The 56,291-nt window shown below is 71.5% G+C and carries 55 protein-coding genes, 4 tRNA genes and 1 riboswitch (2 of these 60 only partly in view); of the genes, 38 read left to right on the top strand and 21 right to left on the bottom strand.

Translation table 11 applies throughout. The features are described from left to right. Window positions 1-1,193 carry the 3' portion of a sodium-dependent transporter gene (locus FS770_RS03655; RefSeq protein ID WP_144941689.1) on the top strand. 589 nt of this gene lie to the left of the window's left edge, so only the last 1,193 of its 1,782 coding nucleotides appear in the window; its start codon lies off the left edge, out of view; it ends in the stop codon at window positions 1,191-1,193. Next, window positions 1,190-1,456, top strand: coding sequence for a methionine/alanine import family NSS transporter small subunit (locus tag FS770_RS03650; RefSeq protein ID WP_144941691.1), 267 nt, complete (start codon window positions 1,190-1,192; stop codon window positions 1,454-1,456). The genes FS770_RS03655 and FS770_RS03650 overlap by 4 nt, the downstream gene beginning before the upstream one ends. A gap of 159 nt (window positions 1,457-1,615) precedes the next feature. Here FS770_RS03650 and rarD read toward each other — a convergent pair whose 3' ends face one another. Further along, window positions 1,616-2,575, bottom strand: coding sequence for an EamA family transporter RarD (gene rarD, locus FS770_RS03645; protein WP_145009926.1), 960 nt, complete (start codon window positions 2,573-2,575; stop codon window positions 1,616-1,618). A gap of 139 nt (window positions 2,576-2,714) precedes the next feature. Further along, on the bottom strand, window positions 2,715-4,280 hold the full coding sequence (locus tag FS770_RS03640; RefSeq protein ID WP_145009923.1) for a DUF6882 domain-containing protein: 1,566 nt from the start codon (window positions 4,278-4,280) through the stop codon (window positions 2,715-2,717). Between the two features lie 150 nt (window positions 4,281-4,430). Between FS770_RS03640 and FS770_RS03635 the strand changes: the two genes are divergently transcribed. Beyond that, entirely contained in the window at window positions 4,431-5,837 is a 1,407-nt protein-coding gene (locus FS770_RS03635; protein WP_145009920.1) for an SseB family protein, read from the top strand. 152 nt (window positions 5,838-5,989) lie between these two features. On the opposite strand, the gene FS770_RS03630 is transcribed toward FS770_RS03635, so the two are convergent. Both FS770_RS03630 and FS770_RS03625 read right to left on the bottom strand, forming a co-directional pair. Further along, window positions 5,990-7,513, bottom strand: coding sequence for a catalase (locus tag FS770_RS03630; protein WP_058956007.1), 1,524 nt, complete (start codon window positions 7,511-7,513; stop codon window positions 5,990-5,992). 47 nt (window positions 7,514-7,560) lie between these two features. Further along, window positions 7,561-8,037, bottom strand: coding sequence for a Fur family transcriptional regulator (locus FS770_RS03625; protein ID WP_055083244.1), 477 nt, complete (start codon window positions 8,035-8,037; stop codon window positions 7,561-7,563). Window positions 8,038-8,591: 554 nt separating this feature from the next. Here FS770_RS03625 and FS770_RS03620 point away from each other — a divergent pair. Continuing rightward, window positions 8,592-10,244, top strand: coding sequence for a sigma-70 family RNA polymerase sigma factor (locus FS770_RS03620; protein WP_186366674.1), 1,653 nt, complete (start codon window positions 8,592-8,594; stop codon window positions 10,242-10,244). 130 nt (window positions 10,245-10,374) lie between these two features. Continuing rightward, complete coding sequence (gene htpX / locus FS770_RS03615; RefSeq protein WP_145009914.1) at window positions 10,375-11,277, top strand: zinc metalloprotease HtpX; 903 nt, start codon at window positions 10,375-10,377, stop codon at window positions 11,275-11,277. A gap of 96 nt (window positions 11,278-11,373) precedes the next feature. Here the strand turns inward: htpX and FS770_RS03610 are convergent, their stop codons facing one another. Beyond that, on the bottom strand, window positions 11,374-11,865 hold the full coding sequence (locus FS770_RS03610; RefSeq protein WP_126874629.1) for a YajQ family cyclic di-GMP-binding protein: 492 nt from the start codon (window positions 11,863-11,865) through the stop codon (window positions 11,374-11,376). Window positions 11,866-11,918: 53 nt separating this feature from the next. Beyond that, the gene (locus tag FS770_RS03605) at window positions 11,919-12,803 is read right to left on the bottom strand and encodes a patatin-like phospholipase family protein (RefSeq protein WP_144941705.1); all 885 of its coding nucleotides are present in this window, start codon (window positions 12,801-12,803) and stop codon (window positions 11,919-11,921) included. Window positions 12,804-12,899: 96 nt separating this feature from the next. Between FS770_RS03605 and FS770_RS03600 the strand changes: the two genes are divergently transcribed. Next, window positions 12,900-12,981, top strand: a tRNA-Tyr gene (locus FS770_RS03600). 315 nt (window positions 12,982-13,296) lie between these two features. Further along, entirely contained in the window at window positions 13,297-13,692 is a 396-nt protein-coding gene (locus FS770_RS03595; protein ID WP_126874630.1) for a thioredoxin family protein, read from the top strand. A gap of 149 nt (window positions 13,693-13,841) precedes the next feature. Here FS770_RS03595 and FS770_RS03590 read toward each other — a convergent pair whose 3' ends face one another. Continuing rightward, on the bottom strand, window positions 13,842-14,555 hold the full coding sequence (locus tag FS770_RS03590) for a VIT1/CCC1 transporter family protein (RefSeq protein ID WP_126874631.1): 714 nt from the start codon (window positions 14,553-14,555) through the stop codon (window positions 13,842-13,844). Between the two features lie 77 nt (window positions 14,556-14,632). Then, window positions 14,633-15,652: a DNA-3-methyladenine glycosylase family protein gene (locus FS770_RS03585; protein WP_144941707.1), complete on the bottom strand. Its 1,020-nt coding sequence runs from the start codon at window positions 15,650-15,652 to the stop codon at window positions 14,633-14,635. Between the two features lie 264 nt (window positions 15,653-15,916). On the opposite strand from FS770_RS03585, the gene FS770_RS03580 reads away from it, so the two are divergent. The 10 genes from FS770_RS03580 (at window position 15,917) to FS770_RS03545 (ending at window position 24,122) form a co-directional block, all read left to right on the top strand. Further along, entirely contained in the window at window positions 15,917-17,635 is a 1,719-nt protein-coding gene (locus FS770_RS03580) for a DUF2079 domain-containing protein (protein ID WP_145009910.1), read from the top strand. Window positions 17,636-17,792: 157 nt separating this feature from the next. Further along, window positions 17,793-20,027 carry a DEAD/DEAH box helicase gene (locus tag FS770_RS03575; protein ID WP_145009907.1) on the top strand — a complete coding sequence of 745 codons (2,235 nt, stop codon included), beginning with the start codon at window positions 17,793-17,795 and terminating at the stop codon, window positions 20,025-20,027. Between the two features lie 179 nt (window positions 20,028-20,206). Beyond that, window positions 20,207-20,278 (top strand) — tRNA-Thr (locus FS770_RS03570). A 53-nt stretch (window positions 20,279-20,331) separates the two neighbouring features. Continuing rightward, window positions 20,332-20,405: transfer RNA gene (locus FS770_RS03565), tRNA-Met, on the top strand. A 56-nt stretch (window positions 20,406-20,461) separates the two neighbouring features. After that, complete coding sequence (locus tag FS770_RS14200; protein ID WP_280525932.1) at window positions 20,462-20,587, top strand: hypothetical protein; 126 nt, start codon at window positions 20,462-20,464, stop codon at window positions 20,585-20,587. Between the two features lie 771 nt (window positions 20,588-21,358). Next, window positions 21,359-21,508, top strand: a complete 150-nt coding sequence (locus FS770_RS13655) for a hypothetical protein (protein ID WP_186366673.1) — start codon at window positions 21,359-21,361, stop codon at window positions 21,506-21,508. 138 nt (window positions 21,509-21,646) lie between these two features. Next, window positions 21,647-22,096 (top strand): FAS1-like dehydratase domain-containing protein, encoded by a 450-nt coding sequence (locus FS770_RS03560; RefSeq protein WP_145009904.1) that lies wholly within the window; start codon window positions 21,647-21,649, stop codon window positions 22,094-22,096. Further along, entirely contained in the window at window positions 22,093-22,575 is a 483-nt protein-coding gene (locus FS770_RS03555; RefSeq protein WP_145009901.1) for a MaoC/PaaZ C-terminal domain-containing protein, read from the top strand. Before FS770_RS03560 ends, FS770_RS03555 begins: the two co-directional genes overlap by 4 nt. Window positions 22,576-22,585: 10 nt before the next feature. Continuing rightward, window positions 22,586-23,701, top strand: a complete 1,116-nt coding sequence (locus tag FS770_RS03550) for a UDP-N-acetylmuramate dehydrogenase (protein WP_144941717.1) — start codon at window positions 22,586-22,588, stop codon at window positions 23,699-23,701. A gap of 16 nt (window positions 23,702-23,717) precedes the next feature. Continuing rightward, window positions 23,718-24,122: a PGPGW domain-containing protein gene (locus tag FS770_RS03545; RefSeq protein WP_144941719.1), complete on the top strand. Its 405-nt coding sequence runs from the start codon at window positions 23,718-23,720 to the stop codon at window positions 24,120-24,122. A gap of 120 nt (window positions 24,123-24,242) precedes the next feature. On the opposite strand, the gene asd is transcribed toward FS770_RS03545, so the two are convergent. The 7 genes from asd to FS770_RS03510 form a co-directional block, all read right to left on the bottom strand. After that, the gene (gene asd, locus FS770_RS03540; protein WP_144941721.1) at window positions 24,243-25,379 is read right to left on the bottom strand and encodes an aspartate-semialdehyde dehydrogenase; all 1,137 of its coding nucleotides are present in this window, start codon (window positions 25,377-25,379) and stop codon (window positions 24,243-24,245) included. A gap of 27 nt (window positions 25,380-25,406) precedes the next feature. After that, on the bottom strand, window positions 25,407-25,751 hold the full coding sequence (locus tag FS770_RS03535; protein ID WP_144941723.1) for a GNAT family N-acetyltransferase: 345 nt from the start codon (window positions 25,749-25,751) through the stop codon (window positions 25,407-25,409). Window positions 25,752-25,790: 39 nt separating this feature from the next. Beyond that, window positions 25,791-26,459 carry a dihydrofolate reductase gene (locus FS770_RS03530; RefSeq protein ID WP_244944715.1) on the bottom strand — a complete coding sequence of 223 codons (669 nt, stop codon included), beginning with the start codon at window positions 26,457-26,459 and terminating at the stop codon, window positions 25,791-25,793. Further along, window positions 26,456-27,277, bottom strand: coding sequence for a thymidylate synthase (locus tag FS770_RS03525; protein ID WP_055085589.1), 822 nt, complete (start codon window positions 27,275-27,277; stop codon window positions 26,456-26,458). Before FS770_RS03525 ends, FS770_RS03530 begins: the two co-directional genes overlap by 4 nt. A gap of 38 nt (window positions 27,278-27,315) precedes the next feature. Then, window positions 27,316-28,266 carry an NUDIX hydrolase gene (locus FS770_RS03520; RefSeq protein WP_144941725.1) on the bottom strand — a complete coding sequence of 317 codons (951 nt, stop codon included), beginning with the start codon at window positions 28,264-28,266 and terminating at the stop codon, window positions 27,316-27,318. 81 nt (window positions 28,267-28,347) lie between these two features. After that, a complete protein-coding gene (gene mshD / locus FS770_RS03515) occupies window positions 28,348-29,259 on the bottom strand; it encodes a mycothiol synthase (RefSeq protein WP_055085594.1) in 912 nt (303 codons plus the stop codon). Window positions 29,260-29,291: 32 nt separating this feature from the next. After that, window positions 29,292-29,981 carry a response regulator transcription factor gene (locus FS770_RS03510; protein ID WP_055085596.1) on the bottom strand — a complete coding sequence of 230 codons (690 nt, stop codon included), beginning with the start codon at window positions 29,979-29,981 and terminating at the stop codon, window positions 29,292-29,294. A gap of 290 nt (window positions 29,982-30,271) precedes the next feature. Here FS770_RS03510 and FS770_RS03505 point away from each other — a divergent pair, with 290 nt between their 5' ends. The 3 genes from FS770_RS03505 (at window position 30,272) to ygfZ (ending at window position 32,869) form a co-directional block, all read left to right on the top strand. Beyond that, window positions 30,272-30,880: a hypothetical protein gene (locus FS770_RS03505; RefSeq protein ID WP_094394968.1), complete on the top strand. Its 609-nt coding sequence runs from the start codon at window positions 30,272-30,274 to the stop codon at window positions 30,878-30,880. 115 nt (window positions 30,881-30,995) lie between these two features. Next, complete coding sequence (locus FS770_RS03500) at window positions 30,996-31,613, top strand: nitrobindin family protein (RefSeq protein WP_055085600.1); 618 nt, start codon at window positions 30,996-30,998, stop codon at window positions 31,611-31,613. Further along, window positions 31,610-32,869 carry a CAF17-like 4Fe-4S cluster assembly/insertion protein YgfZ gene (gene ygfZ / locus FS770_RS03495; RefSeq protein ID WP_144941727.1) on the top strand — a complete coding sequence of 420 codons (1,260 nt, stop codon included), beginning with the start codon at window positions 31,610-31,612 and terminating at the stop codon, window positions 32,867-32,869. The genes FS770_RS03500 and ygfZ overlap by 4 nt, the downstream gene beginning before the upstream one ends. A gap of 123 nt (window positions 32,870-32,992) precedes the next feature. On the opposite strand, the gene FS770_RS03490 is transcribed toward ygfZ, so the two are convergent. Then, window positions 32,993-34,024, bottom strand: coding sequence for a 6-phosphofructokinase (locus tag FS770_RS03490; RefSeq protein WP_144941729.1), 1,032 nt, complete (start codon window positions 34,022-34,024; stop codon window positions 32,993-32,995). A gap of 232 nt (window positions 34,025-34,256) precedes the next feature. Here FS770_RS03490 and ppk2 point away from each other — a divergent pair, with 232 nt between their 5' ends. From ppk2 to FS770_RS03475, 3 genes are all read left to right on the top strand, one after another. Then, window positions 34,257-35,168 carry a polyphosphate kinase 2 gene (ppk2, locus tag FS770_RS03485; protein ID WP_172644385.1) on the top strand — a complete coding sequence of 304 codons (912 nt, stop codon included), beginning with the start codon at window positions 34,257-34,259 and terminating at the stop codon, window positions 35,166-35,168. A gap of 26 nt (window positions 35,169-35,194) precedes the next feature. Continuing rightward, window positions 35,195-35,425 carry a hypothetical protein gene (locus FS770_RS03480; RefSeq protein WP_244944714.1) on the top strand — a complete coding sequence of 77 codons (231 nt, stop codon included), beginning with the start codon at window positions 35,195-35,197 and terminating at the stop codon, window positions 35,423-35,425. 79 nt (window positions 35,426-35,504) lie between these two features. Further along, window positions 35,505-36,716 (top strand): PepSY-associated TM helix domain-containing protein, encoded by a 1,212-nt coding sequence (locus FS770_RS03475; protein WP_244944713.1) that lies wholly within the window; start codon window positions 35,505-35,507, stop codon window positions 36,714-36,716. Window positions 36,717-36,814: 98 nt separating this feature from the next. Here FS770_RS03475 and FS770_RS03470 read toward each other — a convergent pair whose 3' ends face one another. Further along, window positions 36,815-37,180 carry a hypothetical protein gene (locus FS770_RS03470; protein WP_055086191.1) on the bottom strand — a complete coding sequence of 122 codons (366 nt, stop codon included), beginning with the start codon at window positions 37,178-37,180 and terminating at the stop codon, window positions 36,815-36,817. A 1-nt stretch (window position 37,181) separates the two neighbouring features. Beyond that, complete coding sequence (locus tag FS770_RS03465) at window positions 37,182-38,393, bottom strand: pyridoxal phosphate-dependent aminotransferase (protein ID WP_145009899.1); 1,212 nt, start codon at window positions 38,391-38,393, stop codon at window positions 37,182-37,184. A 239-nt stretch (window positions 38,394-38,632) separates the two neighbouring features. On the opposite strand from FS770_RS03465, the gene FS770_RS03460 reads away from it, so the two are divergent. The 6 genes from FS770_RS03460 to FS770_RS03435 all read left to right on the top strand — a co-directional run bounded on the left by FS770_RS03460 (window position 38,633) and on the right by FS770_RS03435 (window position 42,788). Then, window positions 38,633-38,705: transfer RNA gene (locus FS770_RS03460), tRNA-Trp, on the top strand. A 64-nt stretch (window positions 38,706-38,769) separates the two neighbouring features. Continuing rightward, window positions 38,770-39,036: a preprotein translocase subunit SecE gene (secE, locus tag FS770_RS03455; protein WP_055086193.1), complete on the top strand. Its 267-nt coding sequence runs from the start codon at window positions 38,770-38,772 to the stop codon at window positions 39,034-39,036. Between the two features lie 46 nt (window positions 39,037-39,082). After that, on the top strand, window positions 39,083-40,000 hold the full coding sequence (gene nusG / locus FS770_RS03450) for a transcription termination/antitermination protein NusG (protein ID WP_144941733.1): 918 nt from the start codon (window positions 39,083-39,085) through the stop codon (window positions 39,998-40,000). Window positions 40,001-40,133: 133 nt separating this feature from the next. Next, entirely contained in the window at window positions 40,134-40,565 is a 432-nt protein-coding gene (rplK, locus tag FS770_RS03445) for a 50S ribosomal protein L11 (protein ID WP_055086197.1), read from the top strand. A gap of 87 nt (window positions 40,566-40,652) precedes the next feature. Next, window positions 40,653-41,363: a 50S ribosomal protein L1 gene (gene rplA / locus FS770_RS03440; RefSeq protein WP_145009896.1), complete on the top strand. Its 711-nt coding sequence runs from the start codon at window positions 40,653-40,655 to the stop codon at window positions 41,361-41,363. A 258-nt stretch (window positions 41,364-41,621) separates the two neighbouring features. Continuing rightward, entirely contained in the window at window positions 41,622-42,788 is a 1,167-nt protein-coding gene (locus tag FS770_RS03435; protein WP_145009893.1) for a GNAT family N-acetyltransferase, read from the top strand. A 222-nt stretch (window positions 42,789-43,010) separates the two neighbouring features. Here the strand turns inward: FS770_RS03435 and FS770_RS03430 are convergent, their stop codons facing one another. The 3 genes from FS770_RS03430 to moaA are packed head-to-tail and all read right to left on the bottom strand — an operon-like array spanning window position 43,011 to window position 45,657. Then, entirely contained in the window at window positions 43,011-44,273 is a 1,263-nt protein-coding gene (locus tag FS770_RS03430) for a molybdopterin molybdotransferase MoeA (protein WP_145009890.1), read from the bottom strand. Between the two features lie 40 nt (window positions 44,274-44,313). Then, window positions 44,314-44,577, bottom strand: a complete 264-nt coding sequence (locus FS770_RS03425; RefSeq protein ID WP_094394960.1) for a MoaD/ThiS family protein — start codon at window positions 44,575-44,577, stop codon at window positions 44,314-44,316. A 3-nt stretch (window positions 44,578-44,580) separates the two neighbouring features. Beyond that, complete coding sequence (gene moaA / locus FS770_RS03420; protein WP_055085299.1) at window positions 44,581-45,657, bottom strand: GTP 3',8-cyclase MoaA; 1,077 nt, start codon at window positions 45,655-45,657, stop codon at window positions 44,581-44,583. A gap of 91 nt (window positions 45,658-45,748) precedes the next feature. Between moaA and FS770_RS03415 the strand changes: the two genes are divergently transcribed. The 9 genes from FS770_RS03415 to FS770_RS03375 all read left to right on the top strand — a co-directional run. After that, window positions 45,749-47,242, top strand: coding sequence for a molybdopterin molybdotransferase MoeA (locus FS770_RS03415; RefSeq protein ID WP_145009887.1), 1,494 nt, complete (start codon window positions 45,749-45,751; stop codon window positions 47,240-47,242). 98 nt (window positions 47,243-47,340) lie between these two features. Continuing rightward, entirely contained in the window at window positions 47,341-47,802 is a 462-nt protein-coding gene (moaC, locus tag FS770_RS03410; RefSeq protein ID WP_055085421.1) for a cyclic pyranopterin monophosphate synthase MoaC, read from the top strand. Beyond that, window positions 47,799-49,013, top strand: coding sequence for a molybdenum cofactor biosynthesis protein MoaE (locus FS770_RS03405; protein ID WP_145009884.1), 1,215 nt, complete (start codon window positions 47,799-47,801; stop codon window positions 49,011-49,013). The genes moaC and FS770_RS03405 overlap by 4 nt, the downstream gene beginning before the upstream one ends. Then, window positions 49,013-49,849: a formate dehydrogenase accessory sulfurtransferase FdhD gene (fdhD, locus tag FS770_RS03400; protein WP_145009881.1), complete on the top strand. Its 837-nt coding sequence runs from the start codon at window positions 49,013-49,015 to the stop codon at window positions 49,847-49,849. The genes FS770_RS03405 and fdhD overlap by 1 nt, the downstream gene beginning before the upstream one ends. 299 nt (window positions 49,850-50,148) lie before the next feature. Beyond that, window positions 50,149-50,682 carry a 50S ribosomal protein L10 gene (gene rplJ / locus FS770_RS03395; RefSeq protein WP_055085305.1) on the top strand — a complete coding sequence of 178 codons (534 nt, stop codon included), beginning with the start codon at window positions 50,149-50,151 and terminating at the stop codon, window positions 50,680-50,682. Between the two features lie 122 nt (window positions 50,683-50,804). Further along, window positions 50,805-51,191, top strand: coding sequence for a 50S ribosomal protein L7/L12 (gene rplL / locus FS770_RS03390; RefSeq protein WP_068468040.1), 387 nt, complete (start codon window positions 50,805-50,807; stop codon window positions 51,189-51,191). A 173-nt stretch (window positions 51,192-51,364) separates the two neighbouring features. Continuing rightward, window positions 51,365-51,480, top strand: a riboswitch (glycine riboswitch). A 158-nt stretch (window positions 51,481-51,638) separates the two neighbouring features. Next, window positions 51,639-54,533, top strand: a complete 2,895-nt coding sequence (gene gcvP / locus FS770_RS03385) for an aminomethyl-transferring glycine dehydrogenase (RefSeq protein ID WP_145009878.1) — start codon at window positions 51,639-51,641, stop codon at window positions 54,531-54,533. Beyond that, window positions 54,533-55,678, top strand: a complete 1,146-nt coding sequence (gene gcvT, locus FS770_RS03380; protein ID WP_145009875.1) for a glycine cleavage system aminomethyltransferase GcvT — start codon at window positions 54,533-54,535, stop codon at window positions 55,676-55,678. The genes gcvP and gcvT overlap by 1 nt, the downstream gene beginning before the upstream one ends. A 157-nt stretch (window positions 55,679-55,835) precedes the next feature. Further along, on the top strand, window positions 55,836-56,291 hold the 5' portion of the coding sequence (locus FS770_RS03375) for an MBL fold metallo-hydrolase (protein WP_094394944.1). Its footprint extends 288 nt past the window's final position; the window shows 456 of its 744 coding nt (coding positions 1-456); it begins with the start codon at window positions 55,836-55,838; its stop codon lies beyond the right edge, outside the window.

Below are 56,291 nucleotides of genomic sequence, written 5' to 3'. Positions count from 1 at the left end.
TCATGGTGGGCATGGCCCTGACCCTGCCGGGTGCCTCCGCCGGTCTGGACGCCCTGTTCACGCCGTCCTGGTCCGCCCTGGGCGACTCCTCCGTGTGGGTGGCCGCGTACGGGCAGATCTTCTTCTCCCTGTCCGTGGGCTTCGGCATCATGGTCACCTACGCGTCCTACCTCAAGCCCCGCTCGGACCTCAGCGGGTCCGCCCTGGTGGTGGGCTTCGCCAACTCGTCCTTCGAGATCCTCGCGGGCATCGGCGTGTTCGCGGCCCTCGGCTTCATGGCCACCGCCTCCGGCACGCAGGTCTCGGAGGTCGCCACCTCCGGCATCGGCCTCGCGTTCATCGCGTTCCCCGCGATCATCTCGCAGGCACCGTTCGGCACGCTGATCGGTGTGCTGTTCTTCGGCGCGCTGGCGTTCGCGGGCTTCACGTCCCTGATCTCCATCGTGGAGGTCATCGTGGCCGGTGTGCGGGACAAGCTGGGCCTGTCCCGTCCCGCGGCCGTGTCCCTGGTGGTGCTGCCGCTCGCCGTGATCTCCCTGCTGTTCTTCCCCACCACCACGGGCCTGAACCTGCTGGACGTGGTGGACGCGTTCGTCAACAACTTCGGCATCGCCGCGGCCGCGCTGATCTCGGTGCTGCTGCTGACCTCCGGCTTCACCGCGCTGCCCACGCTGCGCGACCACATCAACTCGGTGTCCTCGTTCAAGCTCGGGCGCACCTGGATGATCATGGCCGGCGGTGTCACCCCGGTGATCCTCGGCTACATCCTGATCGACCAGCTGACCAAGACCGTGGCCGAGGGCTACAACGACATGCCCCAGTGGTTCGTGAACACCTTCGGGTGGGGCATGGCCGTGGGCATCGTCGTGATCGCGTACCTGCTCTCGCGCCTGCCCTGGAGCCGCCGTACGGGCGAGGGGTTCACGAGCCCCGCGCCCGCCATCCAGGACGCCTACCTGGACCGCAAGGCCATCGCCCGCCACGACCCCATGACCCACTACACGGGCACCGAGGGGCGCTCGGCCGCGCTGGACCAGGACTTCTCCCTGCGCGCCATCGACCGCGGCACTGTGGTGCAGCGCCCCGCGCCCTGGGACCACGAGCGCACCGCAAACGGCACGGGTGCCGGGCGCGTCCACTCCACCATCACCGCGGGCGCCCAGTCCCGCCACTCGGAAGGGGACCTCTCATGAGCGGTACCGCCATCGTCATGATGATCGTCGCCATAATCCTGGTGTGGGGCGGCCTGCTCCTCGCCCTGGTCAACATCAAGCGCTCCCCGGAGGAGGTGGACGAGCTCGACGACCCCGCGGACGACACCTCGCAGGCCGCCGGCCCCTCTGTCACCGAGGGCGCCGTCGGGTCGGGTGTCGGTCACCACGACGCCACGATGCCGCCGCACGGCCAGGTCTCGGAGCCGCACACCGACCCCGCGGGGCCGGGTCCCCGGGGCTGACGACCCGGCAATCGCTCCAGCGCTCACTTTGACGCTGAGCACCACCAACGAGCGCAGGGCCCGCCCGGACCACCACGGTCCGAGCGGGCTCTGTCAACATCTGAGGTACAGAGAGGCCACGATTCCCTCAGGCCGGACGGGTACCTCTGCACCTCAGACTCATGCCCGAGGCGACGGCTTCGGCCGCCTGGGCAGCCGCGGGGCACGGGGTGCGCGGACGGCGTCGAGCAGCAGGAGCACCACGGCCACCCACACGAGTCCGAAGCCGGCCCAGCGCTCCGGGGGCATCTCCTCGTGGAACAGGGCGACCGCCAGGATGAACTGGCCGATGGGGGCAACGTACTGGATCATCCCCACGGTGCTCAGGGGCAGCCGGGACGCCGCCGCACCGAAGAGCAGCAGGGGCACGGCGGTGATGATGCCCGCGGAGAGCAGCAGCAGGAAGTGGCCGGGGCCCTCAGAGGTCAGCGTGATCTGGCCGTTGGCGCCCAGCAGCGCGACGGCCACGAGGGCGAGCGGCGTGATGGCGGCGGTCTCCGCGGTGAGCGTCACCAGCGCCGGGTAGCGGGAACCGAGGCGGGACTTCACGAGCCCGTAGAAGCCAAAGGAGAACGCGAGCCCCAGGGACAGCCACGGGACGGCACCGTAGAACACGGCCATCACGAGCACCGCCAGGACCCCCACCACGATGGCCGCCCACTGCAGCGGCCGAAGCTTCTCGTGCAGCACCACCACGCCCAGCAGGATCGCGACGATGGGATTGATGAAGTACCCCAGGGACGCCTCAAGGGTGTGGCCCGTGGTGGTGGCCACCGTGTAGAGCAGCCAGTTGCCCGCGATCAGCACACCGGCCAGGGACAGGGCGGCCACGGCCTGCCCGTCCCGGAAGACCCGCACGAACTGCCGCAGCCCGCGCGTCACGGCGAGCAGCAGAAGACAGAACGCCAGGGAGAACAGCACCCGCAGGGCCACGATCTCGTACGGGGTGGCCGGGGCGAGCACCACGAAGTACAGGGGCAGCAGTCCCCAGATCGCGTAGGCCCCGAACCCGTAGCCCACACCGGCCCGGGTTCTGCGCTGGTGGTCGGGCTCGGGGCCGGGGCTGAGGGTGGAAGTCACCGACCGATCCTATCCGGGGGCGCCCACCGCACTGTTCACGAGGGGTCACGCGTGCACGGCGGCTGCGGCGCCACCAACGACGGAGCACCCGCCCCCACGGGGGACGGGTGCTCCGGTGACGCGTCTGTTCAGGCGCCGGTCACAGGTCGAAGAAGCGGCTGAGGAAGCCGCGCTTCTTCTTGCCCTTGCGCTCGGCCTGCTCGTTGGTCTCGACCTCTTCGCCGTCCACGACGGCCGGGGCGGAGAGGTCGTCGTCCGGTGCGCCCGGACCGGCCACGGTCTCGCGCTCCACGACCTCCTCGCGCTCCTCACGGGCGAAGCGGTCCTCGCGGACGCCACGCTCGCCACGGCCGAGCCGCTCCTCGGCGGCGCGGGTGCGGTCCCGCTCGGGAGCACGGGTGTCCTCGCGGACCACGGTCTCCTCCTCGACCACGACCTCGCGCTCCACGCGGTCCTCGTCGCGGGCAGTCCCGAAGCGCTCCGCCTCGACATCCTGCGACTCGGTGCGGTGCGACTCGACGCGCTCCGGGTCCTGGCTGGCGGGCTGGCCGGCGGCGAAGTCCGGGTCCGGGATCCGGGACATGGCCGTGGTGTCCGGGTGCGGGGACGCGGCCGGACCGGCCGTGGCGTGCTCGCCCTGGGGACCGGGCAGCACCCGGGTCTCCACACGGCCCGGCGCGGCCGGCTCGTGGGTGGGTTCCTGGTCGAAGGGCTGGTCCGCCTCGTGCAGCTGGCTGGCGGGCACGGCGACGTCGTCAGCGGGCTGCTCGGGCTCGGGCGCCTCGATCTCCTCGGGGGCGAGCTCGCTGGGCAGCGGCTGCTCCTCGGCGTCCTGCCCGGCTGCGGCAGAGGGGGCGGGGGTCGACGCCGCGGCGGCGGCTTCCGCGCGCTCCCGGCGCTTGCGCTCGGCGTCGGCCTCGCGCTGCTCCTGACCCAGCTGCTCGGCGCGGTGCTCGGCGGCACGGCGGTCCTCGAGCAGGGCCTCACGGTGGGTGGCGGCCTGGCGCTCGAGCTCGCGCAGCTCGTCCTCGCCCACGGAGGGCTCGGCGGGCTCCACGCCCGTGATCTGGTGGTCGTCGAACCAGAAGCGCTGGGCGCCGTCGTGCACGGTGACCACGCACGTGGCGTCCGTGTCCCACTCCACGTGGGCGCCGCGCAGCTTGGCGTAGCTGGCCACGGCGAGGTTGTGGTCCACGGCGGTGTCCGTGGTGAGGGACTCGCCGATGACCTGCATCATGCGCTGCTCGGTGAGGCGGGGGAGCTCGAACTCCGGGCCGTCCAGCAGCAGCCACGCGGTGATGTTGCCGCCGGCGCGCGCGGGGTAGTGGGCGTAGAGGCCCGTGACGGCCTTGGCGGCAAGTGTGAGCCGGCGCGCGAGACCCTCCTGCAGCGGGAGCTCGTCCGTGGTCAGCTCGCCCACCTCGTGGCGCTCGCCGGCCTGCTCGGCCTGCACCGCCGCGGAGACCACGCGGGGGTTGAAGTGGCCCAGCTCGCGCCACGACCACACGAAGGACCCGCGGGCCGCGGACTCCGTGCCCAGCAGGTACGGGGTCAGCGTGACGGGAGGCGTGGTCTGCAAGGTGAACGACGGCGCGGAGAAGTCCACGTCCCAATCCGCACCCTGGGACAGCTCGGCCAGCACTGCCTGGTACTCGGTGGAAATGAAGATCGACGCGTCGATCAGCTCCTGCAAGGTTTTTGTCATGGGTCCAGGCTAACAACTGGCCCGGACTCCCACAGCGCGGCGGTGCCCCGTTCGCTAGGCTGGGGGCGCGCGGCCCGGGACCTCCCGGGACTCCCCGCACCCTCGGACGACCTGACCCGGCGCGAGCGGGTCGAAGGGACACTGACACGAATGACCTCTGAGCCGCAGCCCGCATCCGGAGCCCCCACCACGGGCGAACGCGAACTCGTCGCCCGGGTGGGCGAGTGGGTGATGTCCGTCCTGCGCAGCGAACCGGGGTGGGACGCCATGCTCGTGGAGTTCAAGCCCCAGGGCGGGCGCGTGCACCTGCGCGTGATCGAGGACCGCGGCGGGGTGGCGACCCCCGGTGCGGCGGGTCCGATCAAGCAGGACAGCGCGGTGCTGGAGACCCTCGCGGAGCTGCAGCGCAGCTGCTACGTGCCGGGCCGCGGCAGCTGGTTCTCGGCGTCCGTGACGATCACCGCGAAGGGCTGGCCGGAACCGGAGCTGAGCACCACGGCGTCCTACCACTTCCACGACCTGCCGCACGTCTACGCGCAGGAGGGCCCGTACACGGCGCAGGACGTCCTCGCCCAGCTGGAGGCGTTCCCCCGCACCCGTGAGCGGACGCCGGAGTGGGCCGTGGAGCTGGCCGAGCAGGCCGGTGTGGAGCTGCCGTTCGCGGACTCGGCCGAGGACGCCTCCGGCGGGGACGTCCACCCCCGGCTGCGAGCCGCGGCAGAGGCCTACACCCGGGAGCCGGGGGAGCGGGCCATGGCCCGCGCCCTGCGCGAGGCACTGGTGGGAACCGTGCTGCTGGACGTCTCCGGCTCGGACCTGGTGCCGGGGGCGGACGGCCAGCCCGTGGGCCCGGAGTCCCACATCCGCGTGCAGACCGTGTCCCAGGGGGACGGCACGCGCGCCCTGGCCGTCTACACCTCCGCGGAGCAGGCCCGCGAGATGTTCTCCCGCAGCAACCGCAACGAGGAGCTCGCGGAGCCCGTGCTGCTGCGCCAGCGCGCGAGCGCCACCCTGGAGATGGTCGCCAAGGACCGGCAGTACGACGAGGTGGTGGTGGACCCGGCCTCCGAGCACGCCCTGCGGATCCCGCGCCAGCAGATCGAGTGGGTGGCGCGCTCCCCGCACAACGAGGCGCTGAAGCAGGCGCTGCTGGACAACAACATGTCCGGCGTCCTGGGTGCCCTCTTCAACCCCGGCGGGCACCTGCTGCTCGGCACGCGCGAGCAGGAGGAGAACGCGGTGCCGGTCATGGTGCAGCCCTCGCAGGAGGGTGCGGCCCCGGACACCCTGCTGGTGTTCACCTCCGCCGCCGAGGTGGCGGCCCTGGACCCGCAGCTCACCGTGCGCTCTGCCCCCACCCGCCAGATCCTCGACTTCGTCCTGGACTCGGACGCCGTCGCCATCTGCATCAATGCGATCGCCCCGGTCACCACGCTGCCCACCGCGCAGCTGCGGGAGATGCTCGAGCTGGTCACGCAGCACGAGCAGGACCTCGCCGAGTCCCAGGGCGAGCAGCCGGAGGGTTCCACGGACGACGTCGCTGCTCCCGGGGTCTGAGCCCGGGCTCACCCACCGCACCCCATCCCACCACCGCGCCGTCGCTGTTCCCGGTTCGCAGCCACGTGAAAGGCCCCGCCCCCTCCAGAGAGGGAACGGGGCCTCTGCCGTAGCCGGGTCAGCGGGCGCGCGGCCCGCTCACCGGCGCGGGATCAGATGCCGTAGGCGTCCGAACCTGCGTTGCGGGCCTCGGCCTCGCGGACGCGGCGGCCGAGATCGGCGTCGACCTTCTCCCAGTACTGGAAGGCGGCCTCCTTGATCGTCGGGTCCGTCACGTCACCGATGTGACCGGCGATGTTCTCGACCGTCTCGGCCTTCTCCTCGTCGCTGAAGACCTCGCGGTAGAGGGTGCCGGGCTGACCGAAGTCGTCGTCCTCGGAGTGCAGGGTCGCGGCGGCGCGCAGCAGGTCCCCGTCCGACTCCCAGCGCAGCTCGTCGGCCTTGACCGGACCGGAGCCGGCCACGGGCCCGCCCTGGGTGTTCGGGGCGTAGACGGGCTGGTTCGGGTGCTTGAACGTGTACCGCATGGGCCCGTCCTGCGAGTACGTGTTCATCTCCGAGCGGTACGGGAAGTTCACGGGCAGGTCCGCGAAGTTCGCGCCGATGCGGTGACGGTGCGTGTCCGGGTAGGAGAACACGCGGGTCATGAGCATCTTGTCCGGAGAGATCTCCACACCGGGCACGGTGTTGCTGGGGGAGAACGCCGCCTGCTCGATCTGCGCGAAGTAGTTCAGCGGGTTCTGGTTCAGCGTGAACTTGCCCACCTTGATGCGGGGGTAGTCCTTCTGGGAGATCGTCTTGGTGACGTCGAACGGGTTGAACCGGTACGTCTTGGCGTCCTCGTACGGCATGACCTGCACGTACATGGTCCAGGAGGGGAACTCGCCCTTCTCGATGGAGTCGTAGAGGTCGCGACGGTGCGCGTCCGCGTCCTTGCCCGCGATCTCCTCGGCCTCGGGCCCGGTCAGGCCCTCGACGCCCTGGTCGGAGATGAAGTGGTACTTGATCCAGAAGCGCTCGCCGGCCTCGTTGCTCCACTGGTAGGTGTGGGAGCCGTAGCCGTTCATGTGGCGGTAGGACTTCGGGATGCCGCGGGGGCCCATGAGGTAGGTGACCTGGTGGGCGGACTCGGGCGACTGGGTCCAGAAGTCCCACTGCATGGTGTTGTCACGCATGCCGGAACCGGGCAGGCGCTTCTGCGAGTGGATGAAGTCCGGGAACTTGATGCCGTCGCGCACGAAGAAGATCGGGGTGTTGTTGCCCACGATGTCCAGGTTGCCCTCGGTGGTGTAGAACTTCAGGGCGAAGCCGCGGGGGTCGCGCCAGGTGTCCGGGGAGCCCTGCTCACCGGCAACGGTGGAGAAGCGCGCCAGCATGGGGGTCTTGGTGCCCTTCTGGAACACCGCGGCCTTCGTGTACTGGGAGACGTCCTCGGTGATCTCGAGCTCGCCGAAGGCACCGGCGCCCTTGGCGTGCACCACGCGCTCGGGAACGCGCTCGCGGTCGAACGCCGCCAGCTTCTCCACGACGTAGGAGTCGTGCAGGACGATGGGCCCGTCCGGGCCCACGCTCAGCGAGTGCGCGTCGGCGTTCGTGGGGAGGGGCAGGCCCTCCTGGTTCGTGGTGAACGAGCCGGTCTTGCGCAGTCCGTGCTCGTGGGGAGTGGTGTCAGACATGGTTCCTCCTGGGTGATGGATGGGATCCGACGAAGGTGTGGACGGTACTACGGGGCCTCGGGGTCCTGCTGCGCGCCACTGTGCTGGCAGCTCGGGCAGATGCCCCTGAAGACCACCTCGGCGGACAGCAGCTGGAAGCCGTGGTCCTCCGAGGGTGTGAGACACGGAGCGTGTCCCACCGCGCACGGCACGTCCTGGATGACGCCGCAGGAGATGCAGTACGCGTGGTGGTGGTTGTCACCGGTGCGGATCTCGTACCGCGCCGGGGATCCGGGCGGTTCGAACTTCGACACCATGCCGATGGCCGCGAGGTCCGAGAGGACCACGTACACCGACTGGACGGAGATGGTGGGCAGGACCGCGCGGACCTGCTGCACCGTGTCCTCCGCGGTGGCGTGCGGCACGGCGTCCACGGCGTCCAGCACCGCGAGACGCTGCTTGGTGACCCTGCGCCCGTGCGAGCGCAGGTGCGAGGTCCACGCGTCCCGCGAGGGGTGCGTTTCGGCCGCAGCAGTGGTCTCCATGCGCCTCACTCTAATCTTATTCTGAGCCATTCACAATAGTTAGTGTGTCCTAAGTCGCAGGATTCCGCGGATTTCCGCGCCTTCCGGGGCCTCGGGGGGGTCGGCACGGCGGCGGGGACGACGACGTCGCCCGGCTTCGTGGAGGGGGCCCGGGGCCGTCCCTCCCGGCCCCGGACAGGCTCGGGCGGGCCCGTGAAAAAAAGTTTCCGGATCCCGCGTCACGTTTTCCCTCCCCGTCTGTCTACACAGTGAATCGCGTGCGGGCCGCACGGGATTCCGGACGGTCCGATCGCTCGGGGCCGACGAGCCGGTGCCACCTCACGTACGGGGACACATCGCGTGGCACACGGTGGGCGAGAGCGACTCTCGGCCAGGCGGGCTGCCCGGCCAGGGGGGAGAGAGCGGTGCTAGGAGACGGGGGTGGAGCCGGTGGGGGCCGGCTCCACCCCCGACCGTTCTCCCGGCCCCGCATGGAGCAAACGCACTGCCGCTTCCCCGCGAGTGCTGACACAATGGAGGCAACCAGCACCCCCCTTCTTCTGCCAGAGAGCCTCATGACACACAGCGCAGCCCCACGCCTCGCGCGTCCCGAGGGCCGGGACGAGCAGCCCGCCAGTGACGAACGGCTGCTCACCGCTGTGCGCAACGGGGACTCCGCGGCGTTCGCGGAACTCTACGAGCGCCACCGCGGAGCCGCGCTCGCCGTCGCCCGGATGCACTCCCGCACCGAGTCGGACGCCCAGGACCTCGTCTCGGAGGCGTTCACGCGTGTGCTCGGGCTGCTGCGCGAGGGCAAGGGCCCCCGGGAGTTCCTCCGTGCCTACCTCGTGACCGCCGTCTCGCGCCTGGCGGCGGACCGCGCCAACGAGCTCACCCGCACCCGCCCCGAGGACCCCCAGCCGAACGGGCCGCTGGACCGGGTGGAGCTCTTCGACGACACCGTGGTGCGCCAGGTGGACTCCGCCGTGGTGGCCCGGGCGTTCGCGTCCCTGCCCGAGCGCTGGCAGGAGATCCTGTGGTACCTCGAGGTCGAGGGGCGCAGGCCGCGCCAGGTGGCGGGCGTCGTCGGCGCCCAGCCCAACGCGGTCTCCGCGCTCGGCAAGCGGGCACGCGAGGGCCTGCGCGCCGCCTACGTGCAGGAGCACGTCTCCGCGCGGACGCTCGCGGAGTGCCGCGAGTTCTCCTCCCAGCTCGGCGCCTTCACCCGCGGTGCGCTCACCCCGCCGCGCACCAAGGCGGTCCAGGACCACCTGGACGGGTGCCGCCGCTGCACGGCGGAGTACCTGCAGCTGCAGGACCTGGGGCTCGGGCTGCGCGGCTGGATCCTCCCCGTGCTCGCCGGACTTCCCCTGTGGGGCGCCGAGGGCTCCCACCTGGCCACGGCACTCGCCGGCACGCCGCTGCTCGGCGCGGGTGCGGCGGCCGGAGCCGGGGTGGCGGCGGAGAGCGCCGCGGGCGCCTCGGTGTCCGAGGGAAGCACCGCCGTCGGCTCCTCTGGCGCAGGCGCCGCCTCCTCCGCCGGTGGGGTGGCCTCACTGGTGGGCTCCGGGGCCGGGCTCGCCGTCGCGGCCACGGCCGTCCTCGTCGCTGCCGCCGCGGCCGTGGGGATCGTGGCCGCGACCAACTCGGGCGGAGGGGACGCGGTCTCCGTGGCCGCCGAACCCACGCAGGGACTCGATGCCACCGCGGGTGACGGGGTGGCGCCCGGGGGTGGGCGGTCACCGGCCAGCGGGGACCGCCCGGCGGGCGCTGCGGAGGCCCAGGGTGCGGCCGGTGCAGACGCCGGTGACGACGACGCCGCGGCCGCGCAGCAGGCGGAGGGTGCCGGAACCGACCAGGACGCGGGAGCCGTGCAGGACGTCGACGACGCCGCACCGCAGCGTCCGGCGGCCGAGCCGTCCCTGCCGATCGTCATCAATCCCCCCGGTGCGGGCCTCTCGGAACTCCCCGGCACCACGCTGCTTCCCGATCCGCAGATCCCGTTGAATCCGCAGAACCCGCATCCGAGTGAGCCGGTGGGGGAGCCCTCCCCGGCGGTGTCGCCGGACCCCGTCCAGACCGGTGATCCGCTGCCGAGCGGCGAGTCGCAGGTCACGGTGGTTCCGAGCACCGATCCCAGGCCCGGGGAACCTAACCCGAGCCCCTCGCCCAGCGACTGCACCATCTCGCTGGTCCTCGGCGACATCGTCCTCTGCCTGCCGTTGTGATGGGCCGGGCGAACGGCGACGGGCGGCGCGGCGTCGTCGCCCTCGGGCCGCACCACGAACCCGCCACCGGGCACGGAAGCGCACACGAACCGACACGACCCACGGGCGCGAGCCCCGGAGGAGACCACTGATGCACCGGCACTACAACGGCGTGAAGACCGCACTACTGCTGGGCGGGATGTGGGCGGTGCTGCTCGGGATCGGCTGGGTCATCGCCGGCGCCACGCGCAGCTCATTCTTCATCATCCTGTTCGGGGTGATCGGCCTGGCCGGCACGGCCTACAGCTACTGGAACTCGGACAAGCTGGCGCTGGCATCCATGCGCGCGGTCCCCGTGAGCCCGCAACAGGCGCCCGCCATGTACCGGATCGTGCACGAGCTCTCGCAGGCGGCCGGGCAGCCCATGCCGCGGCTCTACATCGCCCCGACCATGAGCCCCAACGCGTTCGCCACAGGACGCAACCCGGAGCACGCGGCGGTGTGCTGCACCGAGGGGATCCTGCAGATGCTCGACGAGCGCGAGCTGCGCGCCGTGCTGGGCCACGAGCTGATGCACGTCTACAACAGGGACATCCTCACCTCGTCAGTGGCGGCAGCCGTGGCCGGGCTGATCACCTCCGCTGCGCAGATGCTACAGTTCGCGGCCCTGTTCGGCGGGCGCGGCAACGACAACCGCGGCGGCGGCAACATGCTGGTGGGTCTGCTCATGGCGTTCCTGGCACCGCTGGCCGCCTCGGTCATCCAGCTGGCCATCTCCCGCACACGCGAGTACGACGCGGACGAGGACGGCTCCAAGCTCACCGGGGACCCGCTGGCCCTGGCCTCGGCACTGCGCAAGATCGAGGGCGGGGCGAACCAGAGGCCCATGGACCCGCAGGACCAGAGGCTCGTGAACACCTCCCACCTGATGATCGCCAACCCGTTCCGCGGCGGGGCGGTCTCCGGACTGTTCCGCACCCACCCGAGCACCGACGACCGCGTGGCGCGGCTGGAGAACATGGCGCGCTCCGGCGGCTTCTACGGCAACCGCTGACATGAGGGGACGGACGCCCCCGCCCGGGCTGGGTGGCGGCGTCCGTCCCGTTCTACTCGTCCACGAGCGGCACCGGAAGCATTCCGGCGGCCGGGATCAGCGGTAGTTCACGAACTGCAGGTCGACCTCCAGGTCCGAGCCCTTGAGCAGCGAGATGATCTCCTGCAGGTCGTCGCGAGACTTCGAGGAGACGCGCAGCTCGTCGCCCTGGATGGTGGCCTTCACACCCTTGGGACCCTCGTCCCGGATCAGCTTGGTGATCTTCTTGGCCTGGTCCTGGGCGATGCCCTCCTTGACGGTGGACTCGATGCGGTACTCCTTGCCGGAGGCGTAGGGCTCACCGGAGTCCAGGGACTTCAGCGAGATGCCACGCTTGACTAGCTTGGACTGGAAGACGTCCAGCACGGCCTCGGCTCGCTCCTGCGAGTTGGCTTTGATGAGGATCTTCTCCCCGGAGAAGTCGATGTCCGCGCCCACGCCGCGGAAGTCGTAGCGCTGGGAGACCTCCTTCTGCGCCTGGTTCAGGGCGTTGGAGACCTCCTGCTTGTCGACCTTGCTGACCACGTCGAACGATGATTCCGATGCCACTGTCCACTCCTTGGTTGCTGGGGTGCCGTCCCCGGAACACGGGCACCGCGTGCTCACGCGCTCCAGAACTCCTTGACGCGGTCCGCGAGCTGTTCCGCCTGTGCGAGACCGGCTTCGAACGAGGGTATCCGACGCGCAGGATCCAGGGGATTCCTGCCGAACGCCGCGCGGCTGGCGCCGTCTGCGGTGATGTGGAACGCGTCGCCGGTCTCCTCGATCAGCAGCAGCGACTCGTCCAGGGTGGGTCCGAAGGGGCTCGTGCGCGGTTCGGGGTTGCACGAGATCACCAGCACCTTGTCGTGTCCGGCCGCGAGGTCCGCGTTGGTTGCGGAGCGCATCCCACCGTCCATGTAGGCGTGGCCGTCGATGTGCACCAGGGGGAACACCGTGGGAACCGTGCAGCTTGCCGCCACGGCCTTTTCCAGGAGCACGCTGCTGCGGGCATTGAAGACGGTGAAGGCGCCGTCCGCGCTGTCCACGGCGGTGAGTGCAAGCTCGCCCGTCGGCCAGTCGCGCGGCAGCGTGTGACCGATGCGCGCGAGCCACGCCTCCTCGGTCATGACCGCGGTCGATGCCGTCGCCCGCGCCCCGAGCCGCGCGCGGGCATCCTGCGGACCCGTGGCGCTCTCGGCAGCCGTTCCCATCAGCTGCACGAACTTCTCAGCGTCGAACGGCGGTGCGGCCGGTGAGGAGACGGGTCCCTGCGCGTCCGCGCTGGCCTGGGGAGACTCCGTGCGCGGGAAATGCGTGGTGAGGGCGTTGGCGCGCAGCTGCACCGCCACGACAGACCCCGCAGACGTACCCACTACGAGGTCCGCGGCCCCGAGGTCCACCCCAGAATCCAGGAGACCCGCGAGGAGACCGCTCTCCCAGGCGATACCTGCCGTTCCGCCACCGCCGAGCACAACAGCGCGGGTGGTTGATGTGCTGTTCTGCATGGTGTTTTCCTCCTGGCGACGATTTTGGGGCCCAAAGGCTCACCGTGTACTGTTGAGGTGCTTCGTCGCACACAGTACGTGTGCGTTGGATGCCTCGGCAGGTTACCCGAGCGGCCAAAGGGGGCTGACTGTAAATCAGCTGGCAACGCCTACGGGGGTTCGAATCCCTCACCTGCCACCGCCGCCGGCGTGCGTGACACCGGCAAGAGTGAAGGAGCCTTCCCGGACCGAGAGGGTCGGGAAGGCTCCTTTCGTGTAACCGGGTCCAGCCCCAGGGACCGTGACAACGCGGCGTCGCCCGGGGTTGCACGCACCGGCATCTCGGCGGGTGCGCACCCGCCGCATCTTCGCTCGTCGCCGCGCGCACCGTGGCCTCGCCAGGTGGCGGGGACGACGACGTCGCCCCGCCTGCTCGCGGCGGCCCCACCGGGGGTCCTTGAGCCGGCAGTGAACGGTCTGGAGTGCTGGGGAGGCGGCGTCCTATCGTGGACGCATGGCTACTGTAGAGATCACCCAGGACACCCTGGGCCAGACCATTTCTGACAACGACATCGTGTTGCTGGACTGGTGGGCAGACTGGTGCGGACCGTGCAAGCAGTTTGCGCCCACCTACGAGACGGCCTCCGAGAAGAACCCGGACATCGTGTTCGGCAAGGTGGACACCGAGGCGGAGCAGGGCCTGGCTGCAGCCGCCCAGATCTCCTCGATCCCCACCCTCATGGCGTTCCGCGAGGGCATCCTCGTCTTCTCCCAGCCCGGAGCGCTTCCGGCGTCCTCCCTGGAGGAGGTCATCGGGGCGGTCAAGAACCTTGACATGGACGAGGTCCGTGCCGAGGTGGCCAAGCAGGCCGCCGAGGGCGGGGCAGAGCCCGAGGCGCCTCAGAACTGACAGTTCCCCGCGCTGGCAGGTCTCCGGCATCGGCCGGTTCGTGGCCCTGCCGCAGCACATGAGCGGGCCACACCGAGCCCGTGAAGGACACGAACGAGGGCGGCTCCCCATTGGGGAGCCGCCCTCGTTCTGTGTTCAGGCGGGGTGCGTCACGCGGCGGAGACGCCCAGCAGGGAGCCGATCAGGAACGTGACGGCCAGGGCGATGGCGCCACCCACGACCACGCGCGTGGCGGCGCGGGCAACGTGCGGGGTCTCGCCGAGGCGCGCCCCCAGGGTTCCCGTGAGGGCCAGGGCGATGAGCACCGCCACGAAGGTGACGGGAATCCGCCACTCGGGTGGCGGGAGGAGGATCGCGAGCACCGGAAGCAGCGAGCCGACGAAGAACGAGAGCGCGGAGGAGATGGCGGCGGCCCACGGGTTGGCGATGTCGTCCTCGTTGATGCCGAGCTCCGCATCCAGGTGGGCCTTCAGTGCGTCCTTCTCGGTGAGCTCGAGCGCCACCTGGTGCGCCGTGGCCTGGCTAAGGCCGCGCTCGCGGTAGAGCTCCTCGAGCTCCTCCAGCTCGGCATCGGGCATCTCACGCAGCTCCCACTTCTCCCTCTCGATCAGCGCCTCCTCGGAGTCCTTCTGGCTCGACACCGAGACGTACTCGCCCAGGGCCATGGAGAGCGCACCACCGATCACGGCGGCGGTTCCGGCGACGAGGATGGGCCCGGTTGAGACGGTGGCACCGGCCACGCCCACCACGGTGGCGGCCACAGAGACGATGCCGTCGTTCGCTCCCAGGACGCCTGCGCGCAGCTTGTTGAGCCTTTCGCCGGAGGCCTTGGCGTGGGGTTCTGGAATGGTGTGCTGTGACATGTTCCGTAGTCTGCGCCGGATCCGCAGGCGTCGCCAGGCAGGACAGCCATACCTCAACCATCCCAGTGGCGGTGGCCTCAGTGGTGGCGATGGTCCGCCGGGGTCATCCGGGGTCCGAACGACGGCTTGCGGTGGCCGCTGGCCTTGATGAGTCGCACCACGCGCTGGCGGTGGCCGCGCCACGGCTCGAGCAGCTCGAGCATGCGGGCATCGGATCCCGGGGCACCGTCGAAGAACCAGCACACGTAGTCTGCCAGGTGGTAGTCGTACACGCTCACCCCGTCCGGATCCGCGTGGGTGCACTGGGTGATCTCTGCAGCCGTCCACGGCCCGATCCCGTCGATCGACTGCAGCGCCTGCCTCACCCGCGCCGGATCCGTGTGCTCCGCCAGCCGCTCCAGCGCCGAGGCCCGGTGGACCACGCGCATCACGGTCGCTGAACGCGCCGGGTCCACGCCGGCCCGGTGCCACTGCCAGGAGGGGACGCGGCGCCACTGCTGCGCACTCGGCGGCACGCGCATCCCGTGCGGGGCGGGTCCGGGGGCGTCCTCGCCCACCCAGCGCAGCAGAGCCCTGTGCGCGCGCACTGCCTCGATGGCCGTGACCCGCTGCTCCAGCACGGACACGACGGCGCGGTCCAGCACAGTGCCGGTGGCCGGCAGCCGCAGCCCTGGGTGCTCGTGCCGGGCCCGGGTCAGGGATGCGGGCAGCTGCCCGTACGCGGGGGAGGACTCGAACGCCGTCCAGTCGTCGGCGGCTCCCACCCAGCGAGGTGCGTTCGGCAGCCATGCGAGCGCCCCTGGTCCCCAGGCTTCCGCCAGCACGTCCCGCTCGAGCGGCTTCGTCTCGCGCTCCTGCGGTACCCGGGAGAAGCGTGCACTGACCGGCAGCCCCTTCCACCGGGCCGTGATCCACACGCAGTCCTCTCCGAGCACGCGCACGGTGGGGTCCTCCGCCCCGCGCGCGAGCACACGCAGGGTCTGGGCCAGGTGCACCGGTGCGGCCGGCGTCCAGCGCGCGGTGGCGGCAGGTTCCTCGGGAACTCCGGCGCGCGCCGTCGTCCTCCGGGCGGCCCTGGTGCTCACGTGCGTCGTCATGACCCCAGAATCCCACCGCCCTCCGACACGCACACCGCGCCGTCCCGGCGGCACGGGAAGCCGCTCGACACGTCCGGCAGCAGCAGCGACGGTTCGACGACCGCGCGGTACCTTGACCGGGGGAGGCCCCACCGCCCGACCCGTGCACCGGTCCGGCGCCGCACCGACTCCCATGACGCTCCGCCACCAGCAACGCCGTCTCAGCAACTGCCATCCCCAACACCGCACCCCAGCGGTACCGCACAGATCCCGGACGGAGAACCGGTGACCCCGCAGCGCACATCCCCCCTGCAACCCACCGGGTCCGCCCGCTGGCTCCCCGTCCTGGTGGGCGTGCTCGCGACGGCCCTGTACTGCGCGCTGTCCTGGAGCCAGTGGATCAACTGGGAGGTGCCGTCGTGGGACAACGCAATCTTCACGCAGCTGCTCTCCTCCTACGCCTCCGGCCGCGGCCCCGAGGTGGACCTCAAGGGCCACGGCTTCAACCTGCTGGGCGACCACTTCCACCCGCTGCTGATCGTGCTGGCCCCCGTCTACAAGCTCTTCCCCTCCGCCCTGACGCTGATGCTCGTGCAGGATGTGCTGTTTGGCATTGCGACGGCGGTGGTCACCCGTTGCGCCACCCGGGTGCTGCGCGCGGCCCCAGCAGCCGCCGTGGGGGCGGCCTGCGCACTGAGCTTCGGACTGCAGAACGCCGTGGCCGTGCAGTTCCACGAGATCGCCCTGGCCGTGCCGCTGCTCGCGCTCTCCCTGAGCGCTTGGCGGGAGGGCCGGTTGCGCGCCACCGCGCTGTGGGCCGCTCCCCTCGCCCTGGTCAAGGAGGACCTGGGGATCACGGTCGCGGTGATCGGCACCCTGCTGGTGGGCCGCGCGGTGCTCCCGTTCGCCCGGCGGTGGGCTCCGGAGGCACGACGCCGCCTGGCAGGCCTCACCGCCGCGCTGCGGCAGCCGGAGGCCGCGGTCCCCGGCGGCCCGGGAACTCCGGGAACTCCGGGGACCACAGGAACCACAGGACCGGCAGAAACCCTGGGACGCACCGGGGGCAGCGTCGAAAACCGGGGAAGCGGCGTCGTCGTCCTCGACCGCGCCCAGTGGCGCAGCGACCTGCGCGGCCTGCGGCGCGATCCCGTGCTCCTGTGGGGCGCGGTGCTCGCCGTGTGGGGCATGGGGGTGTCCGCGCTCGCGGTGGGTGTTGTGCTGCCGGCGCTGAACCCGGCGGGGGAGTTCGCCTACGCGGACAAGCTGGACCCGGCCGGCTTCCTGCGGGATCCCGCGTCCGCCGTGATCCTGCTGGTGGTCCCGGTGCGCAAGCTCGTCACGTGGTTGCTCGTGCTGCTGAGCGGTGCGGTGGTGGCGGTGCGCTCGCCCGTGCTGCTCGTGGCGCTGCCCACCCTGCTCTGGCGCATGCTCTCGCCCAACGACGGCTACTGGGGTCCGGGCTGGCACTACAGTGCCGTGCTGATGCCCGTGGTCTTCGTGGCGCTCGTGGACGCGGTCGCCCGGCTGCGCGGGGACGCGGACCGTGCCCGACGCCGCACGGGCGGCACTGCGCCCACCTCGCCGTCCGCGCGGTTCGAGGCGCCGGTGCTCACCGTCCTGGCGGCCGGGGCGCCGTGGGCGGCGCTCGTGATCGCGCTGGTGGTGGGGACGGTGCAGCCGCTCGCGCAGCTGGTCACGCCCGCCGCGTGGCAGCCGGACCCGCGCGGGGACGTCAAGGCCGCGGCGGTCGCGGAGATCCCGGAGGGCGCGAGCGTGGCCACGGACCTCTCCCTGATGAACGCGCTGGTCAGCCGTACGCGCGTGCACTGGATCGGCAACGGCGAGGATCCCGCTCCGGAGTACGTGGTGGTGGACCGCTCCGGAGGCACGTGGGGGACCACGCCGCCGCAGGACGTGGCCGGGTACGCGCAGGACGTCTACGGGCACCGCTACACCGTGGTCAGTGACGAGGCGAACATCGTGGTGGCCCGCGAATCGTCGTGAGGCGTGACCGCCGTGCGATAGGATGGGGGTTCATCATCCCGGTTCTCTGTCCTTGCAGCACCGTTTCGCCGTTACCGGCACGTCGGTCCTGGACATCAGCGGTCGTTCCGCTCGCACCGGTGCCAGTCACTCCATTCCACCGAAGCGAGGTTCTTCCGTGCCCACTGAATCCACCCCCGACGACCACACGAACGCCCACACCGTGGCCCCCGCGAGCGAGCCGGGTGAGACCCGGATCGTGACCGAGGACGACGCCACCGCCGTTGTGGACGCCGCGCCGGCCACCGAGCCGGGCGACGTCGCCGACGCTGCAGAGCAGGCACCCGCCGTCACCGACGCCCCCGTGAACCACGACGTCGAGACCCGCGAGGTCAAGACCCAGGACGTCGAGACCCGGGACGCGAAGAGCCAGGACGCAAAGACCCAGGGCGAGCCGGAGAAGGACGCCCAGGCACCCGCCAAGGACTCCTCCGACGAGCCCCAGCTGCCCACCTTCGCCGAGCTCGGCGTGGACGGGCGCGTGCTGGCCGCCCTCGACGAGGTCGGCTACGAGTACCCCTCACCCATCCAGGCGGCCACGATCCCCGCGCTGCTCAGCGGCCGCGACGTCGTCGGCCTCGCCCAGACCGGCACCGGCAAGACCGCCGCGTTCGCGGTCCCGGCGCTGTCCAAGCTCGCGGAGCTCTCGGACCTGCACGGCCCGCAGCGCAGCACCCGCGTGCTCGTGCTGGCCCCCACCCGTGAGCTCGCCCTGCAGGTCGCGGAGGCCTTCGGCTCCTACGCCACCCACCTGGACGACTTCACCGTGCTGCCCGTCTACGGCGGCTCCTCCTACGGACCCCAGCTGGCCGGGCTCAAGCGCGGCGCGCAGGTGGTCGTGGGCACACCCGGGCGCGTGATCGACCACCTCTCCAAGGGCTCCCTGAAGCTCGACGACATCGCCTACGTGGTGCTGGACGAGGCGGACGAGATGCTGCGCATGGGCTTCTCCGAGGACGTCGAGAAGATCCTCGCGCAGACCCCCACCGAGAAGCAGGTGGCGCTGTTCTCCGCCACCATGCCCAAGGCGATCCGCCGCATCGCGCAGCAGTACCTGCGTGACCCGCAGGAGATCACCGTCAAGGCGAAGACCACCACGGGCACCAACACCCGCCAGCGCTACATGCAGGTCATGGGCCCCCACAAGCTGGACGCCATGACCCGCGTGCTGGAGGTCGAGGACTACGACGGCGTGATCGTCTTCGTGCGCACCAAGGCGGCCACCGAGGAGATCGCGGACAAGCTCAAGGCGCGCGGCTACACGGCTGCGGCGATCAACGGCGACATCCCCCAGAACCTGCGCGAGCGCACGGTGGACTCCCTGCGCGAGGGCAAGATCGACATCCTCGTCGCCACGGACGTGGCCGCCCGCGGCCTGGACGTGGAGCGGATCTCCCTGGTGGTCAACTACGACATCCCCCACGACACCGAGTCCTACGTGCACCGCATCGGCCGCACGGGCCGCGCCGGTCGCAAGGGCGAGGCGATCCTGTTCATGACGCCGCGCGAGAAGTACCTGCTGCGCGCCATCGAGAAGGCCACGCGCCAGCCGGTCGAGCAGATGCGCGTCCCGTCCACGGACGAGGTGAACCAGACCCGCAAGGACAACTTCGCGCAGCAGATCGAGGAGACCATCGAGTCCGAGGACCTCACGCTGTTCCGCGAGCTGGTGGAGCGCTACGAGTCCGAGCACGACGTCGACGCGGTGGAGATTGCGGCCGCACTCGCCGTGATCGCGCAGAACGGCCGTCCGTTCCTCGTGCAGGACCTGCCGGAGGTGCCCCAGCGCAAGCGCGACCGGGACCGTGACCGTCAGGACGGCGGCGGGCCCCGCAACCGCCGCGCCCCGGGCGAGGAGGCCGGCATGCGCACGTACAAGCTCGCCGTGGGCCACCGCGACCGCGTGGTGCCCGGCTCCGTGGTGGGTGCGCTCACGCACGAGGGCGGGCTGAACGGCTCGCAGATCGGCGCGATCGACATCCGCCCCACGTTCACCCTCGTGGGCCTGCCCGAGAACCTGCCGGCGGGCACGCTGGACAAGCTCTCCAACACCCAGATCAACGGTGCACCCATCCGCATCCAGGAGGACCGCGGACCGGGTGGCGCCCGCAGCGGCGGCGGTGGCAACCGCTTCCGCGGCGGCGACCGTGACCGGGCACCCCGCAACGACCGTGGTGGCTACCGCGGTGACCGGGGCGGATCCCGGGACGACCGCGGTGGGTACCGCGATGATCGCGGGGGCTACCGCGACGACCGCGGCGGCGGACGCCCGCGCGGCGGCGGCTCCTCCTACCAGGACCGTCCCCGCAAGAAGAGCTACGGCAAGAACAACGGTGGCTACTCCGGGCGCTGAGCGCCTCCGAGCCAGCACGCGGCCCCTGCTTCGCTGAGAAGTGGAGGCCGTGTGCTGTTCCGGGCCAGCTCGTCGGGAGACCCCCGGGGCGACCAGCGGCGTCGCCGTCTGGGCGGGCAACCGATGACCCGGGACCGATTTTTGCGCGGGGCCGTGATCCTGTTAGAGTATTCCGCGTTGCCCCGATAGCTCAGTGGTAGAGCGCCATCTTGGTAAGATGGAGGTCCCGGGATCGATTCCCGGTCGGGGCTCTCATGATGAGAACCCGCGGTTCTTCGTGGACTGCGGGTTTCATCCATGATGTGGCGGTGTAGCTCAGCTGGTTAGAGCGCACGACTCATAATCGTGAGGTCGACGGATCGAGCCCGTCCACCGCTACCGTTCAGGCGCCGTTCCCCTCGGGGAGCGGCGCCTTTTCTCGTTCTGGCCGCGAGATGGTGCCGTGCGATGAGGACGACGACGGCGCCGGGCGCCCGCGGGTCCCCGTGGCCGCGGACGGGACGCTCGTGGCCGGGGACGAGACCGCCCTGCCTGCCATCGCGCGCTGGCTCGAGGAGTGACCCAAAGGGGGAGCGGGGCAAGGTCCTCATCGAGGTGGGCAGCTCGAGCCACCGCCAGGAGCCCACGATGCCCGAGGGCGTGGAGCACACCTGGCTCTTGCGTCACGGGGCCGAGCCCGGCACCACCACGGTGCTCCAGGACGCGCTCACGAGCACCGAGTAGTGGCCCGGCACCCCGTTCGCGTAGGTGGCGGGAGGGGCCGCCACGCTCGCTTCCCTCCGCCGCTGGCTGCGCAACCGAGAAGGGCCTGGGCCGAGAGCAGATGGAGGTCACCGGGTACTTGAAGCGCCCATCCACGACGGCCTCCGCGGCCCTCGTTCTCCACGACGTCCTCGACGCGCACGGCAGCCCTGCGGCGTACGGCCTGAGAGAGCTCGGGCGCGAGCTGTTCGACGAGCACCTGAGCGAGGACCTGGACCTGGATGGCGCGGAGGCCTGGGAGGAGACCACGGCCAGTTTCTCCCTGCTCGCGGCGGTCCGCGGGGGCGACGGCGCCCGCTCGGCCAGGGCGCGGACCCGCGCGGACCGGGCGGCCCGGGCGGCCCGCCTCGAGCTCGCGGAGCTCTTCGTCCGGGAGCAGCCCGAGCGGCGGGTCACGGTGCTCGAGGAACCCGCAGAGCTGGAGGTCCTGCGCCGTCGGCACGCGCCCCACCCCCGGATCGACCACGCACCCCTGCCGGGCGACGAGGAGTGCGGTTCCCACGGCGCACCGCAGGAGTCCTTCGACGCGGTGGTCCTGGCCATGGAGCTCACCCCCCGCACGGACGAGCGTGCGCAGCGGCTGCTGGACGCGCACCGACGGACGATTTCGCGAGCTCCTGGCCACGAACGGGTACGAGGTGGTCTCCTGCCGCAACGTGGGCTGGAGCGGGCAGCTCTACACGGGGCACCCCGCGGGCGCGACCGGCCGCACCGGCTGAGCACCGGACCTCCCCGGATCGCTGACGTCCCCGGGCACCGTCGCGACCAGAGACCAGAGACCAGAGACCAGAGACCAGAGACCCAGCCCGGCCACCGGCTAGGCTGGGCCCGAAACCCCGTGACGAATCGAGGAGAAGATGGCCGTATCCGCAGACGTGGTGGGCAGGACCTACCCCTCCATCGCGCCGTACCAGGTGGGTCGCGAGAAGATCCGCGAGTTCGCGGCGGCCGTGAAAGCCACGGACCTCACCCACTACGACGTCGCCGCGGCGCAGACCGCAGGGTACGCGGACCTCGTGGCGCCACCCACGTTCGCGATCGTCGTCTCCCAGAAGGCGGACGCCGCCCTCGTGAACGACCCCGAGGCCGGGATCGACTTCTCCCGCGTGGTGCATGCGGACCAGCGCTTCACGCACCACCGCCCGATCGTGGCGGGGGACGAGCTGACCGCCGCCGTGACCGTGGACGCCGTGCGCCCGCTGGGCGGCGGGGCCATGGTCACCTCCCGCGTGGAGGTCACCACCGTGGCCGGCGAGAAGGTCGCGACCACCGTGTCGTCCCTGCTGGTGAGGGGTGAGGAGCAGTGAACGTGGAGTTCGAGAGCGTCGAGAAGGGCCAGTCCGTGGGGGAGCGCACCGTGAGGGTGTCCCGTGCGGACCTTGTGGCCTACGCCGGGGCCTCCGGGGACCGGAACCCCATCCACTGGAACGAGGAGTTCGCGCGCTCCGTGGGTCTGCCCAACGTGATCGCCCACGGCATGTTCACCATGGGTGCCGCGGTGGGTCTCGTCACCGAGTGGGCGGGTGATGCCGGGGCCGTGGTGGACTACCAGACCCGCTTCACCAAGCCCGTGGTGGTCCCCAACGCGTTCGACACCACCGTCACCCCGAGCACGGCACTCACCGTGAGCGGCGTGGTGGGGGCCGTCGACGCCGAGGCCCGCACCGCCCGCGTGGACCTCACCGTCACCGCGCCGGACCTCTCGGAGCCAGACGCGGACCCCGCCACCGCGAAGCCACTCAAGGTCCTTGTGAAGGCCCAGGCGGTCGTGAGGTTCCCCGGATAGAGTTGCTTTCATGAATGCTCTGCGCCTGTCCGACCTCACGACCACCGCCGTGGGCGGACCCGCCGCAGCACTCGTGGAGGCGGGCTCCGAGGAGGAGCTGCTGTCCGCGGTTGCGGCCGCCGACGACGCCGCGCAACACGTGCTTCTCGTGGGCGGCGGGTCCAACATCCTGGCCTGCGAGCAGCCCTTCGAGGGGATGGTCGTGCACGTGGCCTCGCGCGGCGTCGTCGTCGTCGACGAAGCTGACAGCCAGGTGCTCGTGGAGGTTGCCGCGGGGCACCCGTGGGACGACGTCGTGCGCGAGACCGTGGCGCAGGGGCTCGCCGGACTGGAGACCCTCGCGGGGATCCCCGGCACCGCGGGCGCAACCCCCGTGCAGAACGTGGGCGCGTACGGCGCAGAGGTCTCCCAGACCATCGAGAGAGTGCGCACGTGGGACCGCGAGGAGCGGCGCGAGCGCACCTTCGGCTTCGAGGAGCTCGAGTTCTCCTACCGCGACTCGGCGCTCAAGCGCAGCATGAACGCGGGGTCCCCCCGCTACGTGGTGCTGTCCGTGACGTTCCGGCTGCGGCGGCAGGACGAGTCGTTGCCTGTGCGCTACGCGCAGCTAGCGACCGCCCTCGGTGTGGAGGCGGGGCAGTGCGCACCGCTGGAGCTTGTGCGCGAGACCGTCCTGCGGCTGCGCGCGAGCAAGGGCATGGTCCTGGACCCCGAGGACCGGGACACCTTCAGCACCGGGTCGTTCTTCACGAACCCCGTGGTGGCGCAGGAAGAACTGACCGACTGGATCCCCGCGGACGCCCCGCGCTACCCCGTGCTGGACGCCCGGGGCCACGAGGTGCCCGGTGCGGTGAAGTTCTCGGCGGCATGGCTGATCGACCACGCGGGCTTCGGCAAGGGCTTCGGCCTGCCGGGAACCCGCAACGAGCTGCTGGACCTGGACGGCGCTGCCGTGGCGGGGGGCCGGGCCTCGCTGTCCACGAAGCACACGCTCGCGGTGACCAACCGGGGCTCCGCCACGGGGGAGGAGGTCGCCGCCGTGGCCCGCACCGTGCAGCGCGGGGTGGCCGAGGTCTTCGGGATCACCCTGGTGCCTGAGCCCGTGCTGCTCGGGCTGTCCCTGTGACGCCGGTGGGCCGGCCGTGAGCTCCGGGCTGCACGAGGAGATCGAACGCGGCGAGCAGGGCGGTCTCGTCCACCAGTTCGTGCTGCGGATGCGCGTGGCCTCGGACCGGCACCCCGCTCTGCGGGTGCTCCACAAGGCCACGGTGATCGTGCTCGGCACGGTGTTCGTGCTCGCCGGGATCGTGATGCTCGTGACCCCCGGCCCGGGATGGTTGTCCATCTTCCTGGGGATCGGGATCTGGGGCACCGAGTTCGAGTGGGCGCACCGCCTCAACCTGCGCATCAAGCGCGCGGCCCTGCGCGTGTGGCGGTGGTGGACCAACCTGGTCGCGGAGCGGCGCTACCGCCGGGCCCGTGACAGGCCCCGCACACAGAAGCAGGGGCCCCGGCACCTGCGTGCCGAGACCCCAGAAGCCTCCTAGCCCCTCGCCTGACGACGCCGTCTCGACGCCGTGGCGCTCGTCGACGCCCCCGGCCCCGGTGCTGGCGCCGCTCGGAACTCCGAGGTGCCCACAGCGCCCTCGTCCCGGGCGCGGGGCGGGTCAGAGCGTTCCGGTCGCGATCTTCAGCATGCGGCGCACGGGCTCCGCAGCACCCCACAGCAGCTGGTCGCCCACGGTGAATGCGGAGACGTACTGTGGGCCCATGCTCATGGTGCGGATGCGGCCCACGGGGATCTGCAGAGAGCCGGAGGCTGCCACGGGGGTGAGGTCTCGCATGGAGTCCTCCTTGGTGTTGGGCACCACGGTGGCCCACTCGTTGTCCGCGTCGAGCAGGCCTTCGATCTCCGCCACGGGAACCTCGTCCCGCAGCTTGATGGTGAGTGCCTGCGAGTGGGAGCGCATGGCGGCGATCCGCACGCACAGCCCGTCCACCGGAATGGTGCTGTCTGCACCGCGACCCAGGATCTTGTTGGTCTCCGCCTGAGCCTTCCACTCCTCGCGGGACTGGCCGTTGCCGAGGTCGGCGTCGATCCACGGGATCAACGACCCGGAGAGCGGCACCCCGAACTGGGTGGCGTCCAGCTCGCCGCTGCGCTGCTTGGCGAGCACCGCGCGGTCGATCTCAAGGATCGCGGAGGCCGGGTCTGCCAGCTCGTCCGCCACGGAACCGTGGATGTCCCCGAACTGCTGGATCACCTCGCGCATGTGCCGGGCACCGCCGCCGGAGGCCGCCTGGTAGGTCATGGACGTGGCCCACTCCACCAGGTCGTTGCGGAACAGCCCGCCCAGGCCCATGAGCATGCACGAGACCGTGCAGTTGCCGCCCACGAAGTCCTTCACACCGCGCTCCAGGGCAGAGTCGATGACGTCCCGGTTCACGGGGTCCAGCACGATCACGGCGTCGTCGTTCATGCGCAGGGTGGAGGCTGCGTCGATCCAGATGCCGTCCCAGCCGCGGGCGCGCAGGTCGCCGTGTACGGCCTTGGTGTAGTCTCCGCCCTGCGTGGTGACCACCACGGGGAGCTTCTCCAGCTCGTCGAGGTCGTACGCGTCCTTCAGAATCCCGGCGTCCCCGGCGCCCTCGACCGTGGGCGCGGCGCCCCCGGCGTTGGACGTGGAGAAGAACACGGGGTCCAGGCCCGCGAAGTCGTTCTCGGTGCGCAGCCGGTCCATGAGCACGGAGCCCACCATGCCGCGCCACCCGATGATACCTACAGTGGTGGGTTGTGAAGTCATGCCCACCACTCTACCGGCGGCGCCGGCTCAGCCCCGGGCCCCCGGGCCGGAACTGGTGACCAGCAGGTCCCGGTAGCCGGGGAAGCGGTCCATGTAGTCCTGGACGTAGCTGCACGTGGCCCGGACTTTCACCCCGCGCTCGCGGTAGTCGTCCAGCACCCGGGTCACGAGCGTGCGCGCGTAGCCCTGGCGGCCGAACTGCTCGGAGATGATGGTGTGCTGCAGGTCCACGGTGCCGTCCTCCAGCAGCTCCACGCCCAGGAAGCCGATGTACTGCTCCCCGTCCCACAGCTCGTAGCGGGAGGCGTCGTGGTTGGGGACGATCCGCAGCTGCGGGCTCGGGTTGACCTGCGGGGTATTCTCGCTCGTCACGGTGGGGCCTCCGATCGTTCGGGTGTGTGGAAGATCACGCTATCCCATGGGCTCGCGGTCGTACTCGTCGATCCGGAACCGGGTGCCGTTGCCGGCCCGAGTCCACCCCTCGACCTGCGTGCGGTGCCACGCGTCGTCGAGCCCGGGGGCGTGGGTGTCCCCGGGGACGTCCATGTCCACTGTGGTCACGAGCACGCGGGTCAGAGGCAGCTCCGGGTGCGCGGCGGCCTCGCGCCACACGCCCGGCCCCCCGATCACCCAGATCTCCCGGGCGGGTTCGGGTGCGTCTGCTCCATCACCGCCGCGGGGGCCGACGACGCCGCTCGTGGACTTCGCGACCCGGCCCCCGCCGGGGGAGCGGGCGCCGTCGTGCCCTGCCAGGGGATCCTCTGTGAGGGACACCGCCAGGCGCAGCGCGGTGGCGTAGGAGTCCACTGCCCAGACATGCTCGCCGTCCGCGGGGACGGACTCCGGGCGGGACGTGACCACGATGTTGGGGCGCCCGGGCAGCGGCCGGAAGCGCTCCGGGAAGGACTCCCACGTGCGACGGCCCATGACCACGGGGTGGCCGATCGTGGTTCGCGCGAAGAACTTGAGGTCCTCCGGGAGGTGCCACGGGATCCCACCGTCCACGCCGATCACCCCGCCCGGCGTCTGCGCCCAGATCCCCCCGATCAGGGGCGACCGTGACGTGTCGTGCGCGCTCACACCGCCACCGGTGCCTTGATGCCGGGGTGGTGCTGGTAGTCGAGCACCTCGAAGTCCTCGTAACGGTAGTCGAAGATGGACTCCGGCCGCCGGGCGAGCCGCAGCCGCGGGTACGGGTAGGGCTCACGGGAGAGCTGAGTGGCCACCTGCTCCACGTGGTTGGTGTAGATGTGGCAGTCGCCGCCGGTCCACACGAACTCGCCGGGCACCAGGTCGCACTGCTGGGCCACCATGACCGTGAGCAGCGCGTAGGAGGCGATGTTGAACGGCACGCCCAGAAACAGGTCCGCCGAGCGCTGGTAGAGCTGGCAGCTCAGGGCGTCCGGGCCCTCTTCGCGGGGCTGCACGTAGAACTGGAACAGGGCGTGGCACGGGGGCAGCGCCATCTTCTCCACCTCCGCCGGGTTCCAGGCGGTGACCAGGTGGCGGCGGGAGTCCGGGGTGGTGCGGATGGACTCCACCACGCGCGCGATCTGGTCGATGCTCTCGCCGTGCCCGGCCGGCCAACTGCGCCACTGCACCCCGTAGACGGGGCCGAGCTCACCGTCCTCGTCCGCCCACTCGTCCCAGATGCTCACGCCGCGCTCCTGCAGCCACCGCACGTTCGACGAGCCGGAGAGGAACCACAGCAGCTCCAGCGCCACGGACTTGAAGTGCACCCGTTTGGTGGTCAGCAGAGGGAAGGACTCGGAGAGGTCGTAGCGGATCTGGCGCCCGAAAACGGACAGCGTGCCGGTGCCCGTGCGGTCCGTCTTGCGGGTCCCGTTCTCGAGCACGTCCCGCAGGAGGTCCTCGTACGGGGTGGGAATGGTGGGCATGGGTTTCCTTTCAGGACGACGACGCCGCGGTGGCCGGGTCAGTCGTCGAACGGAGAGATGACCTCGAAGGCCACGGCGGGGGAGCGCTGCGCGCCGCGGGGCATGTGCAGCACGATCATCTGCCCGGGACTGAGGTACGGGTCCGCGTCCGGGAGCTGCTCCGCGAGGGCGGGTGGCATGTGCCTGCCGAGCACCCTCAGCACGGTGGGCAGCACGGGGCGGTGGGTGCACAGCACCACGGGACGGTCCGTCTCGAAGAGCTGCTCGGTGACCATCGCGGCACGCTTGGGATGCCGCTTGTGGGTGGCCTCCGTGAGCTGGGCCCGCTCCTTGACCTTCACGCCGTGCTTCTTGGCGTAGGGCACCACGGTGGACATGCAGCGAAGCCACGGTGAGGTGACCACGCGCTGGGGCTGCCACGACGCGAGCAACCGGGTCACGGCCAGGGCCTGGCGCTTGCCGGTGGCCGCGAGCGGCCGGTCCCCCTCGGCGCGCTGCCACGAGGAGCGCGGCTTGGCCTTGGCATGGCGGATCACGATCACCGGGCGGGTGGCCAGGGACCCGCTCGAGTGCAGCCGGACCAGCTCGTCCAGGGGAGCGACGTCGTCCTTGTTCGTCAGCCACTTCCGGGCGCGCTGCGCGGTGACCCACTCCATGCGGTCCACCTCGTCGTCCTCCGGCGCGGCCTTGACGCCGGGGGCGACCTCCGCGGCCCAGTAGCGCACGAGCTTGAGGTTGCGGCGCACCTTGTAGACGGAGTCCGCGAGATGCACGCCCAGGCAGATCCGCAGCCCGGTCTCCTCGTGCAGCTCCCGCACCGCCGTCTCGGGGAGGGTCTCGCCGTCGTCCTGCTTGCCCTTGGGCCAGGACCAGTCGTCGTAGCGGGGGCGGTGGATGACGAGCACCTGCAGCTCGTCGTCCACGACCCGCCAGCACAGGCACCCCGCCGCGAGGATGTCGTACTTGCCCGGGGGGGAGTTCTTTGCCATGTTCCGTTCTCCGTCGTCCGAGACCCAACACCCCCGCCCGCGAGCCGCGGGCGGGGATTTCGGTAATGATGCTATCCGCGCTCAGCCGCGGTACATGACGTCCACGTGCCAGCGCTCGAAGCCCAGGGACTCGTACAGCGCCACCGCCGAGGTGTTCTCAGCGTCCACGTACAGCATGACCTCGTCCAAGCCTTGCTCCGCCAGGTGGTTGATGCCCGCGGCGGTGAGCGCGCGGCCCATGCCCGAGCCCTGCTGCTCCGGGGCCACGCCCACGGCGTAGACCTCTCCCATCGCGGCACCGTCCCCCGAGGCCGGGTGGACCTTGGTCCAGTGGAAGCCCAGCACGGTGTCCGGGTCCTCGGCGCGCACGGCCAGCAGGAAGCCCGCGGCGTCGAACCACGGGGCGTTCTCCCGCTCCTGCAGGTCCCCCAGGGTCAGCCGGCCCTGCTCCGGGTGCTGGGCGAAGGCCTCCGAGTTCACGCGCAGCCAGGCCTGCTCGTCCCTGCCCACCTCGAACGGACGGATCTGCACGCCGTCGGGCAGCGTCACGTCCAGGGGAACGTCCTGTGCCCCGGCGACGGCGCGCTTGTAGCGGTAGAGGTCGCGCACCGGGCTGAGGCTGTAGAGCTCCGCGAGGCGCTGGGCGGCGGGCTGGTTGCCGTGCGCCCACGCCTCCACGGTGCCGTCCACCATGGCGCGCAGCTGACCGCCGATGGCCGTGGCCACCCCGCGGTTGCGGTGCTCGGGGTCCACCACGAGCTCCACGGTGAACGTGGAGGCGGCGTCCGGCTGGGGGACCACAACGGCCGCACCCACCAGGGTGCCACCGTCCGTGGCGGTCACGCAGCTCACGCCGGCGCGCCCGGAACGGAGGTCCACGAGAGTCTGGTCCGAGAACGGCGGCTCGCCGTCCACGCTCTCGGCCCGCTGGGCGAGGGCAACGAGGTCCTCCGGATCGGGGACGTTCTCGTACGGGGTTACTGTCACGGCCATGGTTGTCTCCTCGTTGTGGCGGGCTCGCGTGGTCAGGGGGTCTGTTCCCGGCCCCCGGCGAAGCTGTAGCCCACGTTACGCACCGTGGTGATCAGGTGCTCGTGGTCGGAGCCCAGTTTGGCTCGCAGCCGACGGACGTGGACGTCCACGGTGCGGGTGCCCCCGTAGTAGTCGTAGCCCCAGACCTCCGAGAGCAGCTGGTGGCGGGTGAAGACCCGGCCCATGTTCTGCGCGAGGAACTTCAGCAGCTCGAACTCCTTGAACGTGAGGTTCAGGGGGCGCCCGCCCACCTTCACGGTGTAAGTGTCCTCGTCGATCAGCACGGAGCCGGCGCGGATCACGCTGTCGTCATGGGTGGCGGCGCCCGCCCCGCCCCCGGCGCTCACGAGCCGCAGCCGCGCCTCGACCTCGGCGGGACCGGCGGTGCTCAGCACGACGTCGTCCACGCACCACGACGCCGCCACGGCCGCCATCCCGCCCTCGGTCACGGCGAGCAGCACGGGCAGCGTGCGCTCGCGGGCGGACAGCGCCTGGGCCGCGTTGCGCGCGGCCACGAGGTTGTGCGTGCCGTCCAGGACCACGACGTCCGGGCGGCGCGGGCCGGTGAGGCTGCCCGTGGCCTCGAGGGGGTGGACGTCCACCCGGTGCGAGAGCAGCTCCAGCGCAGGCAGCGCGGTCGCCGCGGCGTCGGCTGCGGGGCTGAGCAGGGCGATGTGGGACACGGTGGGATCCGCTCGGACGGGGGTGGCCGGTCCCGCGCGGGGCCAGCCGAGGACCGCTCCAGTATAGGAGCGGTAGCACGTGCCACCCGGTCGCCGGTGGCTTGCACCGGCGGGCCCGCGTCCGGGCCGAGGTGCGGTCCGTGGAACCGGGTCTGCCCACGGCCACCACCCCAGCGACCGCCTGATTACCCGGGTTGGTCCGGGCGGGGCGCCTGGCCCGGTGCTGGAGGCGAGGCCGTTAGGCTGAGGTGCAGCACAGCAACCCGCCCCGGCCCGAAGGACCCCCGCACATGACGTACGCGCGCATCATTGTCGCCGCCGTGGTGGCGCTCGTCCTCGCGCTGGGCGCCGCGGTGCTCGGGTCGTGGGCCCCACTGGTGGTGTCCGTGGGCATGGCTGTGACGATTGGCTTCGGCTGGCCCGCGGCGGCCGGGATCCAGGCGCGACGCCGCCACAACGTGCTGATCGCCGCCGCCGGGACCCTCGCGTGCCTGCTCGTGCAGCTCTACCCCTCCCAGCGTCTTGTCTGGCTTCCCGCGATCATCGGCGTGTCCTTCATGGCCGCGTGCGTCGCGGAGCTCGTGCGCGGCGAGGGTGCCAAGTACCGGCTGGAGTCCGCCTTGGCCTCCGTGACGGGTGTGCTGGCGGCCGTGGCGTCCTCGGGCTGGATAGCCTTCGCGGGGGTTGCCCACGAGCGGGGGCTGACCGGCTGGCTCACCGTGGCCGGGGTGGGGGCGCCGCTCACACTGATCCTCGTGGTGGCGGGCGCGCGCGTGATCTCCGCGGCCCCGGAGAACCTGCCGCGCAGGGGCATGATCACCCTGGGCGTGACACCCGTGGCGCTGCTCGGAATGGTCGCCGTCTTCACCGGTCAGGTGCTCGCCGCCGTGGTAGCGTGAGCCCATGCTTGGTCTCGAAATCTTCTACCTCGTCCTCCTCGGTCTCGCGGGTCTGGCCATCCTCGGCATCTCGCTCAAGGTCATCTTCAGCCTGTTCAAGGGGCAGATGTAAGCCGTGCCGATCGAGATCCCGTCTGATCTGACACCCGAACTCGTTCCCTTCGCGTGGCTCCTGGGCACGTGGGAGGGCAACGGCTTCATGGGCTACGGGGACGCCGAGCAGCGCGCCTTCCGTCAGCGGGTCACGTTCGAGCAGACCGGTCTGCCGTTCCTGGTCTACCGCGCGCGCACCACGCTCCTCGACGAAGAGGGCGAGCCGCAGCGCGAGGCCACCTACGAGCAGGGCTTCTGGGAACTGGCGCGCCCGCGCGAGGACGGTGACATCGGCCCCGGCATGCTGCCCCCGGACCCCGTGCCGGTCATCACCTCCGCGGAGGACGTCGAGAAGCTGCGCAACGCGGACGGCGGCTTCGACATCTCCGTGACCATCTCCCAGCCCGGCGGCATCTCCGAGCTCTACCTCGGCCAGATCAAGGGCCCCCGCGTGGAGCTGACCACGGACGCCGTGATCCGCGCGCAGGGTGCCAAGGAGTACCTCTCCGGCACCCGTCTCTACGGCCTCGTCAACAACCACCTCATGTGGGCGTGGGACATGGCCGCCCAGGGGCACGAACTGGCCACGCACGCGTCCGCCGAACTCACCAAACTCGAACAGGTCGATCCCGAACAGTGACTGACGCAGCACCCTCGTACACCTCCGCACTCCTGCAGCACCACGGAGCCGTGGGCGCGGGTGGCCTGGATGCGGGGGTCGCGGCCCACTACGGCGATCCCGTGCGGGAGCAGCGGGCCCTCGCGAGCGGCCGGGCGGTCGTGGACGAGTCCCAGCGCGGCGTCGTGACCGTGGCCGGACCGGACCGGTTGAGCTGGCTGACCACCCTCTCCTCCCAGGTGCTCACCGGGCTGCAGCCCGGGCAGAGCACCGAAACCCTCTTTCTCAGCGTGCAGGGCCGTGTGGAGTTCGCTCCGCACGTGCTCGACGACGGCGAGACCACCTGGCTGATCGCGGAGGCGGACGAGGCCCCGGGACTGGCCGGCTGGCTGGACTCCATGCGCTTTGCCCTGCGGGTGACGGTCACGGACGTCAGCGCGGACTGGGCGGTGCTCGCCGCCACGCGCGATCTCGGCGAGCAGCTCGCCACGGCCCTGGGCGACGTCGACGGCGCCGCCCCCGCTGTTCTCGTGTGGCACGACCCGTGGCCGGGCGTGGCCCCCGGCGGCCACCCGTACGCGGACACCGAGGCGCACCCCGGTGAGGACCGCTCCTGGTACGAGCACCTGGTGCCGATGTCCGCGCTGCAGCGGGTCGTCGCAGCACTGGGCGAGGACGGCATCGGCCATGCCGGTTCCTGGGCCGCGGAGGCCCTGCGGATCGAGGCGTGGCGGCCCCGGTGGGGAGCCGAGACGGACGAGAAGAGCATTCCCCACGAGCTCGACTGGATGCGCACCGCGGTGCACCTGTCCAAGGGCTGCTACAAGGGCCAGGAGACCGTGGCCCGCGTGCACAACCTGGGCCACCCGCCCCGCCGGCTCACGCTGCTGGACCTGGACGGCTCCCAGCACACCCTGCCGGAGACCGGTGCCACAGTGGAGTCGGGTGGGAAGGTCGTCGGGCGCGTGACCGCGGCCCAGCTGCACCACGAGGCCGGGCCGATCGCCCTGGCCGTGCTCAAGCGGTCGGTGGACCCGGCCGCGGTGCTCACGGTGCGCGACGTGGTCGCACCCGCCACAGACGGCGCGGAGGGCAGCGAGGCGGAACCCGCGGACCTTTCCGGTGCGGCCGCCACCCAGGAGCCCACCGCTGCCGGGGCGGCCCGCGAGGAGTGGGCCGCCTCCCAGACCGTGATCGTTCCCCCGGACGCCGGTTCGGTGGTCGGGCGCGCGCAGGGCCTCATGCGGGGCCCGCGCGGCGGCGGAATGCGCATCTGAGCACACCGTCACGGACCCCGGCGGGGCGGTGACACCCCGCACGGCGGGCTGGACGGCCCCGGGACCCGGATACGAGCAGGGCCGGCCCTCGGGGGAAGACCGGCCCGTGAGACGTCGTCGGAATCAGCGGCCGAAGAGCACCTTGGCCTCGTCGTAGCGGTCCTGCGGGACCACCTTGAGCCCGTCGAGCGCCTTGGAGAAGTCCACGCGCACGAGGTCCGTGCCGCGCAGGGCGCACATCTTGCCCCACTGCTTCTCGGTGGCCATGGTCACCGCGCCGATGCCCAGGCGCGTGGCGAGGACCCGGTCGAAGCCCGTGGGGGCGCCGCCGCGCTGGATGTGGCCGAGGATCGTGTTGCGGGTCTCGATGCCCGTGATGTCCTCGATCTCCTGCGTGACGAACTCGCCGATGCCGCCGAGCCGCGGGCGGCCGGACGCCTCGGTGCCCTTGCCCGCGATGGCCTCCTTGCGGTCGTCCGGGATGAAGCCCTCCGCGACGACCACCAGGGGTGAACGCCCGCGGTCGTGGACCTCGCGGACCCACTCGGCCACCTGCTCCATGTGCACGCGGAACTCCGGGATCAGGATCGCGTGGGCGCCGGCGGCCATGCCGGAGTGCAGCGCGATCCAGCCCACGTGGCGGCCCATGACCTCGGCAACCATGCAGCGGTGGTGGGACTCGCCGGTGGTGCGCAGCCGGTCCATGGCGTCCGTGGCGATCGAGACGGCGGTGTCGAAGCCGAAGGTGTAGTCCGTGGCCTGGAGGTCGTTGTCGATGGTCTTGGGGACCCCCACCACCGGCAGCCCGGCGTCCGCGAGGCGCTTGGCCCCGGCCAGGGTGCCCTCGCCGCCGATGGCCACCACGGCGTCGATGTGGTGGCGCTCCAGCACCTTCGCGATGTTCTCGGGGCCGCCGTTGGGGCCGTCGAACGGGTTGGTGCGCGAGGTGCCGAGGATCGTGCCGCCCTGGCGCGCGAGACCGCGGACGCTCTGGCGGGGCAGCTCCATGATGTCGCCCTCCACCACGCCGCGCCAGCCGTCCCGGAAGCCGACGAAGTCGTGGTCGTAGGACTTGATGCCGTGCAGCACCGCGCCGCGGATCACCGCGTTGAGTCCGGGGCAGTCCCCGCCGCTGGTCATAAGCCCGATTCGCATGTCTACCTCAGTGCTCCTGTGTGGTTCCGGGTGGTGCCTGGCTCCTCCATTCTAGTGAGCCACGGGCCCGACGGCGCGGTGCCACGGGGTGTTCGCGGGTGCGGGAACGACGTCGCGGGGCGGGACACTCGCGGGGTGGCGCCCGTGCGCCGTCGGGGGAGGCGGGGAACTAAGATCGGGACCGAGAACAGTGAACGAGACGTTCGCTCCGCCAGGTCACCAGGAGGACGCCATGACCGCCCAGCAAGAACCGGCGCGGGAGAACCTGCGCGAGTTCATCGACAAGCTCGTGGACCAGGGCTACACGGTGCGGGACGGGCAGTCGCCGGACCCGGACCTGATCGATCCGGGTGGAAGCGCCGTGGAGACCTGGCGCGAGGGGTACCCCTACGACGAGCGGATGTCCCGGGAGGACTACGAGCTCGAGAAGTACCAGCTGCAGATCGAGCTGCTGAAGTTCCAGTACTGGGGCCAGGACAACGACCTCAAGCACGTGATCGTCTTCGAGGGCCGCGACGCCGCGGGCAAGGGCGGGACCATCAAGCGCTTCACCGAGCACCTGAACCCCCGCGCGGCCCGCGTGGTGGCGCTGAACAAGCCCTCGGACCGCGAGCAGGGCCAGTGGTACTTCCAGCGCTACATCCAGCACCTGCCCACCAACGGGGAGATCGTGCTCTTCGACCGCTCCTGGTACAACCGCGGCAACGTGGAGCGCGTGATGGGCTTCTGCACGGACGAGCAGTACGAGAGCTTCATGCTGCAGGCGCCCGTGTTCGAGAAGATGCTCGTGGACTCGGGCATCCACCTCACCAAGTTCTGGTTCTCGGTGACCCAGCACGAGCAGCGCACCCGCTTCGCGATCCGCCAGATCGACCCGGTGCGCCGCTGGAAGCTCTCGCCCATGGACCTCGCCTCCCTGGACCGCTGGGAGGACTACACCGTGGCCAAGGAGGAGACCTTCCGCCGCACGGACACGGACCACGCCCCGTGGATCACCATCAAGTCCAACGACAAGAAGCGGGCGCGGCTCAACGCCATGCGCTTCTTCCTCAACCAGTTCGACTACGAGGACAAGGACACCTCCGTGGTGTACCCGCCGGATCCGCTGATCGTGCGCCGCGGCCGCGACGCCGTGGACGACTGAGCGCCAGCCCCATGCTGCGGGCCCACGTGGCGGCACCAGTCGCGGCGTTCGTCCTCCTGCGCCACTCCGAGGACGGCTGGTGGCGCCTCGTGGCGGCCGCCGTGCACGTGCTCTTCACCGCGGTGGAGCTGCTGCGCGCGGTGCTCGTGCCGTGGCACGCGCTGCGCCCCGTTCCCCAGGCCCATCTCCTGCCCCCGCGCACCTGGTCACCGGTGCGCGTCATAGCCCGACGAGGACCGCCCGCTCTCTCGATCTGAGCGGTCCATTCCCGGTGCCACCCCGGACGCACTGTCCCCGGGGTGGCACCGGTCCGTTCTCGTCGAGAGGTGATTCACCATGTCCACGACCCTGAACGCGCGAGCGTCCGCGCGGGCCCGCCCGCACCCCACCACTGCCTGGCTGCTGCGCCGCCTGCACGTCTGCACCGGTATCCTCGTGGGTCCTTTCCTGGTGGTCGCCGCGGTCACCGGCACCCTGTACGTGTTCACCCCGAAGTTCGGGAGAGCGGTCTACGCGGACGCGTTCACCAGCACCGTCTTCTCCGAGCCGCGCACTCTGGACCGGCAGGTCGAGACGGCGCAGCGGGTCGTGGGCACGACCGAGTCACCGGTGAACGTGCGTCCCGCATCCGGTGGCGGAACCACACACGTGATGTTCGCGGACCCCGCGCTGGGCACCGGGGAGTCCCGCGCCGTGTTCGTCGACCCCCGGCACGGGTCGCGTAAAAAGTGGCATGACCGAGTACGGCACCAGCGGCGCGCTGCCCTTGCGCACCACCATCGACCGGTGCACCGGGACCTGCTGCTCGGGGGCCCCGGCCGGCTCTGCAGCGAGCTGGCGGCCACCTGGTTGTGGGCCCTCGCCCTGAGCTGGACCACTCCCAAGGTGGCCACGGACCTGGGCGGCGGGTCCGGCGGTTCCGGCGCGGCCCCCGTGGACGAGCACGCCGAGCACCACCACGGCCACCACATGCCGGCCGCGGCACCCGGTTCCTTCGACGCTGTGCTCGCGACGGCGCGGCAGGAGGGGCTGGAGGCGCAGACCGTGGAGATCAAGCCGGCCGCCTCGGACGGCGCGGCGTGGACGGTCTCCGAGAACGAGCGCTCCTGGCCCACCCAGGTGGACAGCGTGGCCGTGGACCCGCACCACCTGCAGGTCACCGACCACGTGCGGTTCTCCGAGTGGAGCCTGCCGGCAAAGCTCGCGCAGTGGGCCGTGGCCGCGCACATGGGGCTGCTGTTCGGGCTGCCCAACCAGCTCGTGCTGCTCGCGCTCGCCGCGGCGATTGTCGTGCTGGTGGTGAGCGGCTACGCGATGTGGTGGCGCCGCCGTCCCACCCGTTCCGCGGCGGCGCAGCTCGGTCCGCTGCCTCCGCGCGGTGCACTGCGGGCGGCACCCGCGTGGCTGTGGCCGGTCCTGGTCCTCGTGACCGTGGCCGTCGGCGTGTTCCTGCCGCTGCTCGGGATCTCCCTGCTGGGGTTCCTCGCGGTGCACCTGCTGCTCGCCGCCCTGGCACGACGCCGCACGGGGGCCGCCGCGCGCGGCTGAGCGGCCTCCGCGTTCGGGCTCGGCCCGATGTGGCATGAACAAGGCCGTGGGCCCCACCGTCCGGTGGGGCCCACGGCCTTGTCGCGCAGGGGAGCCGCTCAGGCGGCGTCGGCGAAGTTGTGCCGGTCCACCAGTGCCCAGGAGGCCCCCGCGTTCACGGCGGTGACGGCCAGGACGGACGGCCACGCGCCCATCTTCTTGGCGAGCGGGTGGGAGAGCCCGAAGCCCGCGATGTACAGGGTGGAGAGCCCCGCGGTGGTCGCCGGTCCGGCGGAGGCCAGCCACGTGCGCCCCGCGGCCACGCCGCACGCGAGCAGCGCCACGCCGCCCAGCGAGCGGACCTTGGTCAGGCGGGCCACGCCGTAGCCGCCGATCAGCCCGGCGGCCACGAGAACGGAGCTCGGCACGGCCACCGGCGAGGGCAGCGCGGCGTCGAGGTTCTTCAGGGTGTCGGTGGTGCTCATCTCAGTTGTTCCCTCCCAGGAAGTTCTGCAGTCGGGCGAGTCCCTCGGCGAGGTCGTCGTCGCCCAGGGCGTAGGACAGGCGCAGGTAGCCGGACGGTCCGAAGGCCTCGCCGGGGACCACGGCCACCTCCGCCTTCTCGAGGATCAGCTCCGCGAGCTCGGCGGAGGTCTGCGGGGTGACGCCGTCGAACTCGCGCCCCAGCAGCGCGGTGACGTCCGGGTACGCGTAGAACGCGCCGGTGGGCACGGGGCAGTTCACGCCGTCGATGGCGTTGAGCCCGTCCACGATGGTGCGACGACGCCGGTCGAAGGCCTCGCGCATGGCCTCCACCTGGTCCATGGGCCCCTCCAGGGCGGCCAGGGCGGCGGCCTGCGCCACGTTGTTGACGTTGGAGGACAGGTGGGACTGCAGGTTGGTCGCGGCCCTCACCACGTCCTTGGGCCCCACGAGCCAGCCCACGCGCCACCCGGTCATCGCATAGGTCTTGGCCACGCCGTTGAGCAGGATCAGGTTCTCGTGCAGCTCGGGCACGGCCTGGGCCATGGAGACGAACTCCACGCCGTCGTAGGTCAGGTGCTGGTAGATCTCGTCGCTGATCACGAAGATGCCCTTGGCGGCGGCCCACTCGCCGATCGCCCGGGTCTCCTCCGCGGTGTACACGGAGCCGGTGGGGTTGGACGGGGAGCAGAACAGCAGCGCCTTGGTGCGCGGCGTCCACGCCTGCTCCAGCTGCTCGGGCGTGACCTTGTAGTCGCTCTCAGCACCCGCGAAGACCTCCACCGGGTTGCCCCCGGCCAGCCGGATCGCCTCCGGGTAGGTGGTCCAGTAGGGAGCGGGCAGCAGGACGTCGTCGCCGTCGTCGACGACGGTCTGGAACGCCTGGTAGACCGCCTGCTTGCCGCCGTTGGTCACCAGCACCTGCGAGTCTTCGACCTCCCAGCCGCTGTCCCGGGCGGTGGCGCGCGCGATCGCCGCGCGCAGCTTCGGCTGACCGGCAGCGGGGGAGTAGCGGAAGTTCGCGGGCTCCCGCAGCGCCTGGGCCGCCGCGTCCACGATGTCGTCCGGAGTGGAGAAGTCCGGCTCGCCGGCGCCGAAGCCGATCACCGGCCGTCCCTGCGCCTTCAGCGCCTTGGCCTTGGCGTCCACGGCGAGGGTCGCGGACTCGGCGATCGCCCCGATCCGGCGCGAGATCCGCTGCTGCGATGGTGACATGGTGATCAACTCTCCTGGCTGGCTGGATGTCGGGCCGCGGTGCCGGACCCGGACGCTGCCTCCACTCTAGGTCGCCCACCTCCGGCTTTGCACGGAACGGGGCGTGCGCGTAGCATGACTGGTTGGTGCCGCCACCCGTGCGGTCATTTCCGCGCGGGACCGTCGCTCGGGCGAACGCCCCGGTGATAGGCTCAGGCACCGTGTTCCGAGCAGCGAGGCACTCGCGGTGCGGGCACTGAAGGGCAGTGGCGCAATTGGTAGCGCAGCGGTCTCCAAAACCGCAGGTTGCAGGTTCGAGTCCTGTCTGCCCTGCTTCACGACCTATCCACGGCACACACACCACCGCCGAGCAGCTGCTTCACGCAGGGGAGAGCCGATGTCGCACACCGCCACGGGACAGACCCCTGGCCAGCCCACCGATGCGGACCGCAGGCGCGGATTCTTCGGCAGGATCTGGCTGTTCTTCCGGCAGGTCGTGGGAGAGCTCAAGAAGGTCGTCACGCCCACCCGGCGTGAACTGGTCAACTACGTCCTGGTGGTCCTGGTCTTCGTGGCATTCATGATGGTGCTGATCTCCCTGCTGGACCTCGGCTTCGGCCAGGTGGCCATCTGGCTCTTCGGTAACGGCACCCAGGCCCAGTGACCCCCTCCAGCACTTCACAGACGTCCACAGAAAGCAGGAATCCCCAGTGAGCGATCACGAGCTCGAGAACGACGCCACTCAGCCCGCACAGTCCGACGCCCCCTCGGCTGACGCTGCGCAGGACGAGTCGACGGAGAGCGTGAGCGCGGCGGAGACCGCCGGAACGGACGACGTCCAGGACGCCACCCCGGAGGCCGAGGACACCACGGCCCCGGAGCCCACTGCCGAGCAGTCCGTCCAGGAGGCGGACCTCGACGTCGCCGAGGGCGCCGTGGAGCCCGTGGCCGTTCCCACCGAGACGGTGGAGGTCACCGAGGAGACCGTCGAGGACGACGTGGACCCGGTGGCCGAGTTCAAGGCCAAGCTGCGCCGCCAGGAGGGCGACTGGTTCGTCATCCACACCTACGCCGGCTACGAGAACCGCGTGAAGACGAACCTCGAGACCCGCATCCAGTCCCTCAACATGGAAGAGGACATCTTCCAGATCGAGGTGCCCATGGAGGAGGTCGTGGAGATCAAGAACTCGCAGCGCAAGACCGTGCGCCGCGTGCGGATCCCCGGCTACGTGCTCGTGCGCATGAACCTCACGGACGCCTCCTGGGGCGCGGTCCGCCACACCCCGGGTGTCACCGGCTTCGTGGGCCAGGACGCGTACAACCCGGCGCCGCTGCGTCTGGACGAGGTCTTCGACATGCTCGCGCCCACGTTCGAGACCCCCGAGAAGGCCAAGGGCGTCGGCGAGACCGCCGGCTCCGCGTCCGGTGCCCAGGGCGGCGCCGCCCCGCAGATCACGGTGGACTTCGAGGTCGGCGAGTCGGTGATCGTGAAGGAGGGCCCGTTCGAGACGCTGCCCGCCACGATCTCCGAGATCAAGGTGGAATCCCAGCAGCTCGTGGTGCTGGTCTCCATCTTCGAGCGCGAGACCCCCGTGACCCTCGGCTTCGACCAGGTCACCAAGATCTAGTCGCCACAGACTTCGGATCTCCCCGGATGCGCTTTGGTCCGGGGCACTTCCGTCCGGTCGCCGCGCCACGGCGACCACCCGCCGTCGTACGCTCCTGTGCGGCGGTACGCACAGCCAGAAAGAGGACCATCACATGGCTCCCAAGAAGAAGAAGGTCGCAGGCCTCATCAAGCTGCAGATCCAGGCGGGTGCCGCCAACCCGGCTCCTCCCGTGGGTCCCGCGCTCGGCCAGCACGGCGTCAACATCATGGAGTTCTGCAAGGCCTACAACGCGGCCACGGAATCCCAGCGCGGCAACATCGTGCCCGTGGAGATCACGGTCTACGAGGACCGCTCCTTCACCTTCGTCACCAAGACCCCTCCGGCCGCCCAGCTGATCAAGAAGGCTGCCGGCGTGCCCAAGGGCTCCGGTGTCCCGCACACCACGAAGGTCGGCAAGATCACCATGGACCAGGTCCGTGAGATCGCCGAGACCAAGAAGGAAGACCTCAACGCCAACGACATCGACGCCGCGGCGAAGATCATCGCCGGCACCGCCCGTTCCATGGGCATCGAGGTCAACTGAGTCCCTTCCGGACTCACCAGCACGTAGACATTCGTGGCAGGGCCGAGCGCGGTCCGCAGACCACAACTGCACAAGGAGAAGAAGCAGATGGCAAAGCGCAGCAAGGCATACCGGGCAGCTGCCGAGAAGATCGAGGCGGGCAAGTTCTACGCCCCCGCCGAGGCGGTCGCCCTGGCCAAGGAACTGGCCGAAGGCAGCAAGTCGGACCCCACCGTCGAGGTGGCCATGCGCCTGGGCGTGGATCCCCGCAAGGCGGACCAGATGGTCCGCGGCACGGTGAACCTGCCCAACGGCACTGGCAAGACTGCCCGCGTGGTCGTCTTCGCCACGGGCGACAAGGCCGCTGCGGCCGAGGCGGCCGGTGCGGACTTCGTGGGCTCCGACGACCTCATCGCCAAGATCCAGGGCGGCTGGACGGACTTCGACGCCGCCGTGGCCACCCCGGACATGATGGGCAAGGTTGGTCGCCTGGGCAAGATCCTGGGTCCCCGCAATCTGATGCCGAACCCGAAGACGGGCACCGTGACCATGGACGTCACGAAGGCCGTCAACGACATCAAGGGCGGCAAGATCGACTTCCGCGTCGACAAGCACTCGAACCTGCACTTCATCATCGGCAAGGCGTCGTTCGACGCGCAGAAGCTCGCCGAGAACTACGCGGCCGCCCTGGAGGAGGTGTTTCGTCTGAAGCCCTCCGCCTCCAAGGGCCGCTACATCACCAAGGCCACCGTGGCCACCACGTTCGGTCCGGGCGTGCCCGTGGACCCGAACGCCACCGAGGTGATCCCCCAGGCGTGATCCGGTGAGGGGTGGGCGCCCAATCGGCGCCCACCCCTTCCGATCGTGGCAGCAGGGCCCGTGCCGTCCCAGGTCGGGCCCTGTTTCCATGTCCGGGAGCCGCGCCGAGTGTCGTCCCGGGCACCTGGGCGCCCCCTGGCGATCCCGCCCGGCACCCGGGGATGCCCGGGCAATCGTGATGTACTTGAGGCCGGAGTCCGTGCAGATCCGTTGCCGCGGTGCCGTTCGGGCTCGAGAACGGCAGTGAAGGAGAGCACTGTGACGCACCCGTCACCCGTACGCATCGAGCTGCTGCGCATCCCCGATGCCTTCGACGACGACGCCAGGCACACCCTCGGCGGCCTCGCCTCCCTGGTGCAGTCGTGCCGAGAGCACGTCTGGGGGACCAGCCAGCTGAGCAACGACGCGCAGGACATCTTCCGCGACCTCAAGGATCCCTACGAGCGGGTCAACATCCTGTGCGCGTACCTGGGCGACCGCCTGGTGGGCCGTGCAGAGGTGCGCATGCCGCTGCTCGAGGACACGGACATGGCCCAGATCGTGGTCCACGTGGACCCTGAGGAGACCTCGGAGGGCATCGGCCGGGGCCTGCTCGGTGCTGCCGAGCAGCTGGCGCACGGTGAATCCCGCCGTTTCCTGCGCCTCGTGACGGAGCACCCTGCCTCCGAGGCGCGGGATCCCCAGGGCCCAGGGGACGGCAGCGTGGACGGCACCACGGACGGCGGTGTGGAGACCGCCGGGCCCGTGCAGTGGCTTGAGGCCGCGGACGGTTCCGGCCGGCTGCCGGCGAGCCACCGCCAGACCCGCTTCGCCCAGCACGCCGGCTACGAGCTGCGTACCGTGAGCAGCTTCGCCCTGCTGCCCGTCCCACTGGCTGGGGACCGGCTGGACCGGCTGCACGACTCCCTGGCGGACACCCCCTTCGCGGACCACTACCGCATGCACACGTGGGTGGGGGAGGCCCCGGAGAAGCTGCTGGAGCCGCTTGCCCGGCTGCACGCGAAGATCCCCACCGACTCGTTCGTGCGCCCCCTGGTGACCGATCCCGATCCGTGGGACGGGCAGCGGGTGCGCCGCACCGAGCAGCTGCGCCAGGAGGACGGCGACCGCTCCCTCATGGCGGTCGTGGAGGACGTGCGCACGGGTGAGCTCGTGGGCATGACCGAGCTGATCCTGGCCCAGCACCAGCCCGCCCTCGCCCTGCAGGACGAGACGCTGGTGGTGCGCGAGCACCGCGGCCACCGGCTGGGCATGCGTCTCAAGCTCGCGAACCTCGAGCAGCTGGCGGTGGTGGCCCCGGAGGTCAGCACGGTCTACTCGTGGACCCACAGCGGCAACGACCGCATGAACTGGGTCAACGCCCGTCTCGGCTTCCGCGACGCCGGCCAGTCGGCCATCTGGGAGCAGGACTTCAGCATCGTCTGACCGGCGCGCTGAGGGTCACGACGCCGCAGCCTCACCGGGCCGTGCCTCGTCAGGGCAGTGCGGCCCAGGTCGCACCCACCGGTCAGCACTCGCCGAGACGGCACCCACCGGAGCAGTCCCCGCCCGAGTAGCCCCCATCCGAGCAGCCCCGGCCCGGCCAGCACTCACCGGGTGGCAGTCGTCGAGGCCGTGCCTGCCCAGGCACCGCCTCGGGCGCGGCACTCACCAGGGCAGCGGCAGCGCCGTCGTCGTGCCACCCGCAGACAGTCCGCCGCGCGGCACGCACAGCAGCCCGTCAGCGGCGCTGAGGCCGCGCAGCATGTTGGAGCCCACGGACCGGCACGGCAGCCAGCCGCCGTCCTCCGCACGCGCGGGCACGAGCCGCTCCGCGCGGCCGCCGGTGATGTCTGCCCCGGCGGTGACCGGCACGCCCGCCGCGGGTGCGCGGCCGAGGAAACCGGCCGTGAACGCGCCGCCGAGCGCCGTCATCGCTACGACCGCCCCCAGGGGATTGCCGGGCAGCGCGAGCACCGCCGCGCGCTCCGCGGCCGCGAGCAGGGTCGGGTGACCGGGCTGCATGTCGAGCTGGTCCACGAGCAGCCGCGTGCGCCGTTCGAGGAGCGGCCGGACCAGATCGGCCCGCGATCGCGAGGTGCCGCCCGTGGTGACCACGAGGTCGTGCTCGGCGCCCAGCTCCCGCAGGGCCGTCTCGAGGGCCGCGGCGTCGTCGGGCGCGCGACGGATCTCCCCCACCTCCCCGCCCAGGCCGCGCACCACGTGCGGCAGGGACATGCTGAAGGCGTCCCGCACGCGGCCCGGGCCGGGAACGCCGTGACTCAGGACCTCGGAGCCGGTGAGCAGCAGGGCCACGCGCGGAGCGCCGCGCAGGGGCAGAGCGTCCAGCCCGGCCACCGCGGCGAAGGCGGCGTGCGCGGGGGAGAGCACGGTGCCCGCGGTGAGGATCGTCTCGCCCTCCGCGCACTCCGTTCCGGCCGGGCGCACATGACGGCCCGCGAGCTCGGAGCGCGGGGCGTCGTCGGCGAGCGCCACGAGCTCCCCGTCACTCCGCGCGTACTCCTCGCGCACCACGGTGGTGGCGCCCTCGGGGATCACGCCCCCGGTGACGACGACGACGGCGGTCCCCGGCTCCAGCGCCCCGGCGGACGCGGCGCTCGGCAGGGGTGCGGACCCCTCCGTCTCATGGGCGGCGCGGTCCCCGACCAGGCGCCAGGGGCCCTCGCCGTTCACGGCGTAGCCGTCCATCGCGCTGGAGGCGTAGTGCGGCACGGCGCACACGGCCTGGACGTCGCGGGCGAGGACCCGCCCCGGGGCCTGGTCGAGCGGAAGGTCCCGGCAGACCGCCTCACCACGGGACGTGGCAAGGGCCGCCCCCGTGCGGTGCGCGTGGGCCGTGGCGGCCTCCCGGGAGGCGTGGTGCAGGGTGTGGAGCTCCTGCGCCCACGGGGGATTCGGCGGAGGTGTCATCGGGGGCTCTCTTCTCGGGGGACTGTCGGCGGGCCCGTTCTCATCCCCCCGCGAAGGGTGGCAGCACGTCCACGGTGGCACCGGGGGAGACCGGGGCCTGGGGATCGCGGGCGGCCACCGAGTCCACGAGCCACGAGCAGCGCGGCAGCACCTGCGCGAGCGCGGGCTCCCCTGCGGGCGGGACGGGGTGCAGGGACACGAGCAGCTGCTGCAGCTCGTCCCGGGTGACGGCGGTGTGCGAGGCCACGTGCTCCTCGGGAACCCCGGCGGCGGCTGCGGCGGCGGCGAAGTAGCGGACCAGCACGGCTCAGCCCCCGATCGCGCTCATGCTGCGGTCCGGCTGCACGTAGTCCCCGGAGTCCAGACCGGTGTGGTCCATGCCGTGGGCGCGCGGCTTGACCCACATGGCCTCGCGCCAGCGCTGGGCCACGGCGTCGTCGGACGCGCCCTCGCGCAGCAGGTGCATGAGGTCGGTCTCGTGGTGGGAGAACAGGCACGAGCGCACGTGGCCCTCGGCGGTGATGCGCGTGCGGGTGCAGTCCTCGCAGAACGGCTCGGTGACCGAGGCGATGATCCCCACCGTCCCCAGCACGGGCCCGCCCCCGAGCGCCCGCACGAGGTACTTCTCCGCCGGGGCGCCGGCGCGGGGCGCGGTGTCCTCGGAGAGGTCGAACTGCGTGGCGAGACGCTCCCGGATCTCGGCGGCGGTCACCATGTCCGTGCGCGTCCACCCGTGGTCCGCGTCCAGGGGCATCTGCTCGATGAACCGCAGGTCGCACGAGTTCTCGAGCGCCCAGCGCAGCAGCTCGGGTGCCTCGTGGTCGTTGATGCCGCGCATCAGCACGGCGTTGAGCTTCACGGGGCTCATCCCCGCCTGCTGCGCCCCGGCCACACCGGCCAGGGCCTCGGTGAGCTTTCCCCGGCGCGCCAGAGTCCGGTAGGTCTCCGCGCACAGGGTGTCGAGGGAGACGTTCACGCGGGTCATCCCGGCGTCCACGAGGCCCTGCGCGCGAGCGGCCAGCCCGATGCCGTTGCTGGTCATGGAGATGGGCAGTCCCGGCAGGCGTTCGTGCAGCGCGCCCACGAGCTCCTCGAGGTCCGGGCGGATGAGGGGCTCACCACCGGTGAGGCGGATCTCGCGGACCCCGAACTCGCGCACGGCGATGGCCGCGAGACGCACCACCTCCGAGGCGCTGAGCAACGACTCCCGCGGCAGCCACTGCATCCCCTCGGCGGGCATGCAGTACGTGCAGCGCAGGTTGCACTTGTCGGTGAGGGAGATCCGCAGGTCCGTGGCGGTGCGCCCGAAGCGGTCCGTCAGCGGACCCTGCGTGGGCACCCCGCGCGTGGGAAGGACCTGGGGACTACCGAGGAAGACGGACATGCTCCCAGTGTAGGAGGGCTGTCCAACGGGTCGGCCGGGCCCGGGCGGTGTGGGCGGAGGCGGCCGTGCGGTGGGTGGCTACCCTGGAGGCATGGCCCGCAGCATCGAATCCCACCAGCGCGCCCTGCGCGCTCTGCTCGCCCGGACGCACGGCCCGGGCGACGACGCCGTGGCGCTGCCGCTCGCGCAGGCGGCCGGCCGGGTGCTCGCCGAGGACCTCCTGGCGCCCCTGGACCTGCCCCCGCACACGAACTCCCAGATGGACGGCTTCGCCGTGCGGGTCGCGGACCTCGCCGCCACGCCTGAGAGCGGGACGGCACCTGGGGACGGGACCGAGCCCGGTGCTGGGACCGCGCGCGGGAACGGCACCGCGGCCGGGTCTGGGATCGAGGGCGGCGGCTCCGTGACCCTGCCCGTCCACGGCACGCGGGCCGCCGGCGCGGGGCCCGTGCACCACGAACCGGGCACGGCGACCGCGGTGATGACGGGTGCCGTGATTCCCGAGGGCGCGGACGCGGTGCTCCCCGTGGAGAGGGTGGACCCGCCGCGGTTCGACACCCCCACCATCACGGTTCCGGCCGCGCTGGCGGACACCACGGCCGAGGGGACCTTCGTGCGCCCGGTGGGCAGCGACGTCGCCCGGGGAGCCGTGGCGCTGCCCGCGGGCACCCGGCTCGGCGTGGCCGCGATCGGAGCGTGCGCCGCCCTGGGGCTCGTCGCGGACGCCACGGTGCTCGTGCGCCGCGGTCCGCGCGTGCTCGCGCTCAGCGGCGGGGACGAGGTGGTCCCCGCCGGCGCCGAGCTGAAACCGGGGACCCTCTACGACGCGAACGGTCCGCTGCTGGACGCGTGGCTGCGCGAGGCGGGCGCGGAGGACGTCGCGTGCCTGCGGGTCAGCGACGACCCCGCGCTGTTCGTGGAGCGCTTGGAGGAGGCCGTCCGCTCGTTGCGCCCGGACCTCGTGGTCACGAGCGGCGGCATCAGCGCCGGGGCCTTCGAGGTGGTGCGCCAGGGGCTCGAAGCACACGGCGAGGACGCGTGGTTCGGCCACGTGGCCGTGCAGCCGGGCGGTCCCCAGGGCCACGCCGTCTTCCGCGGGACTCCCGTGGTGTGCGTGCCGGGCAATCCCGTGAGCACGTGGGTCTCGTGCGAGGTCCTGCTGCGTGACGCGCTCGCGGCGGTCTGGGGCTGCTGCGAGGCACCGCGCTGGGGCACGGCGGTGCTCACCGAGGAAGTCCAGCCCCTCCCGGCACGCACCCAGCTGCGGCGGGGCCGCGTGATGGGTCACGACGACGCCGGGTCGGCTCGCGTCGCCCTCGTGGGCGGGGCGTCCTCGCACCTGCTCACGGCCGCCGCGCGCGCGGACGTCCTGGTGCGCATCCCGCACGGGGAAGCGCCCCTGCCCGCCGGAGCCGCGGTGGCCGTGCTGCCCGTGGCGGGAGGCGTCCTCGCGCTGGGCGGTGCGGGCGAGCCGTGCGAGCCTGGCGGGGACACGACGAGACCACGCGCCCGGTGCGCGAGCCCCGGGCTGGACCACGACACCACGCGACGAGCAGACGAGAAGGACGAAGGAGACGACGAGTGAGCGAGAACGACCCCCAGCACAACCCCCGACACGACCCTCAGCACGGCACTGACCAGGCTCCCACGGAGGCAGAGCAGGAGAGTGGCGGGCAGCAGCGGCTGACCCACGTCCGCGAGGACGGCACGGCCCACATGGTGGACGTCACGGACAAGGCGGTGACGTCCCGGGAGGCCACGGCGCAGGCCGTGCTGGTGACCCGCCCGGACGTCGTCGACCTGCTGAGCACCGGGGAGCTGCCCAAGGGGGACGCCCTCGCGGTGGCGCGCGTCGCGGGAATCATGGCCGCGAAGCGCACCCCGGACCTCGTGCCCCTGTGCCACCCCCTGCCGCTGAGCAGGGTGAGCGTGGACCTCACGCCGGGCGGGGACCGCGTGATCATCGAGGCGACCGTGCGGACCCGCGGGGTGACCGGTGTGGAGATGGAGGCGCTGACCGCCGCGAGCGTTGCGGCGCTGACGCTGTACGACATGATCAAGGCGGTGGACAAGGCGGCCACGATCACCGACACCCGGGTGCTCGCCAAGTCCGGCGGCAAGAGCGGCGACTGGAGCAGGCAGTGAGCGAGCAGGCACGAGCACACGTGGGCAGCGAGCGCCCTCCCCACCGGCACGAGGACGGCGACTTCCACCTCCAGGGGCGGCGGGCCGTGGTGCTCATCGTCTCCACGTCCGCCGCGGCGGGGACCGCGCAGGACCGCTGCGGGCCGCTGCTGGCCGCGTGGCTCGAACGCCGCGGCGTCGACGTCGCGGTGCGGGTGCTCCCGGACGGTCCCGACGTCCTCGCGACCCTGCGCGAGCTCACCGCGGACTCGGCCAGCGCGGACGCGTCGCGCTTCGTCATCACCTCCGGCGGCACGGGCTTGAACCTGGACGACGTCACCCCGGAGGCGACCGCCCGGGTGGTGGAGCGGGAGACCCCGGGGATCATGCACGCGCTGTGGAGCAAGGGGCTCGAGAAGACCCCCACCGCCGTGATGAGCCGCGGCGTGGCCGGCACGGTGGGCCAGACGTTCGTGGTCAACCTCCCGGGCTCGCGCGGCGGCGTCAAGGACGGCATGGCCGTGCTGGACCCGCTGCTGGACCACATCAGCGCCCAGCTCGAGGACGTCCACGGTCACGGAGAGGACCGCCGCGTGGCGCAGTCCGCGGACGAGATCGTCCCCGCCGGGCAGGCCTCGGAAGCGGCGGGTGATGGGGCGGCCAGCGACCGCGCCCCCTCCCTCGACACCGCGTCCCTCAACACCGCGCCCCCCAGCACCGCGTCCTCCGGGCCTGCGGCGACGAGCGCGGGCGTCACCAGCGCAGCCGCCACCGGCACCCCGGCCGCCGAACAGGGAACGGCAGCGGGCGTCGTCGTGCTCTCGGCATTGACGGCGGACCCGCTCGACGCGGAGAAGGCCCAGCGCGCCGTCGCCGATCCGGCCTGCGGCGCCGTGGTCGGCTTCAGCGGCGTGATCAGGGACCACGACGGCGGGCGCACGGGCGTCACGGGCCTGGAGTACACGGCGCACCCCACGGCGCAGGAGGTGCTGCGCGACGTCGTCGCCCTGGCCGCCGCGGCGCACCCCGGCACGCGCGTGTGGGCCGCCCACAGGATCGGCGCGCTCGCCGTAGGGGACAGCGCCCTGGAGGTGGCCGTGGCCGCCGCGCACCGTCGGGAGGCCTTCGAGGCATGCGCGGACGTGGTGGACCGGATCAAGGAGTCGGTTCCCATCTGGAAGCGCGAGAGCTTCCGAGACGGCGCCCACGCATGGGTGGGTCTGGACGACTGATGGCTGCCCGGATCATCGTGCCCGCCCGGGTCCGCACGTTCGACGCCCACGGCGAGGTCGCCGCCGGACCGGACCGGCTCGCGGGGGAGGAGCCCCTGGAGGTCCGGCTGAACGGTGAACAGTTCACCGTGACCATGCGCACCCCCGGGGACGACTTCGAGCTCGTCACCGGGCTGCTGCTGAGCGAGGCCGTCATCACGCGGATCTCCCACGTGGTGAAGATGGACTACCGCTCAGGCGTGGACCAGGACGGGCACCGCACCTACAACGTGGTGGACGTCCGCCTCGCCCCGGATGCCCCCGGCCCGCAGCGGGGGGAGCAGCGGCAGGTCTTCACATCCTCCTCGTGCGGCGTCTGCGGGACGCCCTCGCTGGACAGCGTGCTCAAACCCTCCGCGCACCCCGTGGCCCCGTCGCTCCCTCTCGTGGCGGCCGCGCGGATCGTGGCGCTGCCGGACGAGCTGCGGGAGCACCAGCGGGTCTTCGACGCAACCGGAGGGGTGCACGCCGCGGCCCTCTTCCCCGCGGCCGGGGGCGAACCGCTCGTGGTGCGCGAGGACGTGGGGCGGCACAACGCGGTGGACAAGGTGATCGGCTGGGCGGTGCAGCGCGAGCTGCTGCCGCTGGGGGACACGGTGCTGCAGGTTTCCGCGCGGGGCTCCTTCGAGCTCGTGAGCAAGGCGGCCATGGCCGGGATCCCCGTGCTCTCGGCCGTCAGCGCGCCCTCGGCGCTCGCGGTGGAGCACGGCCGGCAGCGGGGGGTGACGGTCGTGGGGTTCAACCGCCGCGGCACGTGCAACGTCTACACCCACCCGGAGCGGATCACCGGGGACTGACCCCGCCGCGTCGTCGCTCCCGTCCGCCGGGCATTTGGTCCGCTCCGCGTGCCTGGGGTACTGTGAAACCACCAAAGACCGCCGGTCATCATGCGCGCCTCGGTGCGCGTGGTCGAAGAGGTTCCCGGAGACGGGATCCGTCCAGCGCAGGTGAACCAGCACGAATCCTTCATCCGGACCTACCATGCTCACGCGTGGACGATCGGACGTGGTCGAGCCCCGGGCATCTGCGCGGGGCTTTTGTCGTGCCATCCCTCGGGGCGCGCGGAGCCGGCATCCACATGTAAGGAAGGAGCACCATGGCGAATCCTGAAAAGGCTGCCGCGGTTGCAGAGTTGAAGACGCTGTTCTCCAACTCGCACGCTGCTGTCCTGACGGAGTACCGCGGGCTCACCGTGGCTCAGCTGAAGACGCTGCGTCGCTCTCTCGGTGAGAACGCCGAATACGCCGTGGTGAAGAACACGCTCACCGCCATCGCGGCGCGCGAATCCGGGATCGACGCGTTCGAGGGCCAGCTCATCGGCCCCTCGGCCATCGCGTTCGTCTCCGGTGACGCCGTCGAGGCAGCCAAGAGCCTGCGTGACTTCGCCAAGGACAACCCCCAGCTGGTCGTCAAGGGCGGTTACCTGGACGGCGTCGCGATGGACGAGACCGAGATCGAGAAGCTCGCGGACCTCGAGTCCCGCGAGGTCCTGCTCGCCAAGGTCGCCGGTGCCGCCAAGGCATCACTGTCCAAGGCTGCCGCGCTGTTCCAGGCCCCGCTGTCCAAGACCGTCCGCACCGCGGACGCGCTGCGGGCCAAGCTGGACGAACAGGGCGAGAACGCCGCCTGATTCCCTCGGGGATCCACCGGGCCCCGGGTTCACCCCCGGGAAAGCGCCCGTGTTCTTCTCACCACGCACACCTCGCCGGGGCCACCAGCGCCGGCACCACGTACAAGTAAGGAGCCAATACCATGGCTAAGCTGACCACCGAAGAACTCATCGAGGCCTTCAAGGAACTGTCCCTCATCGAGCTCTCCGAGTTCGTGAAGGCGTTCGAGGAGACCTTCGACGTCACCGCTGCCGCCCCCGTGGCCGTGGCCGGTGCCGCTCCCGCCGCCGGTGACGCCGGTGCCGCCGAGGAGGAGAAGACCGAGTTCGACGTCATCCTCGAGTCCGCCGGTGACAAGAAGATCCAGGTCATCAAGGAGGTCCGCGGGCTGACCTCGCTGGGCCTGAAGGAAGCCAAGGACCTCGTGGACTCCGCTCCCAAGGCCGTGCTGGAAGGCGCCACCAAGGAAGCCGCTGACAAGGCCAAGGAGTCCCTCGAGGGCGCCGGCGCCACCGTCACCGTCAAGTGATTCCCGGCGCCCCAGGCGCCACCCGCGCAGCGTGAGCGTCCTCGGACGCCACCTCGCACCACTCCAGAACCCCGCACCGCACGGTGCGGGGTTCTGTCGTGCCCGGGGGCGCCCGTCGCGGTGGCGCCCGTCCTCGGTGTGATGTGCGAAACTGGCCCTGACCATCTGGCCGCCACGGTGCGGCGGGAGAGCATGGCGGGTCGGGGGCTGGGAGGTCCGCGGCGGCGCCATCGCCGAAGGAGCAAACCCTCCCCGGGAACCTCTCAGGCACCCGTACCGCCGCCCCAGGCCACTCTGGAGAGTCCGTGACCCGCGTGGTCGCGGACGCCGTCGGGGCAGGTCGGCGTGCGCGCAGTACCGCGCGTCGGCGAAAACTCTCAGGTTGTGGAACAGAGCGGGGAGGACACGCAGGGCCACCGTGCCCACGAGCAGCCCAGGAGACTTTGCATGTCCTTCCTGTCACGCCACATCGGTCCGGACGCCGATGACCTCGCCACCATGCTCCGCGCCGTGGGCGCGGAGGACCTCGACCAGCTGATCGACCGCGCCGTTCCGGAGAGCATCCGCTTCCGGGACACGCTGGCCCTTCCGGAGCCCCTCGACGAGCCGGAGGCCCTGGCCGCCCTGCGCCGGGTCGCCGCGCGCAACACCGTGATGCGCCAGCTGATCGGACAGGGCTACCACGAGACGGTCACGCCCGCCGCGATCCGCCGCAACATCCTGGAGAACCCGGGCTTCTACACCTCCTACACCCCGTACCAGCCGGAGATCTCCCAGGGCCGCCTGGAGCTGCTGCTCACGTTCCAGAACGCGGTGATCGACCTCACCGGCATGGACGTGGCCAACGCCTCCCTGCTGGACGAGTCCTCGGCCGTGGCCGAGGCGGTGCTGATGATGCGCCGCGCCAACCGCCGTTCCAAGAGCACGCGGGTGCTCGTGGACTCCCGTTCCCTGCCGCAGACCCTGGCCGTCCTCACGGGCCGCACCCGGGCCGCGGGGATCGAGCTGGTCACGGCGGACCTGGGCGATCCCCAGGAGGTCGCCCGCGCGCTGGCGGACGGCGAGTACTTCGGCGTGGTCGTCGCGCAGATCGGCGCGGACGGGGACGTCCTGGACACCACCGCCGTCGTCGACGCCGCGCACGAGGCCGGCGCCCTCGTCACCGTGAGCACGGACCTGCTGGCCCTGACCATGCTGCGCAGCCCCGGGGAGACCGGAGCGGACATCGCCGTCGGCTCCGCCCAGCGATTCGGCGTGCCCCTGTTCTTCGGCGGTCCCCACGCGGCGTTCATGGCGTCCCGCAAGGGCACCGAGCGTTCGCTGCCCGGCCGCATCGTGGGCGTCTCCACGGATTCCTCGGGTGCCCCGGCCTACCGCCTCGCGCTGCAGACCCGCGAGCAGCACATCCGACGCGAGAAGGCCACCTCCAACATCTGCACCGCCCAGGCGCTGCTGGCCATCGTGGCCGCCGCGTACGCAGTGCACCACGGCCCGGACGCCCTGCGCGCCCTCGCGCTGCGGCTGCACGGCCTCGCCGCGAGCCTGGCCGCCGGGCTGCGGGCGCGGGGGGTCGACGTCGTCCACGACCGCTTCTTCGACACCGTCACCTTCTCGGTACCCGGGCGCGCGGACGGCGTGGTCGCCGCCGCCGCGGACCGCGGGATCAACCTGCGCCGCGTGGACCAGGACACCGTGGGTGCGAGCTTCGGCGAGCCCCACACCGAGCGCGACGTCGAGGACGTCCTGACCGCGGTCTCCGAGGCCTGCGGCGCGGCCGACGCCGCCGCGACCGAGGACGTCTCGACCTACGACCTTCCGGCCAAGTGGCTGCGCACGGACGAGTACATGACCCACCCGGTGTTCCACACGCACCGCTCCGAGACCTCACTGATGCGCTGGCTGCGCGAGCTCTCGGACAAGGACCTGGCCCTGGATCGCACCATGATCCCGCTGGGCTCGTGCACCATGAAGCTCAACGCCGCCGCGGAGATGGAGCCCATCTCGTGGCCCGAGTTCGCGAGCATCCACCCGCTCGCCCCCGAGGACCAGACCAGGGGCTGGAGCGAGCTGATCGACCAGCTGCAGTCCTGGCTCGCGGAGATCACCGGCTACGCGGCGGTCTCCGTGCAGCCGAACGCCGGCTCCCAGGGCGAGCTTGCGGGGCTGCTCGCCATCCGCCGCTACCAGGTGGACCGCGGCGAGCACCAGCGCAAGACCATCCTGATCCCGTCCTCCGCGCACGGCACGAACGCGGCCTCTGCGGTGCTCGCAGACCTGAAGGTCGTGGTGGTGGCCACGGCGGCGGACGGCACGATCGACCAGGGGGACCTCGCGGCCAAGATCGAGTCCGTGGGGGACGAGCTCGCGGGCATCATGGTCACCTACCCCTCCACCCACGGCGTGTACGACACGGACATCACGCAGGTGTGCGCGGCGGTGCACGACGCCGGCGGTCAGGTCTACGTGGACGGCGCCAACCTGAACGCGCTGATGGGCCTCGCGCGCCCCGGGCGCTTCGGCGGGGACGTCTCCCATCTGAACCTGCACAAGACGTTCTGCATCCCCCACGGCGGCGGCGGACCCGGAGTGGGCCCCGTGGCCGTGGCCGAGCACCTGGTGCCCTATCTCCCCGGCAACCCGGCGGACGCGGACCTGGACGAGCGCGGTGCAGGCTTCCCCGTGGCCGAGGCACCCCACGGTTCGGCGGGCGTGCTGCCCATCACCTGGATGTACATCGCCATGACCGGGGCGCAGGGGCTCACCGAGTCCTCGCGCACCGCCGTGCTGGGCGCCAACTACATCTCACGGCAGCTCTCGGACGTCTTCCCCACCCTCTACACCGGGGACGGCGGGTTCGTGGCCCACGAGTGCATCCTGGACCTGCGTCCCATGACCAAGGCCTCGGGCGTCACCGCCGAGGACGTCTGCAAGCGGCTCGTCGACTTCGGCTTCCACGCCCCCACCCTGGCGTTCCCGGTGGCGGGCACGCTCATGGTGGAGCCCACCGAGTCGGAGGGCCTCGCGGAGCTGGACCGTTTCATCACGGCTATGCGCACCATCCACGCGGAGATGCAGCAGATCGCGGACGGGGAGATCGCCCTCGAGGACTCCGCAGTCCGCCACGCCCCGCACACCGCTCAGGTGCTCACGGCGGACGAGTGGGAGCGCGCCTACCCGCGCTCGCAGGCCGCCTACCCGGTCCCGTCCCTGCGCCGGGTCAAGTACTGGCCTCCGGTGGGCCGCGTGGACAACGCCGCCGGTGACCGCAACCTCGTGTGCGAGTGCCCGCCCATCGAGGCCTTCGACGCCGCCTACAGCGCGGCAGCGGAACAGGAGAAGTGATGAGCGAGCGGCACACCGCACTGCATGAGGCCCACGAGGAGCTGGGGGCCAGGTTCACCGACTTCGGCGGCTGGTCGATGCCCGTGCGCTACGCGAGCGACACCGCCGAGCACCACGCCGTGCGCCGCGGGGCCGGGATCTTCGACCTCTCCCACATGGGGGAGGTGGAGGTCACCGGTCCCCAGACGGGGGAGTTCCTGGACCACGCGCTCGTGGGGGTGCTCTCGGGCGTCGGGTCCGGCCGGGCCAAGTACTCCCTGATCGTGGACGAGCAGGGCAGGATCCTGGACGACCTGATCACCTACCGGCTGGGGGAGGAGCGGTACCTCGTGGTGCCGAACGCCGGGAACCAGGAGACCGTGGTGCGGGCTCTGCAGGAGCGCGCCGAGGGATTCGACGTCGTCGTCACTGACCGCGGTCCAGGGACCTCGCTGATCGCGGTCCAGGGCCCGCGCGCCCTGGAGGTGCTCGAGGCCACCGAGCTGACCCCCGCACAGGGCGTCGCTGCGCTGAAGTACTACGCGTGCGTCCCGGCCGAGTGTGCGGGGGTGCCTGTGCTCGCCGCCCGTACCGGGTACACCGGTGAGGACGGCTTCGAGCTCTACTGCGACAACGAGCACGCCCCGCAGCTGTGGAGCGCGCTGCTGGCCACCGCGGAGCGGCTGGGCACCGAGGACGCCCCCATCGGTCCCGCGGGTCTCGCCGCGCGGGACTCCCTGCGGCTCGAGGCGGGGATGCCCCTCTACGGCCACGAGCTCTCCACGGAGATCTCCCCGGTGGAGGCCGGGCTCGGCAAGCTCGTGGAGGTTGCTCTGCGGAAGAAGGGCGAGGCGGGCACCGTCACGGTGGGCGGGGACGCGCTCACCGCCATGCTCGAGACCACACCTCAGCGCACCCTGATTGGGCTGCAGGGCCTAGGACGCAAGCCCGTGCGCGCCGGCTACACCGTGGTGGTGGGGGAGCGCACCGTGGGCGAGGTCACCAGCGGACTGCCTTCGCCTACCCTCGGCAGGCCGGTGGCCATGGCGCTGGTTGCCACCGACGCGCTCGAGGAGATCGCGGCCGGAACAGTGGGCGTCGTGGACGTCCGCGGCCGGGCGGTGGACGTGGAGCAGACCCCGCTGCCGTTCTACAAGCGGGGCTGAGCGCAGGGAACGGACCCCCAGGGGTGTGCCAGGAGCGGGTCTGCCGGGAGTAGCCTTCCTGTAGACCCGCTGTCACGTGCCGGCCCGTCCGGGGCTGGCCTGCGGGCCGCGGAGAACATCCGTGCGTCGTCGCGGACGCAGGGAGAAGGAGAACGCCGTGTTCGTACGAGACGTCGCCCCAGGGATCCACATGATCCAGAACCACCACGTCAACTGCTACCTGCTGGAGGACTCCAGCGGTCTGACACTCGTGGACGCGGGGCTGCCGCGCGTCTGGAACGAGCTCGGCCACGCGGTGCGCGAGCTCGGGCGCTCACCGCAGCAGATCAGGGCCCTCGTCCTCACCCATGCGCACTTCGACCACGTGGGTGTCGCCGCCAGACTCGTGGAGCGGCTCGGCGTCCCCGTGTTTGCCCACCAGAGGGAGCGCCACCTCGCGGCGCACCCCTACAGCTACGCGCACGAGAGCCCCACGGCTCTGTACCCACTGAGGCACCCCCGGGCCATTCCGGTGCTGGTGTCGATGCTCGCCGGGGGAGCAGCGGGTGTGAAGGGAGTGACCGTCACCCGGTCCCTCGCCGTGGGCCAGACGGTTCCCGTTCCAGGCAGTCCA

Origin of the sequence: Kocuria salsicia (assembly GCF_007681555.1) — a bacterium.
Classification (GTDB): Bacteria; Actinomycetota; Actinomycetes; order Actinomycetales; family Micrococcaceae; genus Kocuria; species Kocuria salsicia.
This window is presented reverse-complemented; position numbering and strand designations above follow the sequence as displayed.

Bases quoted from the DNA above. Each gene is read 5' to 3' on its own strand.
- FS770_RS03620 (WP_186366674.1), top strand. From the start codon at position 8,592: ATGACACACAGCGCAGCCCCACGCCTCGCGCGTCCCGAGGGCCGGGAC.
- FS770_RS03465 (WP_145009899.1), bottom strand. From the start codon at position 38,393: ATGTCACCATCGCAGCAGCGGATCTCGCGCCGGATCGGGGCGATCGCC.
- FS770_RS03470 (WP_055086191.1), bottom strand. From the start codon at position 37,180: ATGAGCACCACCGACACCCTGAAGAACCTCGACGCCGCGCTGCCCTCG.
- FS770_RS03650 (WP_144941691.1), top strand. From the start codon at position 1,190: ATGAGCGGTACCGCCATCGTCATGATGATCGTCGCCATAATCCTGGTG.
- FS770_RS14200 (WP_280525932.1), top strand. From the start codon at position 20,462: ATGGTGCCGTGCGATGAGGACGACGACGGCGCCGGGCGCCCGCGGGTC.
- FS770_RS03625 (WP_055083244.1), bottom strand. From the start codon at position 8,037: ATGGAGACCACTGCTGCGGCCGAAACGCACCCCTCGCGGGACGCGTGG.
- FS770_RS03415 (WP_145009887.1), top strand. From the start codon at position 45,749: ATGGCCCGCAGCATCGAATCCCACCAGCGCGCCCTGCGCGCTCTGCTC.
- FS770_RS03560 (WP_145009904.1), top strand. From the start codon at position 21,647: ATGGCCGTATCCGCAGACGTGGTGGGCAGGACCTACCCCTCCATCGCG.
- rplA (WP_145009896.1), top strand. From the start codon at position 40,653: ATGGCAAAGCGCAGCAAGGCATACCGGGCAGCTGCCGAGAAGATCGAG.
- FS770_RS03640 (WP_145009923.1), bottom strand. From the start codon at position 4,280: ATGACAAAAACCTTGCAGGAGCTGATCGACGCGTCGATCTTCATTTCC.
- FS770_RS03585 (WP_144941707.1), bottom strand. From the start codon at position 15,652: ATGACGACGCACGTGAGCACCAGGGCCGCCCGGAGGACGACGGCGCGC.
- fdhD (WP_145009881.1), top strand. From the start codon at position 49,013: ATGGCTGCCCGGATCATCGTGCCCGCCCGGGTCCGCACGTTCGACGCC.
- FS770_RS03505 (WP_094394968.1), top strand. From the start codon at position 30,272: ATGACGTACGCGCGCATCATTGTCGCCGCCGTGGTGGCGCTCGTCCTC.
- FS770_RS03520 (WP_144941725.1), bottom strand. From the start codon at position 28,266: ATGGCAAAGAACTCCCCCCCGGGCAAGTACGACATCCTCGCGGCGGGG.
- rplJ (WP_055085305.1), top strand. From the start codon at position 50,149: ATGGCGAATCCTGAAAAGGCTGCCGCGGTTGCAGAGTTGAAGACGCTG.
- FS770_RS03605 (WP_144941705.1), bottom strand. From the start codon at position 12,803: ATGCAGAACAGCACATCAACCACCCGCGCTGTTGTGCTCGGCGGTGGC.
- FS770_RS03635 (WP_145009920.1), top strand. From the start codon at position 4,431: ATGACCTCTGAGCCGCAGCCCGCATCCGGAGCCCCCACCACGGGCGAA.
- moaA (WP_055085299.1), bottom strand. From the start codon at position 45,657: ATGTCCGTCTTCCTCGGTAGTCCCCAGGTCCTTCCCACGCGCGGGGTG.
- FS770_RS03430 (WP_145009890.1), bottom strand. From the start codon at position 44,273: ATGACACCTCCGCCGAATCCCCCGTGGGCGCAGGAGCTCCACACCCTG.
- ppk2 (WP_172644385.1), top strand. From the start codon at position 34,257: ATGACCGCCCAGCAAGAACCGGCGCGGGAGAACCTGCGCGAGTTCATC.
- FS770_RS03475 (WP_244944713.1), top strand. From the start codon at position 35,505: ATGTCCACGACCCTGAACGCGCGAGCGTCCGCGCGGGCCCGCCCGCAC.
- secE (WP_055086193.1), top strand. From the start codon at position 38,770: ATGTCGCACACCGCCACGGGACAGACCCCTGGCCAGCCCACCGATGCG.
- FS770_RS03590 (WP_126874631.1), bottom strand. From the start codon at position 14,555: ATGTCACAGCACACCATTCCAGAACCCCACGCCAAGGCCTCCGGCGAA.
- FS770_RS03490 (WP_144941729.1), bottom strand. From the start codon at position 34,024: ATGCGAATCGGGCTTATGACCAGCGGCGGGGACTGCCCCGGACTCAAC.
- rplK (WP_055086197.1), top strand. From the start codon at position 40,134: ATGGCTCCCAAGAAGAAGAAGGTCGCAGGCCTCATCAAGCTGCAGATC.
- rplL (WP_068468040.1), top strand. From the start codon at position 50,805: ATGGCTAAGCTGACCACCGAAGAACTCATCGAGGCCTTCAAGGAACTG.
- FS770_RS03525 (WP_055085589.1), bottom strand. From the start codon at position 27,277: ATGCCCACCATTCCCACCCCGTACGAGGACCTCCTGCGGGACGTGCTC.
- FS770_RS03630 (WP_058956007.1), bottom strand. From the start codon at position 7,513: ATGTCTGACACCACTCCCCACGAGCACGGACTGCGCAAGACCGGCTCG.
- gcvP (WP_145009878.1), top strand. From the start codon at position 51,639: ATGTCCTTCCTGTCACGCCACATCGGTCCGGACGCCGATGACCTCGCC.
- mshD (WP_055085594.1), bottom strand. From the start codon at position 29,259: ATGGCCGTGACAGTAACCCCGTACGAGAACGTCCCCGATCCGGAGGAC.
- asd (WP_144941721.1), bottom strand. From the start codon at position 25,379: ATGACTTCACAACCCACCACTGTAGGTATCATCGGGTGGCGCGGCATG.
- FS770_RS03550 (WP_144941717.1), top strand. From the start codon at position 22,586: ATGAATGCTCTGCGCCTGTCCGACCTCACGACCACCGCCGTGGGCGGA.
- FS770_RS03595 (WP_126874630.1), top strand. From the start codon at position 13,297: ATGGCTACTGTAGAGATCACCCAGGACACCCTGGGCCAGACCATTTCT.
- gcvT (WP_145009875.1), top strand. From the start codon at position 54,533: ATGAGCGAGCGGCACACCGCACTGCATGAGGCCCACGAGGAGCTGGGG.
- htpX (WP_145009914.1), top strand. From the start codon at position 10,375: ATGCACCGGCACTACAACGGCGTGAAGACCGCACTACTGCTGGGCGGG.